This window comes from Pseudomonas sp. SWRI68 (assembly GCF_014269165.1).
Taxonomy (GTDB): domain Bacteria; phylum Pseudomonadota; class Gammaproteobacteria; order Pseudomonadales; family Pseudomonadaceae; genus Aquipseudomonas; species Aquipseudomonas capeferrum.
In genome coordinates this window covers 168,905-224,877 of sequence record NZ_JABWRU010000003.1, presented here as the reverse complement: position 1 = coordinate 224,877, position 55,973 = coordinate 168,905, and the positions used below count along the sequence as shown (strand labels likewise).

General features: G+C 63.3%; 54 protein-coding genes (2 of these 54 running past the window's edge). 21 read left to right on the top strand and 33 right to left on the bottom strand.

What is annotated here, in order from left to right; genetic code table 11:
* The 5 genes from HU770_RS07220 to HU770_RS07200 all read right to left on the bottom strand — a co-directional run.
* Positions 1-39: the beginning of a phosphatidylserine/phosphatidylglycerophosphate/cardiolipin synthase family protein gene (locus HU770_RS07220; protein ID WP_186659636.1), read on the bottom strand. Its footprint begins 1,119 nt before the window's first position; only the first 39 of its 1,158 coding nucleotides appear in the window; the start codon lies at positions 37-39; the stop codon falls past the left edge of the window.
* A gap of 1 nt (position 40) precedes the next feature.
* Positions 41-622, bottom strand: coding sequence for a YceI family protein (locus HU770_RS07215; protein ID WP_033702784.1), 582 nt, complete (start codon positions 620-622; stop codon positions 41-43).
* A 43-nt stretch (positions 623-665) separates the two neighbouring features.
* A complete protein-coding gene (locus tag HU770_RS07210; protein WP_186663396.1) occupies positions 666-974 on the bottom strand; it encodes an amidase in 309 nt (102 codons plus the stop codon).
* Entirely contained in the window at positions 971-2,035 is a 1,065-nt protein-coding gene (locus HU770_RS07205; RefSeq protein ID WP_186663462.1) for a serine hydrolase, read from the bottom strand. Before HU770_RS07205 ends, HU770_RS07210 begins: the two co-directional genes overlap by 4 nt.
* An 81-nt stretch (positions 2,036-2,116) precedes the next feature.
* Complete coding sequence (locus HU770_RS07200) at positions 2,117-3,004, bottom strand: acyl-CoA dehydrogenase (protein WP_186659641.1); 888 nt, start codon at positions 3,002-3,004, stop codon at positions 2,117-2,119.
* Positions 3,005-3,154: 150 nt separating this feature from the next.
* On the opposite strand from HU770_RS07200, the gene olsB reads away from it, so the two are divergent.
* Together olsB and HU770_RS07190 are read left to right on the top strand one after the other, a co-directional pair.
* Positions 3,155-3,910, top strand: a complete 756-nt coding sequence (gene olsB / locus HU770_RS07195; RefSeq protein WP_186663394.1) for an L-ornithine N(alpha)-acyltransferase — start codon at positions 3,155-3,157, stop codon at positions 3,908-3,910.
* Positions 3,910-4,698 (top strand): lysophospholipid acyltransferase family protein, encoded by a 789-nt coding sequence (locus HU770_RS07190; RefSeq protein ID WP_186659647.1) that lies wholly within the window; start codon positions 3,910-3,912, stop codon positions 4,696-4,698. Before olsB ends, HU770_RS07190 begins: the two co-directional genes overlap by 1 nt.
* A gap of 51 nt (positions 4,699-4,749) precedes the next feature.
* Here the strand turns inward: HU770_RS07190 and HU770_RS07185 are convergent, their stop codons facing one another.
* Positions 4,750-5,334, bottom strand: coding sequence for an ACP phosphodiesterase (locus HU770_RS07185; protein ID WP_186663392.1), 585 nt, complete (start codon positions 5,332-5,334; stop codon positions 4,750-4,752).
* Between the two features lie 152 nt (positions 5,335-5,486).
* On the opposite strand from HU770_RS07185, the gene HU770_RS07180 reads away from it, so the two are divergent.
* Positions 5,487-5,789, top strand: coding sequence for a helix-turn-helix transcriptional regulator (locus HU770_RS07180; RefSeq protein ID WP_033702790.1), 303 nt, complete (start codon positions 5,487-5,489; stop codon positions 5,787-5,789).
* Between the two features lie 12 nt (positions 5,790-5,801).
* Entirely contained in the window at positions 5,802-6,851 is a 1,050-nt protein-coding gene (locus HU770_RS07175; RefSeq protein WP_186659652.1) for an alkene reductase, read from the top strand.
* Positions 6,852-6,891: 40 nt separating this feature from the next.
* Here the strand turns inward: HU770_RS07175 and HU770_RS07170 are convergent, their stop codons facing one another.
* The 3 genes from HU770_RS07170 to HU770_RS07160 all read right to left on the bottom strand — a co-directional run bounded on the left by HU770_RS07170 (position 6,892) and on the right by HU770_RS07160 (position 9,788).
* Positions 6,892-7,764: a hypothetical protein gene (locus tag HU770_RS07170; RefSeq protein ID WP_033702792.1), complete on the bottom strand. Its 873-nt coding sequence runs from the start codon at positions 7,762-7,764 to the stop codon at positions 6,892-6,894.
* Between the two features lie 79 nt (positions 7,765-7,843).
* A complete protein-coding gene (locus HU770_RS07165; protein ID WP_033702793.1) occupies positions 7,844-8,848 on the bottom strand; it encodes an NAD(P)-dependent oxidoreductase in 1,005 nt (334 codons plus the stop codon).
* A 49-nt stretch (positions 8,849-8,897) separates the two neighbouring features.
* Complete coding sequence (locus HU770_RS07160; protein ID WP_033702794.1) at positions 8,898-9,788, bottom strand: LysR family transcriptional regulator ArgP; 891 nt, start codon at positions 9,786-9,788, stop codon at positions 8,898-8,900.
* A gap of 124 nt (positions 9,789-9,912) precedes the next feature.
* On the opposite strand from HU770_RS07160, the gene HU770_RS07155 reads away from it, so the two are divergent.
* The 9 genes from HU770_RS07155 (at position 9,913) to HU770_RS07115 (ending at position 23,375) form a co-directional block, all read left to right on the top strand.
* A complete protein-coding gene (locus tag HU770_RS07155) occupies positions 9,913-10,512 on the top strand; it encodes a LysE/ArgO family amino acid transporter (RefSeq protein WP_186659658.1) in 600 nt (199 codons plus the stop codon).
* A gap of 203 nt (positions 10,513-10,715) precedes the next feature.
* Positions 10,716-11,312 (top strand): Fe-Mn family superoxide dismutase, encoded by a 597-nt coding sequence (locus tag HU770_RS07150; protein ID WP_095064204.1) that lies wholly within the window; start codon positions 10,716-10,718, stop codon positions 11,310-11,312.
* A 266-nt stretch (positions 11,313-11,578) separates the two neighbouring features.
* Positions 11,579-13,630, top strand: coding sequence for a GGDEF domain-containing phosphodiesterase (locus HU770_RS07145; RefSeq protein ID WP_186659660.1), 2,052 nt, complete (start codon positions 11,579-11,581; stop codon positions 13,628-13,630).
* 148 nt (positions 13,631-13,778) lie between these two features.
* Entirely contained in the window at positions 13,779-15,113 is a 1,335-nt protein-coding gene (locus HU770_RS07140) for an imelysin family protein (RefSeq protein WP_033702798.1), read from the top strand.
* Positions 15,114-15,275: 162 nt separating this feature from the next.
* The gene (locus HU770_RS07135) at positions 15,276-16,703 is read left to right on the top strand and encodes a di-heme oxidoredictase family protein (protein ID WP_186663390.1); all 1,428 of its coding nucleotides are present in this window, start codon (positions 15,276-15,278) and stop codon (positions 16,701-16,703) included.
* Between the two features lie 18 nt (positions 16,704-16,721).
* Positions 16,722-17,786 (top strand): imelysin family protein, encoded by a 1,065-nt coding sequence (locus tag HU770_RS07130; protein WP_095064201.1) that lies wholly within the window; start codon positions 16,722-16,724, stop codon positions 17,784-17,786.
* A 2-nt stretch (positions 17,787-17,788) separates the two neighbouring features.
* On the top strand, positions 17,789-18,886 hold the full coding sequence (locus HU770_RS07125) for a DUF1513 domain-containing protein (protein ID WP_186663388.1): 1,098 nt from the start codon (positions 17,789-17,791) through the stop codon (positions 18,884-18,886).
* A gap of 283 nt (positions 18,887-19,169) precedes the next feature.
* Positions 19,170-20,318 carry an efflux RND transporter periplasmic adaptor subunit gene (locus HU770_RS07120; protein WP_186659664.1) on the top strand — a complete coding sequence of 383 codons (1,149 nt, stop codon included), beginning with the start codon at positions 19,170-19,172 and terminating at the stop codon, positions 20,316-20,318.
* Between the two features lie 12 nt (positions 20,319-20,330).
* Entirely contained in the window at positions 20,331-23,375 is a 3,045-nt protein-coding gene (locus tag HU770_RS07115; protein ID WP_047582693.1) for a multidrug efflux RND transporter permease subunit, read from the top strand.
* 68 nt (positions 23,376-23,443) lie between these two features.
* On the opposite strand, the gene HU770_RS07110 is transcribed toward HU770_RS07115, so the two are convergent.
* The 5 genes from HU770_RS07110 to colR all read right to left on the bottom strand — a co-directional run bounded on the left by HU770_RS07110 (position 23,444) and on the right by colR (position 27,147).
* The gene (locus tag HU770_RS07110) at positions 23,444-23,671 is read right to left on the bottom strand and encodes a hypothetical protein (RefSeq protein ID WP_186659666.1); all 228 of its coding nucleotides are present in this window, start codon (positions 23,669-23,671) and stop codon (positions 23,444-23,446) included.
* Entirely contained in the window at positions 23,668-24,369 is a 702-nt protein-coding gene (locus HU770_RS07105; RefSeq protein WP_033702805.1) for a lipopolysaccharide kinase InaA family protein, read from the bottom strand. The genes HU770_RS07110 and HU770_RS07105 overlap by 4 nt, the downstream gene beginning before the upstream one ends.
* Positions 24,370-24,375: 6 nt before the next feature.
* Positions 24,376-25,056, bottom strand: a complete 681-nt coding sequence (locus HU770_RS07100; protein WP_033702806.1) for a class I SAM-dependent methyltransferase — start codon at positions 25,054-25,056, stop codon at positions 24,376-24,378.
* 107 nt (positions 25,057-25,163) lie between these two features.
* Positions 25,164-26,474: a HAMP domain-containing sensor histidine kinase gene (locus HU770_RS07095; protein WP_033702807.1), complete on the bottom strand. Its 1,311-nt coding sequence runs from the start codon at positions 26,472-26,474 to the stop codon at positions 25,164-25,166.
* Positions 26,464-27,147 carry a two-component system response regulator ColR gene (gene colR, locus HU770_RS07090; RefSeq protein WP_003255215.1) on the bottom strand — a complete coding sequence of 228 codons (684 nt, stop codon included), beginning with the start codon at positions 27,145-27,147 and terminating at the stop codon, positions 26,464-26,466. Before colR ends, HU770_RS07095 begins: the two co-directional genes overlap by 11 nt.
* 181 nt (positions 27,148-27,328) lie before the next feature.
* Here colR and HU770_RS07085 point away from each other — a divergent pair, with 181 nt between their 5' ends.
* Positions 27,329-28,057, top strand: coding sequence for a phosphatase PAP2 family protein (locus HU770_RS07085; RefSeq protein WP_033702808.1), 729 nt, complete (start codon positions 27,329-27,331; stop codon positions 28,055-28,057).
* 80 nt (positions 28,058-28,137) lie between these two features.
* Here the strand turns inward: HU770_RS07085 and groL are convergent, their stop codons facing one another.
* The 5 genes from groL to HU770_RS07060 all read right to left on the bottom strand — a co-directional run bounded on the left by groL (position 28,138) and on the right by HU770_RS07060 (position 32,740).
* Positions 28,138-29,781, bottom strand: coding sequence for a chaperonin GroEL (groL, locus tag HU770_RS07080; RefSeq protein WP_033702809.1), 1,644 nt, complete (start codon positions 29,779-29,781; stop codon positions 28,138-28,140).
* A 48-nt stretch (positions 29,782-29,829) separates the two neighbouring features.
* Positions 29,830-30,123 (bottom strand): co-chaperone GroES, encoded by a 294-nt coding sequence (locus HU770_RS07075; protein ID WP_033702810.1) that lies wholly within the window; start codon positions 30,121-30,123, stop codon positions 29,830-29,832.
* A 247-nt stretch (positions 30,124-30,370) separates the two neighbouring features.
* Positions 30,371-30,835, bottom strand: a complete 465-nt coding sequence (locus HU770_RS07070) for an FxsA family protein (RefSeq protein ID WP_033702811.1) — start codon at positions 30,833-30,835, stop codon at positions 30,371-30,373.
* Between the two features lie 65 nt (positions 30,836-30,900).
* Entirely contained in the window at positions 30,901-31,632 is a 732-nt protein-coding gene (locus HU770_RS07065) for a DUF2470 domain-containing protein (protein WP_186663386.1), read from the bottom strand.
* Between the two features lie 97 nt (positions 31,633-31,729).
* Complete coding sequence (locus HU770_RS07060) at positions 31,730-32,740, bottom strand: DUF481 domain-containing protein (protein ID WP_186659679.1); 1,011 nt, start codon at positions 32,738-32,740, stop codon at positions 31,730-31,732.
* A gap of 151 nt (positions 32,741-32,891) precedes the next feature.
* Here HU770_RS07060 and HU770_RS07055 point away from each other — a divergent pair, with 151 nt between their 5' ends.
* Both HU770_RS07055 and HU770_RS07050 read left to right on the top strand, forming a co-directional pair.
* Complete coding sequence (locus HU770_RS07055; protein WP_033702814.1) at positions 32,892-33,245, top strand: MGMT family protein; 354 nt, start codon at positions 32,892-32,894, stop codon at positions 33,243-33,245.
* Between the two features lie 43 nt (positions 33,246-33,288).
* Complete coding sequence (locus HU770_RS07050; RefSeq protein ID WP_033702815.1) at positions 33,289-34,836, top strand: AmpG family muropeptide MFS transporter; 1,548 nt, start codon at positions 33,289-33,291, stop codon at positions 34,834-34,836.
* Between the two features lie 73 nt (positions 34,837-34,909).
* Here HU770_RS07050 and HU770_RS07045 read toward each other — a convergent pair whose 3' ends face one another.
* The 3 genes from HU770_RS07045 to HU770_RS07035 form a co-directional block, all read right to left on the bottom strand.
* Positions 34,910-36,154, bottom strand: a complete 1,245-nt coding sequence (locus HU770_RS07045) for an MFS transporter (protein ID WP_186663385.1) — start codon at positions 36,152-36,154, stop codon at positions 34,910-34,912.
* Positions 36,155-36,319: 165 nt separating this feature from the next.
* Positions 36,320-37,162 carry a mechanosensitive ion channel family protein gene (locus HU770_RS07040; protein ID WP_186659683.1) on the bottom strand — a complete coding sequence of 281 codons (843 nt, stop codon included), beginning with the start codon at positions 37,160-37,162 and terminating at the stop codon, positions 36,320-36,322.
* Between the two features lie 114 nt (positions 37,163-37,276).
* Entirely contained in the window at positions 37,277-37,762 is a 486-nt protein-coding gene (locus HU770_RS07035) for a YajQ family cyclic di-GMP-binding protein (protein ID WP_033702818.1), read from the bottom strand.
* A 100-nt stretch (positions 37,763-37,862) separates the two neighbouring features.
* On the opposite strand from HU770_RS07035, the gene HU770_RS07030 reads away from it, so the two are divergent.
* From HU770_RS07030 to HU770_RS07020, 3 genes are read left to right on the top strand one after another with little or no spacing between them, the layout of a single operon-like run.
* Positions 37,863-38,780, top strand: a complete 918-nt coding sequence (locus HU770_RS07030) for a putative 2-dehydropantoate 2-reductase (protein ID WP_186663383.1) — start codon at positions 37,863-37,865, stop codon at positions 38,778-38,780.
* A gap of 39 nt (positions 38,781-38,819) precedes the next feature.
* On the top strand, positions 38,820-40,850 hold the full coding sequence (locus HU770_RS07025) for an ATP-binding protein (protein WP_033702820.1): 2,031 nt from the start codon (positions 38,820-38,822) through the stop codon (positions 40,848-40,850).
* 1 nt (position 40,851) lies between these two features.
* Positions 40,852-41,418 carry a cob(I)yrinic acid a,c-diamide adenosyltransferase gene (locus HU770_RS07020; RefSeq protein WP_186663381.1) on the top strand — a complete coding sequence of 189 codons (567 nt, stop codon included), beginning with the start codon at positions 40,852-40,854 and terminating at the stop codon, positions 41,416-41,418.
* Between the two features lie 106 nt (positions 41,419-41,524).
* On the opposite strand, the gene HU770_RS07015 is transcribed toward HU770_RS07020, so the two are convergent.
* The 4 genes from HU770_RS07015 to secA all read right to left on the bottom strand — a co-directional run bounded on the left by HU770_RS07015 (position 41,525) and on the right by secA (position 47,288).
* Entirely contained in the window at positions 41,525-42,469 is a 945-nt protein-coding gene (locus HU770_RS07015; protein ID WP_186663379.1) for a Nudix family hydrolase, read from the bottom strand.
* Complete coding sequence (locus tag HU770_RS07010; RefSeq protein WP_033702823.1) at positions 42,466-43,098, bottom strand: glutathione S-transferase family protein; 633 nt, start codon at positions 43,096-43,098, stop codon at positions 42,466-42,468. Before HU770_RS07010 ends, HU770_RS07015 begins: the two co-directional genes overlap by 4 nt.
* Positions 43,099-43,150: 52 nt before the next feature.
* On the bottom strand, positions 43,151-44,368 hold the full coding sequence (gene argJ / locus HU770_RS07005; RefSeq protein ID WP_033702824.1) for a bifunctional glutamate N-acetyltransferase/amino-acid acetyltransferase ArgJ: 1,218 nt from the start codon (positions 44,366-44,368) through the stop codon (positions 43,151-43,153).
* Between the two features lie 184 nt (positions 44,369-44,552).
* A complete protein-coding gene (gene secA, locus HU770_RS07000; RefSeq protein ID WP_186659692.1) occupies positions 44,553-47,288 on the bottom strand; it encodes a preprotein translocase subunit SecA in 2,736 nt (911 codons plus the stop codon).
* Between the two features lie 313 nt (positions 47,289-47,601).
* On the opposite strand from secA, the gene HU770_RS06995 reads away from it, so the two are divergent.
* Both HU770_RS06995 and HU770_RS06990 read left to right on the top strand, forming a co-directional pair.
* On the top strand, positions 47,602-48,069 hold the full coding sequence (locus HU770_RS06995) for a DciA family protein (RefSeq protein ID WP_186663377.1): 468 nt from the start codon (positions 47,602-47,604) through the stop codon (positions 48,067-48,069).
* A 69-nt stretch (positions 48,070-48,138) separates the two neighbouring features.
* A complete protein-coding gene (locus tag HU770_RS06990; protein WP_186663375.1) occupies positions 48,139-49,041 on the top strand; it encodes a hypothetical protein in 903 nt (300 codons plus the stop codon).
* A 58-nt stretch (positions 49,042-49,099) separates the two neighbouring features.
* Here the strand turns inward: HU770_RS06990 and lpxC are convergent, their stop codons facing one another.
* The 7 genes from lpxC to murG form a co-directional block, all read right to left on the bottom strand.
* Positions 49,100-50,011 (bottom strand): UDP-3-O-acyl-N-acetylglucosamine deacetylase, encoded by a 912-nt coding sequence (gene lpxC / locus HU770_RS06985; RefSeq protein ID WP_033702829.1) that lies wholly within the window; start codon positions 50,009-50,011, stop codon positions 49,100-49,102.
* 112 nt (positions 50,012-50,123) lie between these two features.
* A complete protein-coding gene (gene ftsZ, locus HU770_RS06980) occupies positions 50,124-51,320 on the bottom strand; it encodes a cell division protein FtsZ (protein ID WP_016488958.1) in 1,197 nt (398 codons plus the stop codon).
* 55 nt (positions 51,321-51,375) lie between these two features.
* The gene (gene ftsA, locus HU770_RS06975) at positions 51,376-52,638 is read right to left on the bottom strand and encodes a cell division protein FtsA (RefSeq protein ID WP_033702830.1); all 1,263 of its coding nucleotides are present in this window, start codon (positions 52,636-52,638) and stop codon (positions 51,376-51,378) included.
* A 14-nt stretch (positions 52,639-52,652) separates the two neighbouring features.
* Positions 52,653-53,522 (bottom strand): cell division protein FtsQ/DivIB, encoded by an 870-nt coding sequence (locus HU770_RS06970; protein ID WP_033702831.1) that lies wholly within the window; start codon positions 53,520-53,522, stop codon positions 52,653-52,655.
* Between the two features lie 5 nt (positions 53,523-53,527).
* The gene (locus HU770_RS06965; protein WP_186659699.1) at positions 53,528-54,484 is read right to left on the bottom strand and encodes a D-alanine--D-alanine ligase; all 957 of its coding nucleotides are present in this window, start codon (positions 54,482-54,484) and stop codon (positions 53,528-53,530) included.
* Complete coding sequence (gene murC, locus HU770_RS06960; protein WP_033702833.1) at positions 54,481-55,929, bottom strand: UDP-N-acetylmuramate--L-alanine ligase; 1,449 nt, start codon at positions 55,927-55,929, stop codon at positions 54,481-54,483. The genes HU770_RS06965 and murC overlap by 4 nt, the downstream gene beginning before the upstream one ends.
* Positions 55,922-55,973: the 3' portion of an undecaprenyldiphospho-muramoylpentapeptide beta-N-acetylglucosaminyltransferase gene (murG, locus tag HU770_RS06955; protein WP_033702834.1), read on the bottom strand. The gene runs 1,028 nt beyond the window's last position; the window shows 52 of its 1,080 coding nt (coding positions 1,029-1,080); the start codon falls outside the window, past its right edge; its stop codon occupies positions 55,922-55,924. The genes murC and murG overlap by 8 nt, the downstream gene beginning before the upstream one ends.

Here is a 55,973-nt window from a genome sequence, read left to right as displayed (position 1 = left end):
CTGGTTGCCATCCCGCCAGGGGAAGACCGGCCCCGGCATGTCAGCGGGCGGTGAAGATCAGCACCGCATTGACCGGTACCGATGGGTTGATGGACTTGAGCCCGGCAAACTTGCGCAGGCTCTCCAGGCCCGGCATCAGGCCAAAATCCTCGGCGCGCAGTACCAGGGGCTCCAGGGTCACCACCTGGAAGCGCCGCTCGTCCAGCCGCGTGGCCAGCAGCAAGGCGTTGTAGCGGTGGGACTGGCCATGCAGGGTAACGGTCAGCGGCAGGCGCAGTTCGATTTGCGCACCGCTGGCCAGGTCGTTGATCGGGCGCAGGTCCAGTTGCGCCTTCACCGTCGCCTCGGCAAAACGCTCGACCTCGAACAGACCGTCGCGCATGCGTTCGTCGCGCAAAGGGATGCCGCTGCTCACCGAGTCCATCTCGATGCGCAGGCCGGCCGCGCCCTTGCGGTCTACCGTGCCATGCAGCACCAGGAAGCGATGGACTTCGGCGGTATCACCGTTCTTGCCGGTGATGAACGACAGGCGCGATGACTCGCCATCGAGGTGCCAGTTGGCGTGGGCGGGCAGGCATAGAGCCAGCAACAAGGCGGGCAGCAGGCGGGGCAACTTGAACATGACAGATCTCGTAAAACAAGACCGCAACCTTACCCGCCCGCCATCATGGCAGCAAGCGGCAGCCCACGCGTGCGCCCTGCCATGCGGCCTGGTTACGCCGGCCCAGGCCCTGGGCCGTGACCAGGCGCTGCGCACTGTTTTCCGCCAGCAGGCCAAGGGGCAGCCATTGCTTCACGTACCCCCGGCAATACGCCGGGTCAAACCCCATGACGAAGCGGCATGAGCAGTACTCCTTGGCCGAGTAGGCCGAAAGAATGCCCGGGAAGTCCGCCAACGCCTGACGTGCCTGCCAACCGCTCCATCCCAACGACACGCCAAGCAGCGCCAACAGCACCAGCAGCACCCGCCTCATGCGCCCTCCCCGGACAGCGCCGCCAGTACCCGTTCGAGCAGTTGGTCATGCTGGTAACTGTCGCCTCGGTCATCGGCATAGCGAACGATCACCAGCTTCTGCGTCGGCAACACGTACAGCGCCTGGCCCCAATGACCGAGCGCGGCGTAGGTGTCAGCCGGCGCATGCGGCCAGGGACGAGCCCCGCCTGGCGACGCGGTGTTGAGCCACCAGTGGCCGCCTGGGTTGGCCTCACCGGGTACAGCCTCGGCCTGGGCAAACGGCGTGCGGTTGAACGCCACCCATGTCGCAGGCACCAGTTGGCGCTCGCGCCAGCGCCCGTCGCGCTGCATCAGCAGGCCGATGCGCGCCAGGTCACGGGCAGTGAGGTACAGGTACGAAGACCCGACATAGCTCCCCGCGCCATCGCGCTCCCACACTGCGCTGTTGATGCCCAGCGGCGTGAACAGCGCCTGCCACGGGTAGTCGGCATACTGCCCGGCATCGAGCATGCCGCGCAGGGCCGCTGCCAACAGGTTGCTGTCGCCGCTGGAGTAGAGAAAGCGCTGCCCCGGTAGCTGCGCCGCAGGCCGCGCTGCGGTATAGGCCGCCATGTCCTCACGACCACGGGTGTAGAGCATGGCCACCACCGAGGAGTGCAACGGTGCGTATTCGTAGTCTTCCTGCCAGGCCAGGCCGCTGGCCCAGTGCAGCAGGTCTCCCAGGCGCACCTCTGGGTGTGCCTGCATCGGGGGGTAGAAGCGGGCTACCGGGTCCTGCAGCTGGAAACGCCCTTCGCCTTGGGCCACGCCCAGTAGCGTGGCCAGCACGCTCTTGCTCACCGACCAGGTAAGGTGCGCGGTGCTGGCGGTGGTGGGCGCGGCGTAGCGTTCATGCAGGATGCGGCCGTCGCGGATGATCAGCAGGGCGTCGGTGCGCAGGCTGCCGTCAGGGGGGAAGGCATAGGCGTCGACGGCTTGCCAGTCGATGGGGGTGGGGTCGGTTTGCCAGTCGGGGGCCGGCCAGTCTTCGGCCCAGGCTGGGGCCACTGCCAGGCTGAGGGTTGCCAGTAGGGCTTTCAGGGTATCGAGCACTTGGGCCTCGGCGCCATGGGGCCGCTTTGCGGCCCCAGCATTCAATGGTTCACCGAGTCTGCCTGCCCTTCATGACAATCCCGCAGCCGCCCAGGCCTTGGCCAAACGTTTCTCCCGCGCTGCCGCCGCCAACGCCAACACCCCCTGATCACGCTGCCAGAGCTGCGCCCACTGCGCGGGCCCCGCCAGCAACGCCTCATCGATGTCGGCGCGCAGCGCCTGAAACTGGCCAAACAACCCCGCCAGCAGCAAATGGCAACCGACACTGTCGGCACACTGGCGGCTACCCTCGGCACAGCCGGCCAGTACGCCCAGCAAACGCAGACGCAACGCCTGCGGCCACGCACATTCCTGGCCGACGCCATACAGCCAGGCCGTCAACGCGGCGAGCACGTACAGGTCTTCCAGCGAGCGGAACGGTTTGACGTAAGCATCCCAGCCATCGCCTGCCAACAACTCGCAAGCCGCCTGCTCTAGGTGCAGGCGGCCATGGCCGACTTCGGGCATCAGCGGCAAGGTCGGCAACGCTTCCAGCGTCACGCCCGGCTCCCCCGGGTACACCACCGCCAGGTTCAGCCGCACTGCCTCGCCTGGCGCTTCGCTGCGCGCGGCCACCAGCAGCCACTCCGCCTCAAGGCCGGCGGTGACGAAATCCTTGCTGCCGCCAAGGCGCAAACCGTCGAGACGGGTGCGCATGTCTGCCGGCCGCACGCTGCGCCGTTCGGTCGCGCACAGTGCGCCGAGGCTGGGTGGCGCACTGGGCCAGAGCACCCGCAAGGCGGCCTGGTAGCCAACCAGAAACGCCAGGCCCGGCGTGGGCATGGCGCGCCCGCCAAGCACCGCCAGTTCGAACGGGGCTACCTGGCCAAGGCGCTCGAGCAGCGCGGCGTAGGTTTCACCCAGGGTGCCGGCCATAGGGAGGCGCAGCGGGTCGTTGAGTCGTTGTAGCCAAGCCATCGCAGGATGCTCCTTGCTGGGGCGTGTGGGAGGGTGTCACGCAAGCATCACCAAAGATTCACAGGGGTGACACCCCGTCTACCTAGGCTGACTTTGCACAACAAAGCCGACCGGCCGCAACCCTTCATGGCTGGCTTATGGAGACTCGTAATGACTCGGATCGCTCACGCTGGCGACACCAGCACTGCACGCCGTCTGCAAGCCGAACGCCTGGTCGGCGCCACGGCCCTGCAGGAAGCCCAGGCCCTGCGCTACAAAGTGTTCAGTGCAGAATTCAAGGCCAAGCTCAAAGGTGCCGAACACGGCCTGGACATGGACGACTACGACCCGCACTGCCGCCATATCGGTGTGCGCGACCTGAGCACCGGCGAGCTGGTAGCCACCACCCGGTTGCTCGACCACCAGGCGGCCAGCAGCCTGGGCCGTTTCTACAGCGAAGAAGAGTTCAGCCTGCACGGCCTGGTGCAGTTGCAAGGGCCGATCCTGGAGCTGGGGCGCACCTGCGTGGCCGTCGACTACCGCAACGGCGGCACCATCGCCGTGCTCTGGGGCGAGCTCGCCGAAGTACTCAACGAAGGGCGCTACAGCTACCTGATGGGCTGCGCCAGCATCCCCATGCAGGACGGTGGCGTGCAGGCCCATGCGGTCATGCAGCGCCTGCGCGAGCGTTACCTGTGCACCGATCACCTACGTGCCGAGCCGAAAAACCCCCTGCCAAGCCTGGCCCTGCCCAACAACGTCATCGCCGAAATGCCACCGCTGCTCAAGGCCTACATGCGCCTGGGTGCGAAGATCTGCGGCGAGCCGTGCTGGGACGAAGACTTCCAGGTTGCCGACGTGTTCATCCTGCTCAAGCGCGACGACCTCTGCCCGCGCTACGCCCGCCACTTCAAGGCGGCGGTCTGATGCCCCAGCTGCGGGTACTGGCCCGCCTGACACGGCTGCTTCTGGTCCTGCTGCTCGGCATGCTGATGGCCAGCGTGATCGCACTTGGCGAACGCCTGGGCCTCAAAGCCTCCATCGAGCGCCGGCAACGTTGGAGCTGCCTGTTCATGAAGCACCTGGTGGCCGCCTTGCCGTTCAAGGTGCGGGTAATCGGCCAGTTGCCGCAGCGGCCGATGTTGTGGGTCAGCAACCACGTCTCCTGGGCCGACATCCCACTGCTCGGCATGCTGCAGCCGCTGTCTTTCCTGTCCAAGGCCGAAGTCCGTCACTGGCCGGTGGCCGGCTGGCTGGCAGAGAAAGCCGGCACGCTGTTCATCCGCCGCGGCGGTGGCGACAGCCAGCGTCTGCGCGAGCAAATCAGCACGCAACTGGGCGAAGCCCGGCCACTGTTGATCTTCCCGGAGGGTACTACCACCAACGGCCATGGCCTGCGAACGTTCCACGGCCGGCTACTGGCAGGCGCCATCGACCAGGGCGTGGCCGTTCAACCCGTGGCGATCCAGTACTTGCGCGATGGCGTGATCGACCCGATTGCGCCTTTCATTGGCGATGATGATCTGGTGTCGCACCTGCTGCGTCTGTTTGCCCAGCCGCGTGGCGAGGTGTGCATTCACCTGCTGCAACCGATTGCCAGCGCGCAGAAAGAGCGAGCGGTACTGGCCTTGCAGGCGCAGCAGGCCATTCATGGGGCGTTGTTCGGGGTTGAAGAGGAAGAGAGGGTGCCACAGCGGCAGGCGCGGGCTGCCTGATTGGCTTGGGCTGCCTGTACCCGCGAAGAGGCCGGGGCAGGCAATACATGACTAACTGCCCGGCACCCGCCCCACCGCCGCAAACGCCTGCAACTGTGGATAGAACTCACGAAAGTCCGCCAGCAACGGCTCATACAAGCGCTCCAGCTCCGGCATCACCCCGCTCATCCCCGCCGGCCGCGACAGCCGCCGCGCAATGCCGTTGAACACCTGCTCCAGCGTCGCAAAATCGCCATACGCCCCCAGCCAGTCATCCGCCGCCATGAACGGCGCAATGCGCGCCAGGCGCCCCGGCAATTCAGGTTCAGCCAGCAGCACCCGATAAAAATTGCCGGTGAACTGCGCCAACGGCTGCTCGGCATAATCCGCCCAATGCTGCGCCAGGCAGTGGTCGAAAAACACATCGAGGACAATGCCGGCAAAGCGCCGTCGCTGTGCGGGGAAACGTGCCAACGCTGCCAGTACCACGGGATGGCGGTCGGTATAACTGTCGATGTGCCGGTGCAGGCGGATCGCCGCTTCCAGTGCCGGCGCAAAGCGCCCTTCCAGCGTGCCCTTGACGAAATCGCCATACAGGCTGCCGAGCAATTGCTGCGGCGCAGGGCCGCCCAGGTGCAGGTGTGCGAGGTAGTTCATGGCGCAAGTCTAGCACCGCCCAGGCCTATATCGTCATCACACGATATAGCAATTGGTGCTCAGCTCAGAACGTCTTCATATTTGTATATCGCGAAATACCGATTTACATTTCGCCCTACCGCGATTTACCGCTTCACCACGAGCCCCACCCCATGCCCCTCGATCTGGACGAAATAATAAAAGCCCTGGCCCACCCGGTACGGCGACAAATCCTCGACTGGCTGAAGGACCCGGCAACGCAGTTTCCTGACCAGCACCACAGCACCGAACACGGCGTCTGTGCCGGGCAGATCGACCAACGCTGCGGCCTGTCGCAGTCGACCGTCTCTGCGCACCTGGCCATCTTGCAGCGCGCCGGCCTGATCAACAGCCAGAAGATCGGCCAATGGCACTTCTTCAAACGCAATGAGGAGACCGTTCAGGCCTTCCTCGCACAGTTGAGCCGAGCGCTCTGAAAAGGAAACCGCATGACTACGCTCTTCGACCCGATCACGCTGGGCGACCTGCAACTGCCCAACCGCATCATCATGGCCCCGCTGACCCGCTGCCGCGCCGATGAAGGCCGGGTGCCAAACGCACTGATGGCCGAATACTACGTGCAGCGCGCCAGCGCCGGGCTGATCCTCAGCGAAGCGACTTCGGTCACGCCGATGGGGGTCGGCTACCCCGACACCCCAGGCATCTGGAACGATGAACAGGTGCGCGGCTGGAACAACGTCACCAAGGCCGTGCATGGCGCCGGCGGGCGCATATTCCTGCAACTGTGGCATGTCGGCCGCATTTCCCACCCCAGCTACCTGAACGGCGAGCTGCCCGTGGCACCCAGCGCAATCAAGCCCAAGGGCCATGTCAGCCTGGTGCGTCCGCTCACCGACTACCCCACACCGCGCGCACTGGAAACCGAAGAGATCGTCGACATTGTCGAGGCATACCGCAGCGGCGCCGAAAATGCCAAGGCCGCCGGTTTCGATGGTGTCGAGGTGCATGGCGCCAATGGCTACCTGCTCGACCAGTTCCTGCAAAGCAGCACCAACCAGCGCACCGACCGCTACGGTGGTTCGCTGGAAAACCGCGCACGTTTGCTGCTTGAGGTGACCGACGCCGCCATTGAAGTGTGGGGGGCAAACCGCGTGGGCGTGCACCTGGCGCCGCGTGCCGACTCACACGACATGGGCGACGCCGACCGGGCCGAGACCTTCACCTACGTCGCCCGTGAACTGGGCAAGCGCGGCATCGCCTTCATCTGCTCGCGGGAGAAAGACGCCGACGACAGCATCGGCCCACTGATCAAGCAAGCGTTCGGCGGCCCCTACATCGTCAACGAGCGTTTTGACAAGGCCAGTGCCAATGCCGCGTTGGCCAGCGGCAAGGCCGACGCTGTGGCGTTCGGCGTGCCATTCATCGCCAACCCAGACCTGCCGGCGCGCCTGGCGGCAGATGCCCCCTTGAACCCGGCACACCCGGAAACGTTCTACGGCAAGGGGCCGGTGGGGTACATCGATTACCCGCGCTTGTAAGCGGATCGGCCGCCGGGGCGCGTTGCCCCGGCGGTAAGGCTCAAGGCCGCGCGTTGATCTGCTGTTGCAGGTTCTGGACCTGGCTTTGCAACGTATTCAGGCTGCGGGTCATCTGCCCACGGAACGCATCGAACTCCTGCACCGAAGCACCGCTCGATGACGGCGCAGCAGCCGGGCGATTGTCGATCTGACTCTTCAACACCAGCATGTCCTGCTCCAGGTTCTGGATCGCAGCACTCGGGTTGCCCTGCTTCTTCAGCGCCGCCACATCGCTGCCCAGGCTCTTGAGCTGAGTATCCAGCTTGCCGCCATCCACCTGCGCCGCTTTCAAGGCGGCCACATCCGTGGTCAACGTCTTGAACTGGGCATCCAGCTTGCCGCCATCGACCTGGCTGGACTTCAGCGCAGCCAGTTCGCCATTCACCAGCTTCAACTGCGCCTGCAACTGGGTCTGCAGCTCAGTCACGGCTTTTTGCTGTTCACGGGTATCGGCCAGCACCTGCTCCAGACGCTTGCCCAGGTCACCGGTCTGCCCGGCCACCCCTTGCTGCAACTGGCGGATCTGCAGTTTCAAGGCCTCGCTGCCGGTCGTGACCGTCGATTCGCTGGCCGCCACCTTGCCGCTGATGGCCTGCAGCCGCCCGGCCGCCTCTTCGCTGATGCGGGCAAAGCTTTCCTGGGTCGCGACCAGTTGCTGCTCCATCAGCGATATCTGCTGAAAGCTCCACCAGCCCAACCCCACCAAGGCGATGAACGACGCCCCCAGCAGCGCCCACAAAGGCGCGGTGCTGGCCCCACGCTCGGCTTTCTGGCGATTGCGCACCACGTGCGCTGGCATCAGTTCGTCATCGTCGGGGGTGCCGGCCCTCAGGGTAGGCACATCATCGTAATCGTCGTGAGCATGGTTACGCATGGATACATTCAACCGCAGTAGTCGCAAAGAGGCACGAGTATAAACTGCAAGCGCAGCACGTTGATGACCATCATCAGCCTCAGCCGAACTTCAGGCCTTCAGGCTGGTGCTTCCACCAGGCGCAGAACTCGTCCAGTGCCGTCCACAGGCTGACCTTGGGCTGGTAGTCCAGGTATTGCCGGGCGCGGCTGATGTCCAGGGTGAAATCACGGCTCATCACCTGCATGCCCAGGCGCGACAAGGTCGGCTGCGGGCGCCCCGGCCACAGCATGCAGGCCGCCTCGTTCAACGCGGCCAGGCTGTAGGCCAGGCCATAGGAGCGGTAACGGGTAACCTGCGGCAGTTGCATCTGGCGCATCACGTAATTGACCACATCCCACAGTGGCAACGGCTGCCCATTGCTGATGTTGTAGGCCTGGCCCAGCGCGCGGTCGTCGGCGAACAAGGCGCTGAGCAATGCTTCGTTGAGGTTGTGCACGCTGGTGAAATCAACCTTGTTCAGGCCATTGCCGATGATTGCCACGCGGCCCTTGCGCTGCATCTGCATCAGCCGCGGGAAGATGCTGGCATCACCGGCACCGGTGACAAAGCGCGGGCGCAGCGCCAGCACCTCCAGGCCAAACTCCTGGGCACCGAACACCTTCTGCTCGGCCAGGTGCTTGGTCAGTGCGTAGTGATCATGAAAGCGCCGCGGCACCTGGTCTTCACGGATGTCCAGGCGCGAGCGGCCATTGAAGTAGATCGACGGCGACGACAGGTGCACCAGGCGCCGCACATGCTCCTTCAGGCAACCTTCGACCACGTTTTCGGTGACCACCACGTTGCCCTGGTGAAAGTCCTGGAAGCGCCCCCAGTTACCCACCGCACCCGCGCAATGCACCACCGCTTCGACGCCCTGGCACAGGCGCCGGGCCAGTTCGGCATCACCCAGGTCGCCAGGGATGAACTGCGCACCGCGCTTGACCAGGTGCTCGACACCTTCGGCACGTCGGCCGCTGACCCGCACGTCCAGGCCCTGCTCCAGCGCCAGGCGCGCAAAGCGCCCGCCGATGAAGCCGCTCGCGCCAGTGACCAGAATTCGCATGTAAGACTCCGCCTTGCCAGATTTCAGATGCAACTGACGCCAGCCGTGGCTACAACGGCACCAGCCATTGCCGTGCCGTGTGCCGCAGGTGGTCGGTCAGTTGCGCGAGCAAGTGCCCGCCATTGCGCCAATGATGCCAGTACAGCGGCACATCGATGGGAGTATCGGCGCATATTTCCACCAATTGCCCGCTGGACAGTTGTTCGCGTGCCTGCAACTCAGGCACCAGCCCCCAGCCAAGCCCCGCTTCGGTCATGCGCAGAAAACCTTCGGACGACGGGCACAGGTGATGCAGGAAACCGCCTTCGATACCCAGCGATGCCAGGTAGCGGTGTTGCAGAAAGTCGTCCGGGCCATACACGATCGCCGGCGTGCGGGCCAGGCGCCTGCCCTCGAAACCCTGCGGGAAGTGCCGCGCCATGAACACCGGGCTGGCCAGCGCGCGATAACGCATCGCACCCAAAGGCAGGCTGCGCGCGCCGGCCACCGGCCGTTCGCTGCCACACAGGCAGGCCGCCACTTCGCCCGCCCGCATGCGTTTAAGGCCCACTTCCTGGTCTTCTACCACCAGGTCGGTGAGCAGGTTGTGCTCAGCGCAAAACGCGCCTACCGCGCCCGCCCACCAGGTGGCCAGGCTGTCGGCGTTCAGGGCAATGCGCAAACGCTCGGGCATGCCCTCCTCGTCCAGCGCCGGCACCTGGCGTTGCAAGTCGCGTTCGAGCAGGCGCACCTGCTGCACATGGTTGAGCAACTGGCGCCCGACCTCGGTCGGGCTCGGTGGCGTGGCACGCACCAGCACCGGCTGGCCGACCCGTGCTTCAAGCAGCTTGATGCGCTGGGAAATGGCCGATTGCGACAGCCCCAGCACCTGCGCCGCGCGCTCGAAGCCGCCTTGCTCGATCACCGCCGCAAGGGCGGCTAGCAGCTTGTAGTCGAACATCGATTTCCCTAATGCCGGATCAGCTTTATTTGTTTTTCTTATACAGCGGCTTTATCCACAATGGCCAGCATCTTCTTTCGTTGAACAACGCCCGTGTCCCGTGGCGTCAGTGGAGTATCCCGCCATGTGGCAAAGTTATTTGAACGGCATGCTGGTGGCCTTCGGCCTGATCATGGCCATTGGCGCGCAGAACGCCTTCGTCCTCGCCCAGAGCCTGCGCCGCGAGCATCACTTGCCAGTGGCTGCCCTGTGCATCGTCTGCGACGCCCTGCTGGTGGCTGCCGGGGTATTCGGCCTGGCCACGGTACTGGCGCACAACCCGACACTGCTGGCCATCGCTCGCTGGGGCGGCGCGCTGTTCCTCTTGTGGTATGGCGCCAAGGCCTTGCGCAGCGCCTGTTCCAAGCAGAGCCTGCAGCATCAGCAAGGCCAGGGCGTGCGTTCGCGCCGCGCGGTGCTGCTCAGTGCCCTGGCGGTGACCTTGCTAAACCCCCATGTGTACCTCGACACGGTGCTGTTGATCGGCTCGCTCGGTGCCCAGCAGACGGTGCCTGGGGCCTATGTGGCGGGGGCGGCCAGTGCGTCGTTGCTGTGGTTCTCGACCCTGGCGATCGGCGCGGCCTGGCTGGCACCGTGGCTGGCACGGCCAGCGACCTGGCGGATGCTCGACTTGATGGTGGCGGTGATGATGTTCGCGGTGGCGGCGCAGTTGATCTTCAATTGACCTGACAGCGACACGCCATTGGTCGGCAGCGCCCAACCGCTCTGGAACCTCTATTCCCTATGTTTGTTGCGTGGTTATGCGCCGGGCCCGGTGCTATGATCCAGCCCTTGCGTCGCAAAGAGTACAAACTCGCCGACGCTTATCGGGCCGCCCGTGATCGGCCTTGCGCAAACCGCAAATAGACCTGAATCAGGAGATCCACCATGGCTTTTGAATTGCCGCCGCTGCCGTACGCCCACGATGCCCTGCAGCCGCACATCTCCAAGGAAACCCTGGAGTATCACCACGACAAGCACCACAACACCTATGTCGTGAACCTGAACAACCTGGTCCCAGGCACCGAATTCGAAGGCAAGACCCTGGAAGAGATCGTCAAGACCTCTTCGGGTGGCATCTTCAACAACGCCGCTCAAGTCTGGAACCACACCTTCTACTGGAACTGCCTGGCCCCGAATGCCGGTGGTCAACCGACCGGTGCCCTGGCTGAAGCCATCAACGCCGCCTTCGGTTCCTTCGACAAGTTCAAGGAAGAGTTCACCAAGACTTCGGTTGGCACCTTCGGTTCCGGCTGGGGCTGGCTGGTGAAGAAAGCTGACGGTTCCCTGGCCCTGGCCAGCACCATCGGCGCCGGCAACCCGCTGACCAACGGCGACACCCCGCTGCTGACCTGCGACGTCTGGGAACACGCCTACTACATCGACTACCGTAACGTACGTCCGAAGTACGTCGAGGCGTTCTGGAACCTGGTCAACTGGGCATTCGTTGCCGAACAGTTCGAAGGCAACACCTTCAAGGCCTGATGTTTATTCAGCCTTGAACGAAGAACCCGGCCCTGGTGCCGGGTTTTTTTATGCGCAGGTCATGGCCTCTTGCTCAGCCAGGATTGCGCGCTAACATCAAACCTCTGGAAAGTTGATACAGCGCACTCAAGTTGCAGGGCCAGGCGACCGATATACTGCCAAGGACAACCCCGCTCCTCGCGCTGTGTCCGTGGCACACCGGCCGATAGTGTATTGGTTTCATTGATGGCAAAATGATGCCATGCGCATGGATTAAGGAAACCCCATTGAAGCTGGAATTGCGGAACAGCTTGTCGGTCAAGTTGCTCAGGGTCGTGCTGCTGTCGGCGCTCGCAGTGGGCGTCGTACTCAGTTGTGCGCAAATCGTCTATGACACCTACAAGACCCGCCTGGCTGTCAACAGCGATGCCCAGCGCATCCTCGACATGTTCCGCGACCCTTCGACCCAGGCGGTGTACAGCCTTGACCGGGAGATGGGCATGCAGGTCATGGAAGGCCTGTTCCAGGACGAATCGGTACGCATGGCATCCATCGGCCACCCCAACGAAACCATGCTGGCAGAAAAGTCCCGCCCGCTGCAGGACATGTCCATGCGCTGGCTGACCGACCTGATTCTCGGCCAGGAACGCACCTATACCACCCAACTGGTCGGCCGCGGCCCCTACAGCGAATACTACGGCGACCTGAGCATCACCCTCGACACCTCGTCCTATGGCGAAGACTTCCTGATCAATGCAGTGATCATCTTCATCTCCGGCGTGCTGCGTGCCCTGGCCATGGGCCTGGTGCTGTACCTGGTCTACCACTGGCTGTTGACCAAGCCGCTGTCGAAGATCATCGAGCACCTGACCCAGATCAACCCCGACCGCCCCAGCCAACACCAGATTCCCCTGCTCAAGGGCCACGAGAAAAACGAACTGGGGCTCTGGGTCAACACCGCCAACCAATTGCTGGCGTCCATCGAGCGCAACACCCACCTGCGCCATGAAGCCGAGAACAGCCTGCAACGCATGGCCCAGTACGACTTCCTCACCGGCCTGCCCAATCGCCAACAACTGCAGCAGCAACTGGACAAGATCCTCGTCGATGGCGGCCGCCTGCAGCATCGCGTGGCGGTGCTGTGCGTGGGCCTGGACGACTTCAAGGGCATCAACGAGCAGTTCAGCTACCAGGTCGGTGACCAGTTGCTGCTGGCCCTGGCCGACCGCCTGCGGGCCCACAGTGGCCGTCTGGGGGCGCTGGCGCGGCTGGGGGGCGACCAGTTCGCCCTGGTCCAGGCCAATATCGAGCAACCTTATGAAGCGGCCGAACTGGCCCAGAGCATCCTCGACGACCTGGAAGTGCCGTTCGACCTCGACCACCATCAGATCCGCCTGCGCGCCACCATCGGCATCACCCTGTTCCCTGAAGACGGCGACAGTACCGAGAAGTTGCTGCAGAAAGCCGAACAGACCATGACCCTGGCCAAGGCCCGCTCGCGCAACCGCTACCAGTTCTACATCGCCAGCGTCGACAGCGAGATGCGCCGCCGCCGCGAGCTGGAAAAAGACCTGCGCGAAGCGCTGCCGCGCAATCAGCTGTACCTGGTGTACCAGCCGCAGATCAGCTACCGCGACCACCGCGTGGTCGGCGTCGAGGCCCTGCTGCGCTGGCAGCACCCGGAGCTGGGCATGGTCCCGCCCGACCAGTTCATCCCGCTGGCCGAGCAGAACGGCAACATCATCACCATCGGCGAATGGGTGCTCGACCAGGCGTGCCGGCAGCTGCGCGAATGGCACGACCTGGGCTTCAGCGACCTGCGCATGGCGGTCAACCTGTCGACCGTGCAACTGCACCACAGCGAGCTGCCGCGGGTGGTCAACAACCTGCTGCAAGCCTATCGCCTGCCACCGCGCAGCCTGGAGCTGGAAGTCACCGAGACCGGCCTGATGGAAGACATCAGCACGGCCGCCCAGCACCTGCTCAGCCTGCGCCGCTCCGGGGCACTGATCGCCATTGACGACTTCGGCACCGGCTACTCCTCGCTCAGCTACCTGAAGTCGTTGCCGCTGGACAAGATCAAGATCGACAAGAGCTTCGTCCAGGACCTGCTCGACGACGATGACGACGCCACCATCGTCCGTGCCATCATCCAGCTGGGCAAGAGCCTGGGCATGCAGGTAATCGCCGAAGGCGTTGAAACCGCCGAGCAGGAGACCTACATCATCGCCCAGGGTTGCCACGAGGGTCAGGGCTACCACTACAGCAAGCCACTGTCGGCCCGCGAGCTGACCAACTTCCTCAAGCAGGCCCAACGCAACCAGGTCTCGATGTTCTAGCCGCTGGCGCCCCCGGTTACAGGCCGTGACCGGCATTTACATGAATTGCGCGTTCGCCCCTTTACAGCAAATGCAAATCTTTCGCATGATGTTGCGGTTTCGCGTGCCACGCCGCACGGTCCAACCACACGACGCAGGGAAACCAACAATGATTCGAATGCCTCTGGCCTCCGCCAGTCTGCTGGCCATCGCCATCGCTCTCGCCGGTTGCGGCGAAAAAGATGACAAGGCTGCCGCTCCGCAAGCTCAGGCACCTGCTGCCGCCAGCACCCCCGCTGCGGCGCCTGGGGCTGTCGATGAAGTGGCTGGCAAGGCGGTGGTCAAGCACTACGCCGAACTGGTCTACGCCGTGTACAGCGACTCGCTGAGCACCGCCAAGGCCCTGCAGACCGCTGTCGACGCGTTCCTTGCTCAGCCCAACGACGAAACCCTGAAGGCCGCCAAGGAAGCCTGGTTCGCCTCGCGCGTGCCGTACCTGCAGAGCGAGGCCTTCCGCTTCGGCAACACCATCATCGATGACTGGGAAGGCCAGGTTAACGCATGGCCGCTGGACGAAGGCCTGATCGACTACGTCGACAAGAGCTACGAGCACGCCCTGGGCAACCCGGCCGCCAGCGCCAACATCATCGCCAACACGGAGATCCAGGTCGGCGAAGAGAAGGTCGACGTCAAGGACATCACCCCAGAGAAGCTGGCCAGCCTGAACGAGCTGGGCGGCTCCGAAGCCAACGTCGCCACCGGCTACCACGCCATCGAATTCCTGCTCTGGGGCCAGGACCTGAACGGCACCGGCCCGGGCGCCGGCAACCGCCCAGCCTCCGACTACCTGGAAGGCAACGGCGCCACCGGCGGCCACAACGACCGCCGTCGTGCCTACCTGAAAGCGGTCACCGACCTGCTGGTCAAGGACCTCGAAGAGATGGTCGGCAACTGGGCACCGAACGTCGCCGACAACTACCGCGCCAAGCTGGAAGCCGAGTCGGTCAACGACGGCCTGCGCAAGATGCTGTTCGGCATGGGCAGCCTCTCGCTGGGCGAACTGGCGGGCGAGCGCATGAAGGTCTCGCTGGAAGCCAACTCGCCTGAAGACGAGCACGACTGCTTCAGCGACAACACCCACTACTCGCACTTCTACGACGCCAAGGGCATCCGCAACGTCTACCTGGGCGAGTACACCCGCCCGGATGGCAGCAAGGTGACCGGCCCGAGCCTGTCGTCGCTGGTGGCCAAGGTTGACCCGGCCACCGACGCCACCCTGAAGGCCGACCTGGAAGCCACCGAAGCGAAGATCCAGGTGATCGTCGACCACGCCCTGAAGGGCGAGCACTACGACCAGCTGATCGCCGCCGACAATGCGGCCGGCAACCAGATCGTGCGTGATGCCATCGCCTCCCTGGTCAAGCAGACCGGTGCGATCGAGCAAGCCGCAGGCAAGCTGGGCATTACCAACCTGAACCCGGACACGGCCGATCACGAATTCTGATCCCTGCTGTAGCGGTTCTGAAGAAGGCGGCCCTCGGGTCGCCTTTTTTGTTTTGTCCTTCCTGACACTGATTTCATCCAGCAATTGCAAATTGCTCTTATTCAAACATCCCCACTTTGCTAAGCTTGCACGCCGGTTTTTCGCTCACGCCCAGGGTTCTAGATGTCCTCGTCGCTGTTCCGACTCTCTCCTCTGCTGCTGGCCTTTGCCCTCGGTGCCTGTGATGACGCCCCGCGTTTCACCCAGGCCGAGCCCGGCGAAGCGCTGTCGGGTGGCAAGGCGACGGTCCAGCGCAGTGATCGCAATGCCTACTCCCTGCCTTCGGCCAACCTCTCGCCCGAGCGGCGCCTGGACTTTGCCGTCGGCAACAGCTTCTTTCGCAACCCGTGGGTGATCGCCCCGTCCACCACCACCGCGCGCGATGGGCTCGGCCCGCTGTTCAACACCAATGCCTGCCAGAACTGCCACGTACGCGATGGCCGTGGCCACCCGCCAGCGCTCGATGACAGCAACGCGGTGTCGATGCTGGTGCGCCTGTCGATCCCCGACCAGCCTTACCTGGCCAAGGTGATCGAACGCCTGGGCGTGGTCCCCGAGCCGGTGTACGGCACCCAGCTGCAGGACATGGCCATCCCCGGGGTAGCACCGGAGGGCAAGGTGCGGGTGACCTACGCCAACCAGCCCGTCACCTTCAAGGACGGCCATCAGGTCGAGCTGCGCCGCCCAAGCCTGCAGATCACCCAGCTTGGCTACGGCGCGATGCACCCCGACACCCGTTTCTCGGCCCGCGTGGCGCCGCCGATGATCGGCCTGGGCCTGCTCGAAGCCATCCCCGAAGCCGATATCCTGGCCAACGAAGACCCGGACGACCGCAACCGCGACGGTATCCGTGGCCGTGCCAACCGGGTCTGGGACGACGCCCAGGGCAAAACCGTGGTTGGCCGCTTCGGCTGGAAAGCCGGGCAACCCAACGTCAACCAGCAGAACGTCCATGCGTTTGCCGGCGACATGGGCCTGACCACCACCCTGCAACCCAAGGACGACTGCACCGCGGCGCAAGTCGACTGCCTGGCCGCCCCCAACGGCGATGGCATCGGCGGCGAAAAGGAAGTCAGCGACAACATCCTGCGCCTGGTGACCTTCTACACCCGCAACCTGGCAGTGCCTGCCCGTCGCGACGTGGGTTCGCCGCAGGTGCTGGCGGGCAAGAACCTGTTCTTCCAGGCCGGTTGCCAAGGCTGCCATACCCCGCAATTCACCACCGCCGCAAACGCCGCAGAGCCTGAGCTGGCCGGCCAAGTGATCCGCCCCTACAGTGACCTGCTGTTGCATGACATGGGGCCGGGCCTGGCCGATGAACGCACCGAATTCGCCGCCAATGGCCAGGACTGGCGCACCCCGCCGCTGTGGGGCATAGGCCTGAGCGAAACGGTCAGTGGCCACAGCCAGTTCCTGCACGACGGCCGTGCCCGCAACCTGCTCGAAGCCGTGCTCTGGCACGGTGGCGAAGCGCAAGCGGCGCGCAACTTCGTACTCACCTTCAATGCCGAGCAGCGCGCCGCGTTGCTGGCTTTCCTGAATTCACTTTAAACGCGCAAGGAGCCGGGCATGTTCCGACCTAAACTGTTGTTCACCAGCCTCGCCGCACTCGCCCTCGGCGCCTGCTCGCCGCAGGACCCGCAAGCGGTGACCTCCGCCGCCATCGCCAAGCAGGTGATCCTGCCCACCTACAGCCGCTGGGTCGAAGCCGACCGCCAGCTGGCCGTCAGCGCCTTGGCCTATTGCGAAGGCAAGGCCAGCCTGGACACCGCCCGCGCCGACTTCCTTACTGCGCAAAAGGCCTGGGCCGAGCTGCAACCCTTGCTGGTCGGCCCACTGGCCGAAGGCAACCGTCCTTGGCAGGTGCAGTTCTGGCCCGACAAGAAGAACCTGGTCGGCCGCCAGGTCGAGCAACTGGTCAACGCCGACAAGCCCGTCGATGCCGCTACCCTGGGCAAGGCCAGCGTCGTGGTACGCGGCCTGTCGGCCTACGAGTACATCCTCTTCGACAGCAAGCCGGATGTTGCCACGCCTGAACAGAAGGCCCGCTACTGTCCATTGCTGGTGGCCATCGCCGACCACCAGAAGGCCCTGGCCGAAGAGATCCTCAAGGGCTGGAACAGCACCGACGGCATGCTCTCGCAGATGACCAAGTTCCCCAACCAGCGCTACGCCGACTCCCACGAGGCCATCGCCGATCTGCTGCGCGCACAGGTCACCGCCCTGGATACCCTGAAGAAAAAGCTCGGCGCCCCCATGGGCCGGCAGAGCAAGGGCATCGTCCAGCCGCTGCAGGCCGAAGCCTGGCGCAGCCATTCTTCGCTCAAAAGCCTGGAGGCCAGCCTGAAGGCTGCCCAGGCGGTCTGGGTCGGGGTCGACAACCAGGGCTTGCGCGGCCTGCTGGGCAGCGACCAGAAGGCCTTGGCGGGCAAGATCGACGAGGCTTACGCTACGTCCATCAAACTGCTGGCCGACAACCAGAAGACCCTCGGCGAGCTGCTGGCCGATGACGCCGGCAAGCAGACCCTCAACCAGATCTACGACAGCCTCAACGTCGTCCACCGCCTGCACGAAGGCGAGCTGGCCAAGGCGTTGAACATCCAGCTGGGCTTCAATGCCAACGACGGTGACTGATCATGCTGCGACGCCAGGCCCTCAAACTCGGTAGTGTATTGCTCAGCGCCCTGACCCTGGGCGGCTGGAGCCTGTTGCGCAACAAAGGCGGCGAACCTCTGCTGCTCTCCGCGCGTGACGACGGCGATGGCAAGCATTATGCCGTCGGGTTTCGCCTGGACGGCACCCAGGTGTTCAGCACCCAGGTTGCCCAGCGTTGCCACGCCATCATCAACCACCCCGAGCTGCCGATCGCCCTGTTCGTCGCCCGTCGACCGGGTACCGAAAGCTACCTGGTCGACCTGCGCGACGGGCGTCTGCTGCAAACCGTGACCTCGCAGCTCAACCGCCACTTCTATGGCCACGCGGTCATCCACAAGGATGGCGAGTGGCTGTACACCACCGAGAACGATACCCGCGACCCTGGGCGCGGCGTGCTCGGCGTCTACCGTTTCGAGGGCGAACGCCTGGTGCACAGTGGCGAGCTCTCGACCCACGGTATCGGCCCGCATGAAGTCGCCTGGCTACCAGACGGCGAGACACTGGTGGTGGCCAACGGCGGCATCCGCACCGAGGCCGAAAGCCGCGTGGAAATGAATCTCGACGCCATGCAACCGAGCCTGGTACTGATGCAGCGCGACGGCACCCTGCTGAGCAAGGAAACCCTCGCCCAGCAGATGAACAGCGTGCGTCACCTGGCTATTGGCGACGACGGCACCATCGCCGCCTGCCAGCAGTTCATGGGCGACGCCGATGAGACGGCCGAGCTGCTGGCCATCAAGCGCCCGGGCGAGCCATTCAAGGCCTTCCCGGTGCCGGAGCGGCAGTTGCAGGCCATGGCCCAGTACACCGCCAGCGTTGCCATTCACAGCGACTTGCGACTGGTGGCGCTGACGGCGCCGCGGGCCAACCGCTTGTTCGTCTGGGACCTGGACAGTGGCGCGGTGAAGCTGGATGCACCAATGCCCGATTGCGCTGGGGTGGGTGCGGTGAAAGATGGCTTTGTCGTGACCTCCGGGCAGGGGCGTTGCCGCTTTTACGATTGCCGCAAGGCCGAGCTGATCGGGCAACCGATGCAGCTGCCTTCCGGGTTCTGGGACAACCACCTGCACCTGGCCTGAGGTTCACCCGTGTAGGAGCGGCCTTGCCGGGGCGCCGGACCGGTCGGAAAGGGCTGCGCAGCGGCCCCAGCAATTTTTGCCTGTACGCTCAGATCCTGGGGCTGCTGCGCAGCCCTTTCCGACCGGTCCGGCGCCCCGGCAAGGCCGCTCCTACACAGAGGCGGTGCGAATACATCCCCCATCCTGCCAAAAACAGTCAATACTTGCCCCATCCACACGTGGGCAGGGTCGCCCGTTGTCGTGTCAAAACGAATAACAACCACGTATCCAAGGAACCGGACCTATGCTGCGCCGCCGCATGCTCATCATGTTGGCCGTCGTTCTGCTGATCGTGTTGGCCTTGGGGGGCTACAAGGCCTACTCGATCTACCAGCAGATCCAGGTGTTCACTGCCCCCAAACCGCCCATCACCGTGGCAGCGGCGCTGGCAGAAGAACGCCAGTGGCAAGAGCGCCTGCCCGCCGTCGGCAGCCTCAAGGCATTGCAAGGCGTCGAGCTGAGCCTTGAAGTCGAAGGCATCGTCAAAAGCCTGCACTTCGACTCCGGCCAGAAGGTCAAGGCCGGACAACTGCTGCTGCAACTCAACGACGACCAGGAAACCGCCCTGCTCGGCACCGCCCAGGCCGACCTGGGCCTGGCCAAGGTCGATTTCGGCCGGGGCAGCCAGCTGGTGGTCGACTCGGCCATTTCCCGTGGCGAGTACGATCGCCTCACCGCCCAGTACCGGCGTAATCAGGCAGTGGTCGATCAGCTCAAGGCCTCGAAGACCAAGAAAAGCATCAGTGCCCCCTTCAGCGGCACCATCGGCATCCGCCAGGTCGATGTCGGCGACTACCTGGCAGCCGGCACGGTGATCGCCACCCTGCAAGACCTGTCCAGCCTCTACGTCGACTTCAACGTGCCCGAACAGGCCCTGCCGCACCTGAGCCTTGGCCAGCAGGTGCTGCTGCAGGTGGCGGCCTACCCCGGCCAGACCTTCCCCGCCAGCCTCAGCGCCATCAACCCCAAGGTCGAGGAAACCACCCGCAACCTGCTGGCCCGCGCCACCCTGGCCAACCCCGACGGCAAGCTGCTGCCGGGCATGTTTGCCAACTTGCTGATCCTGTTGCCCGACCCGCAGCCGCGCGTGGTGGTGCCGGAAAGCGCCATCACCTACACCCTGTATGGCAACTCGGTGTATGTCGCCACGCCCAAGCAAGGCGAGGACGGCACCGCAGAGAAAACCGACGATGGCCAACCCCGGCTCAGCGCCGAACAACGCACCGTGCAGACCGGCGAGCGCCGCGACGGCGTGGTGGTGGTCAGCAAGGGCCTGAAAGCTGGCGAGCAGGTGGTCACCGCCGGGCAGCTGAAACTGACCCCGGGCGCGGCGATCCGCATCGGCCAGGACAAGGCGCTCACGCCTGATCACGGCACCCCGCACAACGACTGACAGGAGGCAGGCATGGCGTTCACCGACCCGTTCATCCGCCGCCCGGTCCTGGCCAGCGTCGTCAGCCTGCTGATTTTGCTGCTGGGCTTTCAGGCCTGGAGCAAACTGCAGATCCGCCAGTACCCGCAGATGGAGAACGCCCTGATCACGGTGACCACCGCCTACCCGGGTGCCAACGCCGAAACCATTCAGGGCTATATCACCCAGCCCCTGCAGCAAAGCCTGGCCAGCGCTGAAGGCATCGACTACATGACCTCGGTGAGCCGGCAGAACTTCTCGATCATCTCTATCTATGCGCGCATCGGTGCCGACAGTGACCGTTTGTTCACCGAACTGCTGGCCAAGGCCAACGAGGTGCGCAACAAGCTGCCGCAAGACTCCGAAGACCCGGTGCTGAGCAAGGAGGCCGCCGATGCCTCGGCGCTGATGTACATCAGCTTCTACAGCAAGGAAATGAGCAACCCGCAGATCACCGACTACCTGTCACGGGTGATCCAGCCCAAGCTTGCCACCCTGCCGGGCATGGCCGAGGCCGAGATTCTCGGCAACCAGGTGTTCGCCATGCGCATCTGGATCGACCCGGTGAAGCTGGCCGGCTTCGGCCTCTCGGCAACCGACGTGACCAGCGCCGTGCGCCGCTACAACTTCCTCTCCGCTGCCGGCGAGGTGAAGGGCGAGTACGTGGTCACCAGCATCAATGCCAGCACCGAGCTCAAGTCTGCCGAGGCATTCGCCGCCCTGCCGGTCAAGACCAGTGGCGACAGCCGGGTGTTGCTGGGTGATGTGGCACGGGTCGAGATGGGCGCAGAAAACTACGACACGGTCAGCTCGTTCGACGGCATCCCCTCGGTGTACATCGGCATCAAGGCCACACCGGCCGCCAACCCGCTGGAAGTGATCAAGGAAGTCCGGCGCATCATGCCGGAGCTTGAGAGCCAGCTGCCCTCGGCGCTGAAGGTGTCGATTGCCTACGATGCCACGCTGTTCATCCAGGCCTCCATCGACGAAGTGATCAAGACCCTCGGCGAGGCGGTGCTGATTGTCATCGTCGTGGTGTTCCTGTTCCTCGGTGCCCTGCGCTCGGTGCTGATCCCGGTGGTGACCATCCCGTTGTCGATGATCGGCGTGCTGTTTTTCATGCAGATGATGGGCTACTCGCTCAACCTGTTGACCCTGTTGGCGATGGTGCTGGCGATCGGCCTGGTGGTGGACGACGCCATCGTCGTGGTGGAAAACATCCACCGGCACATGGAAGAAGGCAAATCGCCGTTCGATGCGGCGCTCGAAGGTGCCCGGGAAATCGCCATGCCGGTGGTCTCGATGACCATCACCCTGGCGGCGGTGTATGCCCCTATCGGCTTTTTGACCGGGCTTACAGGAGCGCTGTTCAAGGAATTCGCGCTGACCCTGGCCGGTGCAGTGATCATCTCCGGCATCGTCGCGCTGACCCTTTCACCCATGATGTGCGCGCTGCTGCTACGCCCGGAACAGAACGCCACAGGCCTTGCCCACCGCCTCGACCGGCTGTTCGAGCGCCTCAAGGTGCGCTACCAGCGCCTGCTGCACGCCACCCTGAACAGCCGGCCGGTGGTGCTGGTGTTCGCGGTGATCATCCTGTGCCTGATCCCGGTACTGCTCAAGTTCACCCAGAACGAGCTGGCGCCCAACGAGGACCAAGGGGTGATCTTCATGATCAGCAGCTCGCCGCAACCGGCCAACCTCGACTACCTCAATGCCTACACAGACCAGTTCACGCCGCTGTTCAAAGCCTTCCCCGAGTACTACTCGTCGTTTCAGATCAACGGCTTCAACGGTGTGCAGAGCGGCATCGGCGGCTTCCTGCTCAAGCCGTGGAACGAGCGCGAACGTACGCAGATGGAGCTGCTGCCGCTGGTGCAGGCCAAGCTTGAGGAAATCGGCGGCCTGCAGATCTTCGGCTTCAACCTGCCGTCGCTGCCCGGCACCGGTGAGGGCCTGCCGTTCCAGTTCGTGATCAACACCGCCGGGGATTATCCGGCACTGCTGGAAGTGGCCCAGCGCATCAAGGCGCGCGCCCAAGCGTCAGGCAAGTTCGCCTTCCTCGACATCGACTTGGCCTTCGACAAACCTGAGGTGGTGGTCGATATCGACCGCGCCAAAGCGGCGCAGATGGGGGTTTCGATGGACACCCTGGGCGGCACCCTGGCGACCTTGCTGGGCGAGGCGGAAATCAACCGTTTCACCCTGGAGGGCCGCAGCTACAAGGTGATTGCCCAGGTCGAGCGGCCGTACCGCGACAACCCCGGCTGGCTGAACAACTACTACGTGAAGAACGACCAGGGCCAGTTGCTGCCCCTGTCGACCCTGATTACCCTCAGCGACCGCGCCCGCCCGCGCCAGCTCAACCAGTTTCAGCAGTTGAACTCGGCGATCATCCAGGGCGTGCCCATGGTCAGCCTGGGCGAGGCCCTGCAGACCGTGCAGGCCATCGCCCGCGAAGAGGCCCCGGAAGGTTTCGCCTTCGACTATGCCGGTGTGGCACGCCAATACGTCCAGGAAGGCAGCGCCCTGTGGGTGACCTTCGGCCTGGCGCTGGCGATCATCTTCCTGGTGCTGGCCGCGCAATTCGAGAGCTTCCGTGACCCCCTGGTGATTCTGGTGACGGTGCCGTTGTCGATCTGCGGTGCGCTGCTGCCGCTGTTCCTGGGTATCTCCAGCATGAACATCTACACCCAGGTGGGGCTGGTAACCCTGATCGGGCTGATCAGCAAGCACGGTATTCTGATCGTCGAGTTCGCCAACCAGTTGCGCGAAGAAAAAGGCTTGAGCGTGCGCGAGGCGATCGAGGAAGCGGCAGCCATTCGCCTGCGGCCGGTGCTGATGACCACCGCGGCAATGGTGTTCGGCATGGTGCCGTTGATCCTGGCGACCGGTGCGGGGGCGGTGAGCCGGTTCGATATTGGGACGGTGATTGCGACCGGGATGTCGATCGGGACGCTGTTTACCTTGTTTGTGCTGCCTTGCATCTACACCTTGCTGGCACACAAGACCCAAGCCAAGGAAACATCAATCGCCTGAAGCGGCCCACAAAAAAAGCCAGAGGCCCCGCGATACGGGGCCTCTGGCTTTTTACACTCAACCAGGGTTCAGCCGAACGGCCGCAACCCCTGACGCAAGCCGAACAGGAACAGCAACAGGTCCTGATCTGGCTTGGCCTGCGCTTGCTGCTTTGCCACCCGCGGCAATGCGCACTGGTCCACCCTCTCGGCCTTGCTGAACACCATCGGCTTCGGCTCTTCCCAGGCGGCCACCGCCACGGTGGTCACGGCCAACCCGGCGACCAGGAACAAAGCTCGAGCGATTTCTAGTTTCATTGCTCTAACCCTTTGACAACGCTGCCAAACGCCATCTGGTAAAAGTAGAGCAATGTTTTCCATTCCGCATCATTCAACGACGAGTGGCGGCGCAGCTGACGCAGGTCGTTACCGGCCGCGCGCTGGCAGCTGATACGCCGCCGGCACTTCTCCAGGTCCAGCAGGGCGACTTCGACCCGCGCCTGTTCGCCCTCGCCGATGACCTTGATGAAGACATGCTTGCCATACAGGCAGCCGTGCTGCCAATGCCCCAGGTGCATGCGCGCCAGGTTATCGGCCAGGTCCTTGAGCATGCGCTCATGCACCACCTGCGGATAACGCTCGCGAGCACCTTCGGCATGCCAGGTGTCGAGTTCGATGAAGCCATCCAGCGCTTCGCTGACCAGCAGCGCCCGCCATTGATGATCGGCATCGCGCTCGGCACCACAAAAGACGATGCGCGGTACACGCACACCCAATTGCTCGAAGCTGTTGAGCGCATCGAGTTCACGCAATACGGTCGGCCGGCCAAAAGGGTGCAGCAAGCTGCGGTAGATGTGCCCGACCTGGCGCTTGGCATACAGCAGTTTGCCGCTGGCGTCGTTGAGGCGCTGCACGCCACTCTCGCCACCCCGCCGCTGGTTGGGTTCCTCGACCCACTCACCCTGCTGGCGCCAGTAAAAATCGAACCGCGATTCCCCGTTCCGGGCTACAGCCATCAAACACTACCCCTTGCGCAATACATAGACTCGCCACATGGCATAGAACGGCAGGAAGTCCAAGCGTTCCTGAATTCTGAAGCCGGCTGCCTTGAATTCTTCTTCGACCGTATCCGCTGGTAACACGAAACGGTTCTGGTAATTGTCCTGCTCAGTCTTGGCGCTACGGCGCTGCTCGAGCTTTTTCCGGCGCCAAGCCTTGAAGTTGCCATCAACCCACAGCGACAGAATCACACTATCACGGCTAACCCGTTGAAATTCCGAAAGAATCGTCTTTCTGTGGGCGGCTTCGCCAATGTGGTGGAACAACCGCATGCAAAAAATGCTGTCGACTGAATTGTCCGGCAGGTCGATGGCGAACGCTGAAGTTTGCAAGGGCCGTACCCGTGCGACTACCTCTGGCGGTTGCGCGGCACAGGCTGTCTCGATCATCGCCTCGGAGTTGTCGGCACCGATGATCACCCGGTTGGGTTTTTCCGCCAGCAGCGGCCAGAAGCGCCCCGCACCGCAGGGCAGGTCCAGCACCAGGCCCGGCTCACCGGCCAAGGCCAGGGCGCGACGCGCCAACTGCTCGTCACGTTTGTGGGAAAGGCGACGTGCCAGGCCATCCTGATGCTTGAGAAAATATTCGCGCGCGTGTTCTTGGTCGTATTTTTCGGAAAATTCAAGCTTGATGGGGCTACGCATTGGGCATCTCCTGACTCCAGTACGCCCACTTTAGGAAAGCAAGCGTTGGAATCAGGTTATGCCAATGTGAAAAAAGTGTTAGTCCTTTCGGGAGGTATTACCAAACATTACCCAATGAGCGACGAAGGGTCACCCACCTCCACACTTTTGCTGAGGTCCACCTGGAAGCGGCAGCCGTGCGGCAAGGTCGATGTCAGGGTGACCCGCCAGCCCTGGTCGTCACAGATGCGCTGCACCAGTGACAGGCCCAAGCCCAGCCCTTCGCCCCGCCGTTCGGCGCCGCGCACGAAGGGTTTGAACATCGCCTCGCGCTGCTCTTCCGGAATGCCTACACCACTGTCTTCCACGCTGAACCCATTGGCTTCAAGGCTCAGGCGAATGTAACCGCTGTCGGTGTAGTGCGCGGCGTTACGCAGCAGGTTGCCCATCACCGACTGCAGGAAAGTGGCGTTGTACAGCACCGGGCTGGCGCTGACTCGACCATCGAAATAGAGGGTGAGCCCTTTCTGCTCGATGGTATCGCGCCACACGCCGGTGAGTTCGTCGGCCACCTCGCGCAGGGTTGCCTTCGAGGCCACGGCGCCCTCGTCGCGCTGGGCACGGGCCAGCATCAGGAAGGTCTTGACCAGTTCGCGCATCTCCTCGGTAGCCCGGGCGACCCGCTCGACCTGGCTGCGCGCACGCGGGTCCAGTGTCTGGTTTTCCATCAGCAGTTCGCACGACGTGGCCAGCACCATCAACGGCGTGCGCAGTTCGTGGCTGACGTCGCTGGTGAACAGCCGCTCGCGGGTCAAGGCATCGCGCAGACGGCCCAGCGTGTCGTCGAAGGCAACGGCCAACTGGCCGACTTCGTCTGCCGCATAATCGGGCGCCAAGGGCGGCGCCAGGCCAAGCAGCTGGTCACGATGACGTACCTGACGCGCCAGGCGGATCACCGGCGCCATCACCCTGCGCGCCACCAGCCAGCCAAGGATGACGGCCAGCACCAGGCTGAGCAGAAAGCCCACGACCACCACAGCAAACAGCACGCGCTCGCGCTCTTCGAAATCGCTCTGATCCTGCAGTAGCACATAACGGCGCCCGTCGACGATCTCGACCATCGCGTGGTACGACAGCTGATCGCGAAACACCTCATGGAAGCCGCTGTCGAGATGACGCAAGTCTTTGGGCAACTCGAAATCATCACGCCCGCCGCTGAAATAGAACAGCTGGTCAGGGCGCGGTCGATGGCTCCAGTCGCTCACACTGTCCATGCGCAACAGGCGCTGCAGGTCGCCCCCCAGCACCGTGGAAATCAGCCGTTCTTCAACCAGGTGCACGGTGGCGACGATGCCGAAGGCGAAGGCCCCGGCGACCAGCGCACTCATCAACGCAAAGGCGATGATAATGCGCTGGGCAAGGCTTTGCTTAAACTCCATCGCGGCCCTCGGCGAGGCGATAGCCGACGCCATGGACGGTATGCAGCAGCGGTTTTTCGAACGGTTTGTCGATCACCTGACGCAACTGGTGCACATGGCTGCGCAGGCTGTCGCTGTCTGGGCAGTCGTCGCCCCACAGGGCTTCTTCAAGTACCTCGCGACGCAGCACGTGCGGGCTTTTCTGCATCAGCACGGCAAGCAGCTTGAGGCCGACCGGGTTGAGCTTGAGCAGGCGCCCCTGACGCGTGACTTCGAGGGTGTCGAGGTCGTAGCTGAGGTCGGCGACCTGCAAGGTGCGGCGGCCTCCGCCCTGGGCGCGGCGCAGCACCGCTTCGATGCGGGCGGCCAGCTCCGACAGGGCAAAGGGCTTGAGCAGGTAATCGTCGGCCCCGGAGCGGAAGCCTTGCAGGCGGTCGTCCAGTTGATCGCGGGCGGTGAGCATGATCACCGGGGTGTCACGCCGGGCATCTTCTCGCAGGCGCTTGCACAGGGTGTAGCCATCAATGCCGGGCAGCATGATGTCGAGCACGATCAGGTCGTAATGCTCGGTGGCCGCCAGGTGCAAACCTGACAGACCGTCCTGGGCGCAGTCGACGGTGTAGCCTTTCATGCCCAGGTAATCAGCCAGGTTGGCAAGGATATCGCGGTTGTCTTCAACCAATAGAATGCGCATCGGGGTCTCCTGTGCGGCGCTTCGCTGTGGTGCGCGGCAGGCGCAGCTTAAGGCCAATGCCTGCACTGTGCCACCCCCAGGCGAAATTCGCCGCCGTTGACAGTTTTTTCACTGATCCTTCACGGACACAGGATAGCGGCCACTCGATAATGCCCGATCTTTTTTGCGCCCTGGAGTCGTCATGCACGAACGTAGCCGCCCTCGCCCGATCAACCTCTGGGTGTACCTGGGCATCCCGCTGGTGACGGCAGTGGCCTTGGTCCTGCTTGAGCTGACCTCGGTCGACATGGACGTGGCCAACCTGTTCTTCGACCCGGCCGCCGGGCAATTCATCGGGCGCCACAGCTACTGGCTGGAGAACGTGCTGCATGACGGGGTCAAGCAGGCGGTGATCCTGCTGGGCTTGCTGGCGTTGCTGACATTTGCCCTGAGTTTCTTCTGGAAACGCTTGTTTGGCTGGCGCCGAGAACTGGGCTGCCTGGTGCTGGCGTTGAGTTTGTCCACAGCGTTCGTCACACCGCTTAAAAAGGTCACCCAGGTCCAGTGCCCGTGGAGCCTGAGCCAGTTCGGCGGCAAGGAAACCTACAGCAAGCTGCTGGAAGCGCGGCCCGCTACCGACAAGCCCGGGCTGTGCTGGCCAGGCGGGCATGCCGCGACCGGTTTTTGCCTGTTTGCGCTGTTCTTCGCGCTGCGCGACCGTCGCCCGCGACTGGCCCGGGTGGCATTGGTGGTGGCGGTGGTGGCCGGTTCAGTGTTGTCGGTTGGGCGGATGATGCAGGGCGCCCACTTTCTGTCGCACAACGTATGGACGGCGGTGTTCTGCTGGTTGATCGGGTTGGGCTCGTACTACCTGGTTCTGTATCGGCGGGGCATGGTCGAGGCGCCTGCCGCTGAGCGCCGCGTTGCCTGAGTGAGGGGCCGCAGAAGAACGAAAAAGCCCCGGCTCTCGCGAGCCGGGGCTTTTTCATGCTGCTAGGGGGTAAGGCTGGCTTACATCATGCCGCCCATGCCACCCATGCCGCCCATGTCTGGCATACCACCGCCAGCTGGAGCGTCGCTCGGAGCATCAGCAATCATGGCTTCGGTGGTGATCATCAGACCGCCAATCGAAGCAGCAGCTTGCAGTGCCGAACGGGTGACCTTGGCTGGGTCCAGGATGCCCATCTCGATCATGTCGCCGTACTCACCGGTAGCAGCGTTGTAACCGAAGTTGCCCGAACCCTGCTTGACCTTGTCGGCCACAACGCTTGGCTCGTCGCCGGCGTTGGCAGTGATCTGACGCAGCGGCGATTCAACAGCGCGACGCAGCAGTGCGATACCGACGTTCTGGTCTTCGTTGTCACCTTTGAGGTCAACGATAGCGTTCAGAGCACGTACCAGGGCAACACCACCGCCAGGCACCACGCCTTCTTCAACGGCTGCACGGGTAGCGTGCAGGGCGTCTTCAACGCGTGCTTTCTTCTCTTTCATCTCGACTTCGGTGCCAGCACCGACCTTGATCACGGCAACACCGCCAGCCAGTTTGGCCAGACGCTCTTGCAGCTTCTCACGGTCGTAGTCCGAGGAAGTCTCTTCGATCTGGGCACGGATCTGCTTGACGCGTGCTTCGATCTCGGTGTCGGCGCCAGCGCCGTCGATGATGGTGGTGTTTTCCTTGGACAGGATGACGCGCTTGGCGTTACCCAGGTGCTCCAGGGTAGCGGTTTCCAGGGACAGGCCGATTTCTTCGGAGATGACCTGGCCGCCGGTCAGGACAGCGATGTCCTGCAGCATGGCCTTGCGACGGTCGCCGAAGCCCGGTGCCTTGACCGCAGCAACCTTGACGATGCCGCGCATGTTGTTGACTACCAGGGTAGCCAGCGCTTCGCCTTCAACGTCTTCTGCAACGATCAGCAGCGGACGGCCGGCTTTGGCAACGGCTTCCAGTACTGGCAGCAGCTCGCGGATGTTGGAGATCTTCTTGTCGACCAGCAGCAGCAGCGGGCCTTCCAGCTCGGCAACCATAGTGTCCGGCTTGTTGACGAAGTACGGCGACAGGTAGCCACGGTCAAACTGCATGCCTTCAACGACAGACAGTTCGTTTTCCAGGCCCGAGCCTTCTTCAACGGTGATCACGCCTTCTTTACCGACTTTTTCCATGGCTTCGGCGATGATTTCACCGATGGAGCTGTCGGAGTTGGCGGAGATGGTGCCTACCTGAGCGATGGCCTTGGAGTCGGCGCATGGCTTGGACAGGTTTTTCAGCTCGGCGACGACAGCGGCGGTAGCCTTGTCGATACCGCGCTTCAGGTCCATCGGGTTCATGCCGGCAGCGACGGCTTTCAGGCCTTCGTTGACGATGGACTGAGCCAGAACGGTAGCGGTGGTGGTGCCGTCACCGGCTGCATCGTTGGCCTTGGAAGCGACTTCCTTGACCAGCTGGGCGCCCATGTTCTCGAACGCGTCTTTCAGCTCGATCTCTTTGGCAACGGAAACGCCGTCCTTGGTGATGGTCGGTGCGCCGAAGCTCTTGGCCAGGACCACGTTGCGGCCTTTCGGGCCCAGGGTCGCTTTTACCGCGTCAGCCAGAACGTTGACACCAACCAGCATTTTCTTACGGGCGGAATCGCCGAATTTTACGTCTTTAGCAGCCATGATCGTTTAATCCTTGAAATGCTTTGGAATAACGGGAAGTCGGGGAAATCAGCCTTCGATAACGGCGAGAATCTCGTTCTCGGCCATTACCAGCAGGTCTTCGCCATCGACTTTCACGGTGTTGCTGCCCGAGTAAGGGCCGAAAACCACTTTGTCACCCACTTTCACGGCCAGCGCACGCACTTCGCCATTTTCCAGGATGCGACCGGTGCCGACGGCAACAATTTCGCCGCGGTTAGGTTTTTCAGCGGCCGAACCCGGCAGGACGATACCGCCAGCGGTTTTCGATTCTTCTTCGCTGCGACGGATGACTACGCGGTCATGCAGAGGACGAAGCTTCATTGTCGATCTCTCCCAAATTGTGGTTTTCATCGGCCGGTATCGACACCGGCGGGTTGATGCGGTCCGGCGTTGCCGGGGGTGGCCCGCGCAGGGCGGACCACCTGAGTCATGTCTGGTGTTGCCACCAGAAACCTTGCGGTGACCCATACATGAGGCCGCCATATGCAATTACAAGGCTTGATACGTAAAAATTTTCATCAAAGGCATAACGTGAAAACAACAGGGGCCGCGAAGCGGCCCCGGCAGGTTACTTGTCGCGACGCTCGTATTCGCCCTCGATCACATTCGGCCGGTGGCCGGCGTCACGAGGCGGCTGCGCCTGGAACGGATCGTCCTGAAACGCCCGCTGGCGCAGGGCCTGCTCCTCGGCACGCTGGCGCATCTTGCGCGCGGCCAGGTGACGGGTGAATGGCAACAGGCAAATCAGGCCCAGCACGTCACTGATGAAGCCCGGCAGCAACAGCAGGCCACCACCCACCGCCATCATCAAACCCTGGAACATGTCCTCAGCGGGCAGTTCGCCGCGCTGCAGGCTTTCACGGGCACGCAGTGCGGTGGCCAGCCCGGCCACCCGCATAACCAGCACACCCAGCGCGGAACCGGCGATGATCAGCAGCAGTGCGGGGAAAAACCCGATCGCCGCGCTGACCTTGACGAAGACGAACAGCTCCAGCACAGGAAACAGCAAAAACAGCAGTAGAAAAGCACGCATCAAAGATTCCTCGACGGAAGAGAACCTCCCAATAAGACCTCAGATGGATGCGCAAGCTTCCAATTTCAACCCTCGACTTCAGCCGCAACCGGCCACTGGTCGGCGTGCGCCAGCAAAACCAGGGCTTCGCGCACTTGTGTCGGCGTATTGCATGGGCTCGGGAACGCCAGCCAATGGACCGCCTGGCCAATGCGCAGGTGCATGCCCTCGCTGTCGATACCGACCATGTGCGCCGGCACAGAGCGTGGCAGCTCGGTCAGTTCGACGTAGTGGGCAATGGCCTTGGCGTGATCGCTGTTCATATGCTCGATCATGCTCGCCTCGGCCTTGCCCGCGAACGGGTTGGCCAAGGTCACCTGGTCAAGCCAGTGGATGGCGCCAAAACCACCGATGTAGCGGTGACGCACCGGCTGCAACACCCAGAAGTCGAAGTCGTGGGCCTTGTGGTAGTTGCCGGCGTCGGGGAAGTAGCGGTAGTAGCGCTCGGCGGCGGCTTCGATGGCAGCTTCGTCCACCAGCTTGTGCGCCTCGGCCATGACCGTCAGGCGGCCGACTGCCTGAACATCCTCTGCTTCGCGTTCACCAACCAGCAGCGAGCACTTGGGGTCTTTTTGCAGGTTGTGGGTGTGTTGGGCAATGCGGCTGATAAGGATCAGCGGGTTGCCCTGTGCATCCAGGCAATACGGCACGACCGAGCCGAAAGGGAAGCCGGGCATGGACTTGGAGTGGGTCGAGAGCACGCCGCGGTATTCCTTGAGCAGCAGTTCCCGGGCGGGGCGGATGGCATTGGTACTCACGAAGGGCGCTCCTGGCAGCGGACTGGATGGGTGACAAGATAAGCATTATCACCCGCCGCCGCCACAGGAGCCGCTGACGCCTACACGGATCGCGTCTTTACCAGGTCACGCCAAAGCCTGCGGTGTAACGGGTTTTGTCCAGGTCACTGTCACGTGTACCGCTGATGATGTCCTTCTCTGCCTTGAGGTTGAGCGAGGCCCATTCGGTGACCTTGTAGCGCAAGCCGATTTCGGCATCCAGCGAGTAGTTGGCCACGCTGCCCAGCGGCTTGGCGACTTCGCCATTGGTGAACAGCTGCACATTCTTGCCGATCAGGTAGCGGGTGTAGTCCCACTTGACCGCCGCGGCATAAAAGTTGTCCTTGGCGCCGTCCTGGTATTCGAAGTCGGTACGGTTGATCAGCGAACCCAGCGAGAACGCGCCCAGCTCGTCGTCCCAGAACTGGTAGCCCGGGCCGGTACCCACGGTGCGCTGGCGGGCCAGGTCCTCGATGCGGTCGCGCTTGTACTCCATGCGGCCCTGCCAGAACCACTTCTCGGTAATGAAGCGGTCAAGGGCGTACTCGGCACTCCAGTTGTCGGTGGTGGTGACGTCGTCCTTGGTCTCGCGGTTGTACTCGCCCTCGGCGTTGTGGCGCCAGCGGCCATGGCGGGCGGTGGTCTTGAAGCTGACGTCGTAGTCGTCGGTGTCATTCTCGGCACGCTTGTAGTCCAGGGCGACGTCGACGTTGCCTTTCCAGACCAGGTCCTCGACCACCGGCTTGGGCTTCATGATCTGCTCGATGCTGGCCAGGTCGACGGTCTTGGGCGCCTCGCCGTTGGCCAGGGTGACCTTGCCGGCTTCGGCGGCTTTCAACGACTTGGCCCGCTCCCCGCTGTAGGCATCCTGCTTGACCAGCATTTCCTGGTCGCTTTCCAGGGTCTGGACTTCTTTCCAGTCCAGCGCGATAGAGCCGCCATAGGGGGTCTCCAGCAGCAGCTTGCCGCCATCGAAGACTTTGATCTTGCCGCTCAGGCGGTCACCGTTCTTCATCCACACGGTGTCGGCAAACGCGGGCGCGGTGCACAGGGAGACAGCTAACAGGCACAACAGGGATCTAGAATACATAGGCGGACTACGGGTTCGATTCGTCGAAAAAGCCGGGCATTATCCAGATACGGACAACCAGAGCAAGGAAAGACCGAGCACATGCCGTTGAGTTCAACTCGCATTTGCCTCGCCGCTGGTCCGGTTTCATCCACAAGCCACGGGGTCACTGATGTCTGAGGCATACGGGCACACACTGGAAACACCACAAGCCCGACGAACGGCGCTGTATTCGGTGCTCGGGCAAGTGCCCGCGGGCAAGGTCGTCAGCTACGGCCAGCTTGCCGAGCTGGCCGGCCTTGGCCGCGCGGCACGTTGGGTTGGGCGCACCCTCGGGCAACTGCCAGGCGATACCCGCCTGCCCTGGCACCGGGTACTCGGTGCGGGCGGGCGCCTGAGCCTGGCATTGGGCACGCCGTCAGGCGACGAACAACGGGCGCGGTTGCGCGCAGAAGGCGTGAATGTAACCAATAATCGTGTGGATATGACGCGCCATGGCTGGCGCCCGATGGAGCACAGCGGTTAGAGTGCGCGCTTTGTTTTCGAAAACTTGAGGCAGATGTTGGCCCATGCCCCGTAAAACCTGGCGCGCTGCGCTTGCTGCCTATGCCAGCCCGTCAACCCTGGTACTGCTGCTGCTCGGCTTTGCCGCCGGCCTGCCCTACATGCTGGTGTTCTCGACCCTTTCGGTATGGCTGCGCGAAGCAGGTGTGGCCCGTGAGACCATTGGTTACGCGAGCCTGATCGGCTTGGCCTATGCCTTCAAATGGGTCTGGTCACCGCTGCTCGATCAATGGCGCCTGCCACTGCTTGGTGGCCTGGGGCGCCGCCGCTCATGGCTGCTGCTGTCCCAGGCGCTGGTGGTGGTCGGGTTGGTCGGCATGAGCCTGTGCGACCCGCAGCAACACCTGTCGTGGCTGATTGCCATGGCCGTGCTCGTGGCGTTTGCCTCGGCTACCCAGGACATCGCCGTTGATGCCTATCGCCTGGAAATTGCCGATGACCAGCGTCAGGCCGCGCTCGCCGCCAGCTACATGGCCGGCTACCGGGTAGCGGCCCTGCTGGCCACGGCAGGCGCGCTGTTCTTCGCCGAATGGTTCGGCTCCACCGGGTTCAGCTACCTGCACAAGGCCTGGGCCGGCACCTACATCATGTTCGCCCTGCTGATGCTGCCCGCGCTGTTCACCACCCTGGTCATGCGTGAACCCTCGGTGCCGCTGCGTACCCAGCTGTCGGCGGCGCGTTATGGCCTGGTCCACCAGCTGGCGTCGGTATTCGTGCTGATCTTGCTGTTGGTGTCGGTACCTGCCAGCTTCACCCAACTGTTCAATACCGACTGGGCCAGCGTGATTTTCGGTGACGCCACCCCGCTGGACCTGCTGCTGGAAGACCGCGCCTTCCTGCGCCTGATTCTGTACGTGCTGCTGACCTGGGCGTGCCTGTCGACCATGGGCCGTCGCGGCCTTGCCCCGGTGCTGACCCCGGTCAACGACTTCATTGCCCGCTACCGCTGGCAGGCCCTGCTGCTGCTGGGGCTGATCGCCACGTATCGCATGTCGGACACGGTCATGGGCGTGATGGCCAACGTGTTCTATATCGACATGGGCTTCACCAAGGACCAGATCGCCAGCGTCAGCAAGATCTTCGGCCTCATCATGACCTTGGTCGGTGCCGGTGTCGGCGGCCTGCTGATCGTGCGTTTCGGCATCATGCCGATCCTGTTCATCGGTGGCGTGGCCTCGGCGGCGACCAACATTCTGTTCCTGATGCTGGCCGACATGGGCCCGAACCTGGACATGCTGGTGGTCACCATCTCGCTGGACAACTTCAGCTCCGGCATGGCCACCTCGGCGTTCGTCGCCTACCTGTCTAGCCTGACCAACCTGAAGTTCTCGGCCACCCAGTACGCGCTGCTCAGCTCGATCATGCTGTTGCTGCCACGGCTGATCGGCGGCTACTCGGGGGTCATGGTGGAGAAGTTCGGTTACCACGACTTCTTCCTGATCACTGCCCTGCTGGGCGTGCCGACGCTGATTCTGATCGCCCTGCAGTGGCGTCAGGAAGCCGGGCCCGGCAAACCGGTGCCCGAGGAGAACCCAGCGGCCGAACGGCCCTGAGGGTACCTCGCCGCCTGTACCGGCCTCTTCGCGGGTGAACCCGCGCCCGCAGAGGCGGTACAGGCGACGAATACTACTGGGCTACGGCGCCTTCCCCAGACCGCCCACCCACAACGAACCACAACGGCCAGAGCGCCAGCGCCCCCGCCACACTGGCCGCCAAGGCAAAGTGCAGCAAACTGGCACCCGCCCCGATCATCGCCATGACTGCGCCGCCCAGGCCCAGCAAGGCAATGGTGATCATCCCCAGCATGGCCGAGACCAGCCCTTTGCTCTGATCGCTGGCGAACAGCGTCATGCGGTACAGCACGGCGTTGGCCACCCCCAGCCCCAGGGCATACAGCGACATACCGGCCACCACGCTGGTCACGCTTGGCCAGTACCAAGTCGCCAGCACCATCAGCGACAGGCCCGCCAGGTAGGGCCACAATGCGCCACGCACCAGGGCTGACAGCGAGTAACGGTCGGCAATACGGTTGATGATCAGGTTGCCGAGAATCAGCCCGCCAAACACCGGCAGCTGCCATAGCGCATATTCCATCGTGCTCAACCCTTCGTCATGGATGAGCAGCACCGGCGACAGGCCGATCCAGCCAATCAAGGGCAGGCCGACCAAGCCCAGCGCTGCGCTACCGGCGACAAAGCGACGGTTGGCCAGCAGCTGGCCGTAGCCAGACAACAACGGCAGCAAATGGATCGGCGTAAAGGGCAGCCGCGAACCGTCGCGCCGCTCCACGCCCAGTGTTTCCGGCATCAACCGGTACAACAGCACCCAGGCCAGCACCGCACCGATGGCGAAGGCCACGAACAGCCAGCGCCAGTCCAGCCATTGCAGCAGCAAGGTGCCCACCAGGGGACCGAGCAGCGGCGAAAGCAGGGCAATGTTGGCCAGCAAGGCCATCATGCGCACTGCGTCGGCTTCGCTGAACGCCTCGTTCAAGGCCGGGTAGCTGACCGTGACGACAAAGCCCAGGCCAATGCCCTGCAACAGGCGCAGCAGGTTGAACAGGCCGATGTCGTGTACCCAGAACGTCGCCAGGCACGCCACGCCGAAGAACACGCAACCGCTCAACAGCAGCGGGCGGCGGCCGTAGCGGTCGGCCAGAGGGCCAATCAACCACTGCAGCACCACGCCACCGAGCAGGTACAGGTTCAGGGCGTGGGGGATGTATTCGGGGCTGGCATCGAGGTCGCCGACCACCACGGGCATGGCCGGCATCACAGCGTCGCTGGCCAGGTAGGTGAGCAACTCGAACAGGGCCAGGGTCAGGCCGAACAACAGGGCTCGGAGGGGGGTGATGTACAGCAGTGGTTTCATGGTGAATTTCAGCGGGAACAGGTGGGGTCAGCCTGTATGCCAGAAATGGCAGGGCTTGGCTGTGAACAAGTGTAATAGGCGCGGAAAAAGCTAGGGCCGCTGTGCGCCCCTTCGCGGGGCAAGCCCGCGAAGGGGCGCACAGCGGCCCCAGCGTTGAAGCGTTGCTTACTGCGTGGCCGTCTCCTGCACCACACGAATCACCCGCTGCGGAAACGGAATGTCGATACCCTCGGCCTTCAACCGGTCACGGGCATGCTCGTTGAGCATGAACATCACATCCCAGTAGTCCGAGGTCTTGGTCCAGATGCGCAGCGACACGGTGATCGAGCTGTCGCCCAGCGTCGAAACCACTGCCTGCGGCGCGGGGTCGGCCAGCACACGTGGGTCCTGGGCCAGTTCCAGCAGCACATTACGCGCCTTTTGCAGGTCGGCGTCGTAATCCACGCCCACGTCGAATACCACCTTGCGGGTCGGCTGGCGGTTGGTGTTGGTGATGATGCCGTTGGACAAGCTGCCGTTGGGCATGATCACCGTCTTGTTGTCACCCGTGCGCAGCACGGTGTGGAAGATCTGAATGCTATCCACGGTGCCACTGACACCCTGCGCCTCGATCCAGTCACCAATGCGGAACGGGCGGAACATCAAGATCAGCACGCCACCGGCGAAATTCGCCAGGCTGCCCTGCAAGGCCAGGCCGATGGCCAGGCCCGCGGCACCGATAGCGGCGACGAAGGAGGTGGTCTCGATGCCGATCATCGACGCCACGCTGACGAACAGCAGAATCTTCAGGATGATATTGGCCAGGGTGCTGATGAACCCCTGCAGCGCCAGGTCGGCGTTGCGCAGGCCGACCAGCTTGCCCAGGCGCGCGCTGAGCTTGTTGACGATCCACCAGCCGATGGCCAGGGTCAGCAACGCCAGGCACACCCGGCTGCCGTATTCCATGATCAAGGGGATCCAGGTCTGCGATTGGCGGACCAGCTGATCGACTTCAGCGTTCAAATCCATGTTCATCTCCTGATGCCGAACGGCATGTGCACGGTAAAACTGGCCGCGGGCATTTCCGCGGCCACGGCCCCCATGGACATCATTGCGCCATCGAGGTTCCTGGCAACGCCCCGATCAATCGCGGAAGTTATTGAACTGCAGCGGCATGTCGAATTCCTTGGCGCGCAGGGCGGCGATCGCCTCTTGCAGGTCGTCACGCTTCTTGCCAGTGACACGCACCTGCTCACCCTGGATGGCGGCCTGAACCTTGAGCTTGGCATCCTTGATGTGAGCGACGATCTTCTTCGCCAGCTCCTTGTCGATGCCCTCGCGGAATTTGGCTTCCTGTTTCATTTCCTTGCCGGACGGGTAGGCGTCCTTGGTTTCCAGGCATTTGACGTCGATCTTGCGCTTGACCAGCGCACCGCGCAGGATCTCGATCATCGCCTCGAGCTGGAATTCGGCTTCGGCGGTCAGCAGCACGGTCTGGTCCTTGTCCTTGAACTCGAAGTTGCCTTTGCCCTTGAGGTCATAACGGCGGTCGAGTTCCTTGACGGCGTTGTCTACAGCGTTCTGCACTTCGTGCTTGTCCAGTTCCGATACCACGTCGAACGAAGGCATGGTTTTTCTCCAAAAATAAAAGCGCGCTCGGCCTGAAGATGGAGCACGCTGAGTTAGACGGTTAAAATGCGGACTCATTATAACGGGTTGCGAAACGCATATGAGCAGCACCTGGCATATTCTCGGCGCGGGTAGCCTGGGCAGCCTCTGGGCTTGCCGCCTGGCGCGCGCGGGCAAGGCGGTACGCTTGATCCTGCGCGACGCGCAACGACTGCAGGCCTATCAGCAGGTAGGCGGCCTGACGTTGCACGAACAGGACACCGCCAACCACTACGCGATCCCCGCCGAAACCGCCGAGGGCGACGGCCCGATCCACCGGCTGCTGGTGGCCTGCAAGGCGTATGACGCCGCACCGGCCATCGCGCGCCTGGCCCCCAGGCTGGCCGACGGCGCCGAGCTGGTGCTGCTGCAGAACGGCCTCGGCAGCCAGGACGAAGTCGCCGACCAGGTCCCCCATGCCCGTTGCATCTTCGCTTCCAGTACCGAAGGGGCTTTTCGCGAGGACGACTGGCAAGTGCGCTTCGCCGGCCATGGCTTCAACTGGCTGGGTGACCCGCTGAAGCCGGCGCTCCCGGAATGGTTCGATGACCTGCACGACGCCGGCATCCCGGCCGAATGGACCGTGGATATCCTCACCCGCCTGTGGCGCAAGCTCGCGCTCAATTGCGCGATCAACCCGCTGACGGTGCTGCACGAGTGCCGCAACGGCGGCCTGCTGGAGCACCTGGGCGAAGTGACTGCCCTGTGCGACGAGCTGGCCGAGCTGCTGCGTCGCTGTGGCCAACCCCAGGCTGCCGAGGACCTGGACGAAGAAGTGCAACGGGTGATCCTCGCCACCGCCGCCAACTACTCTTCCATGTATCAGGACGTGCGAGCCGGGCGGCGAACCGAGGTCCATTACCTGCTCGGCCACGCCTGCCGCGCCGCCGATCGCCATGGCCTGCAGCTACCGCAGCTGGAACGCCTGCACCGGCGCCTGGTCGATAACCTGCAGGCACGTGGCTTACCCAGCGCCTGACGCTGGCCCTTTCAACCGGAGACGGACATTGCCTTGCCCATGACCCTGCGCCAACGCCTGGAAAACCTCCCGGTCGGGCAGAAGCTGCTGGCGGCCCTGCTGGTGCTGCTGGTGACCATTCTGCTGGTGGCCAACCTGACCTTCATCAGCGCCGCCTACTGGATCACCCAGGAAAGCATGGCGCCCCAGGCCCTGCAGACCATCGGCCGGCTGGTGTCCAACCCACAGCTGGCGACCCGGGCAGGCGACACCCCGGAAACCGCCAGCGCCCTGCTCAAAGAGCTGGACAGCTACACGCCATTACGCGCGGCGGCGGTGTACGGCGGCGATGGCCGCATGCTGGCACAACTCCAGCACGGCGAACCGTTGGCGCTGCCCAGGCGCTTTCGCGACATCGACGGCTGGCGCCTGATGGAGTTTCGCAGCACGCAGCTGATCCGTATCCCGCGCGACGCCAACCCACCCGCACACCTGCTGCTGGTGGCCAGCAGCGAACTGCCCACCGCCTTCTACACCGGCACGCTCAGCGCCAGCCTGGGCATCCTGGTGTTCAGTATCCTGCTGTGGATCGTCGTGGCCCGGCAAATCAAGCGTTTGATCACCCAGCCGATCAACCAGCTCGAAGAACTCAGCCGCCAGGTCACCCGCGAAGAGAGCTACGCCCTGCGTGCCCGGCGCGGCAACGACGACGAAATCGGCAGCCTGGCCGAGGCGTTCAATACCATGCTCTCGCGCATCGAAGCCCGCGAGCAGCAGCTCAAGCGCACCCGCGATGAATTCCAGACCGCCTATGACCAGGCCCAGGGCCTGGCCGAAGAAACGCGTCACACCAACCGCAAGCTGGAGCTGGAAGTCCAGGTGCGCAGCAAGATCGAGAAAAAGCTCACAGGCTTCCAGAATTACCTTAACAGCATCATCGACTCCATGCCCTCGGCCCTGATTGCCCTCGACGAGCAGCTCTACGTCACCCAGTGGAACCACGAGGCCACCGTGCTCTCCGGGACGCCGCTGGACGAGGCCCTGAACCAGCCGATCTTCATCGCCTTCGAGCCGCTCAAGCCGTTCTTGCCGCAGCTCAAGGAAACCGTGGAAAAACACCGGGTGGCGAAAATCGAGCGCGTCACCTGGCCCAAGGGCGATGAACTGCGCCACTACGCCCTGACCTTCTATCCACTGATGGGCGGTGGCGGCCGCGGTGTGGTGATCCGGATCGACGACATCACCCAGCGCCTGTCCCTGGAAGAGATGATGGTGCAGTCAGAGAAAATGCTCTCGGTAGGTGGCTTGGCCGCCGGCATGGCCCACGAGATCAACAACCCGCTGGGGGCCATTTTGCATAATGTGCAGAATATCCGTCGGCGCCTGTCGCCGGAGTTACCGCGCAACCAGGAGCAGGCCGAAGAGCTGGGCATCGACCTGCCCACCGTCAACCGCTACCTGGACAGCCGCGAAGTACCGCAGCTGCTCGACGGGATTCAGCAGGCCGGTGCGCGGGCCGCCAAGATCGTCACCCACATGCTCAGTTTCAGCCGGCGCAGCAATCGCCAGCTGGCACCTTGCGACCTGCCGGCACTGATCGACCAGGCCTTGGAGATCGCCAGCAACGACTTCGACCTGGCCATCGGCTTCGACTTCAAGGGCCAGGCCATCGTGCGCCAGTTCGACCCACACCTCGGGCCGGTGCCGTGCACCGCCAACGAGCTGGAACAGGTGCTGCTCAACCTGCTGAAAAACGCTGCCCAGGCCATTCACCTGCGCCCGCAACCCAGCGAGCCTGGGCGCATCACCCTGCGCACCCGGCTCAACCCGCCCTGGGCCGAAATCCAAGTCGAGGACAACGGCGTGGGCATGCCCGAAGCCGTGCGCAAGCGCACCTTCGAGCCGTTTTTCACCACCAAGGAGATCGGCCAGGGCACCGGCCTGGGCCTTTCGGTCTCGTATTTCATCATCACCAACAACCACAAGGGGCAGATGGAGGTGCAGTCCACGCCCGGCCAGGGCACGTGCTTCACCCTGCGCCTGCCCCTCGGCCAGCCGGCAGCGACGGCACCGAACACCACGGAGGCATGACATGGGCTACCGCCTGTCGAAGATCTACACCCGCACTGGCGACCAGGGCGAAACCGGCCTGGGCGACGGCCGTCGGGTGCCCAAGGACCACCCACGCATCGAAGCGATTGGCGAGGTGGACAGCCTCAACAGCCAGCTGGGGCTGCTGCTGGCAGGGCTGGATGAGCAAGGGCTGGCTGAGGTCAGCGAGGTACTGGCGCCTTGTCAGCACCGCTTGTTCGACCTCGGTGGCGAACTGGCGATGCCCAGTTACCAAGCCTTGAACCTGGCCGAAGTGCAGCGGCTGGAAGCGGCAATCGATGTCTGGAACGAGGAGCTGGGGCCGTTGAAGAACTTCATCCTGCCCAGTGGCTCGGCATTGGTGGCGCAGGCGCATGTGTGCCGTTGCCTGGCGCGCAGCGCAGAGCGCCGCTGCCAGCAGTTGAACGCAGTGGAACCACTGGAAGGGGTGGGGTTGGCGTATATCAATCGGCTGTCGGATCTATTGTTCGTGGCAGCGCGGATCATTGGCCGCCGGCAGGGGGTTGCCGAGGTGCTATGGCAACCCGCAGAAAAGCCTCAAAGCTGAGAGCGCCACGGCAGGGCAAGCCCACTCCCACAGGTACTGCGCGATCCTCGTGTGGGAGCGGGCTTGCCCCGCGAATGGGCCGCAAAGCGGCCCCCGTACTGGCGACTCAAATCTCAGGCCAGAACGCCCGAATCCCGGCAACGCCTTGCGCGCCGACTTTCCAAGCGCGCTCACGCTCACCCGGCCCGACACCACCCAGCAAGAACACCGGCCGGCTGAAGCCCGCAATCAACCGTTGCGCCTCATCCCAGCCCAGCGGCACGGCCTCGGGGTGCGTCTGCGTCGCCTGCACCGGCGACAGGGTGACGAAGTCGACCCCCATCTGTTCCGCCAGCGCCAGCTCTTCTGCACTGTGGCAGGACGCCGCCAACCAACGGTGCTCAGGGAATGGCCGCCCCTTGGCCGCATACTTGCGCAGCTGTGCGGCCGTCAGGTGCCAACCCGCAGACGGGAAATCGCCCAGCCACTCCAGCGGCCCCTTGAGCATCAGTTGGGCCTTGCCGCCACACAAGCCAACCGCATCCACCGCCACGTCGCGGTACTTGGGGTCGTACATGTCCGGCGCGCGCAACTGAATCAGGCGTATGCCGCTGGCGACCGCCTTCTGGATGCCCTTGAGCATCTCAGGCACTTCAAGGCCATCGGGGGTGATCAGATACTGGTCCGGCAGGCGCGCGGCGGCGACAATCGGCTTGTTGGCCTCGGGGAAGTCGTACTGCGGCAGTTCGCGTGGTGTTACCCAGGCCAACGGCTGGCCCTCGGCACCATGGGGCTCGCCGGTGAATGCCTCGACCTCGCGAACCTCCAGCAACACCTGTTTGTCCGGGTAATCGTGGCTGACCTTGATCAGCGCCCGTGAACGGGTCACTTCGATACCCAGCTCCTCACGAAGCTCGCGGGCCAGCGCCGCTTCGACGCTCTCGCCCTCTTCCACCTTGCCGCCCGGGAATTCCCAAAGGCCACCCTGGTGCTGGGTATCAGCCCGTCGCGCGATAAGAATGCGGCCATCGGCGCCGCGGATCACTGCGGCCACTACATGAATACGTTTCACCCTGCTCGCTCCGCCAGGCCAGCCTGTTGCCAGGCCTTGAAGGCCGGCCACTGGTAAATGGTCTCGATGTACGTTGCCGCCTCTGCAGGCACCTCAACGCGGTAGGTGCGCAAGCGCACAGCCACCGGGGCGAAGTAGGCGTCGGCCAAGGTCGGCTTGCCGAACAGGAACGGCCCACTGTCTTTGGCAACCAAGCGGCACTCGGACCACAGCGCGACGATACGGTCGATATCGACCTGCACGTCCAGCGGCACGTTCTCCAGGGCTTCATCACGGGCCAGGTCGAACGGCATCGCCCCGCGCAGGGCGAAGAAGCCACTGTGCATCTGCGCGCAGGCCGAACGGGCCTGAGCACGGGCAGCGACATCGGCAGGCCACAGCTGGGCCTCTGGGTGGCGTTCGTTGAGGTATTCGGCGATAGCCAGCGAGTCGGCGATCACACCGTGCTCGGTCTTGAGCAATGGCACCTTGCCGGTGGCCGAGTAAGCGAGCAGGCGTTGGCGGGTGTCGGGCTGGTTGAGTTTGATCAGGGTTTCTTCGTAGGCAACGCCAGCCAGCTCAAGGGCCAGGGCGCCGCGTAGCGACCAGGAGGAATGCAACTTGTCGCCGATGATCAGGTGGTAGCTCATGGTTCGGCTCCATTTGTCTGGGGTTATGGGGCCGCATGCGGCCCCACATGCATCAGGTGCGGTATTCGGCGTTGATCTTCACGTACTCGTGGGACAGGTCGGTGGTCCAGATGGTTTCGCTGCACGCACCGCGGCCCAGCTCGATGCGGATGGTGATCTCTTCCTGGGCCATTACCGCCGAACCCTGTGCCTCGGTATAGCTAGGGCTACGGCCGCCCTGGCTGGCGATGCAGACGTTGTCCAGGTAGACATCGATCAGGCTGACATCCAGCGCCGGCACGCCGGCACGGCCAACGGCCGCCAGGATGCGGCCCCAGTTGGGGTCGGAGGCGAACAGCGCGGTCTTGATCAGCGGCGAGTGAGCCACGGCGTAACCGACGTCCAGGCATTCCTGATGGTTACCCCCGCCGTTGACCTGCACGGTGACGAACTTGGTGGCGCCTTCGCCGTCACGGACGATGGCCTGGGCCACGTCCATGCACACTTCGAATACGGCCTTTTTCAGGGCTTCGAACAGCGCACCGCTGGCTTCGGTGACTTCCGGCAGGTTGGCCTTGCCGGTGGCGATCAGCATGCAGCAGTCGTTGGTCGAGGTGTCGCCATCGATGGTGATGCGGTTGAACGACTTGTTGGCGCCATCGAGCATCAGGTCCTTGAGCACTTGGGGTGCGACCTTGGCGTCGGTGGCGATGTAGCCGAGCATGGTGGCCATGTTCGGGCGGATCATGCCGGCGCCTTTGCTGATGCCGGTAACGGTGACGGTCACGCCATCGTGCTGGAACTGGCGGCTGGCACCCTTGGGCAGGGTGTCGGTGGTCATGATGCCGGTGGCGGCTTCAGCCCAGTTGTTCTCCGACAGGTCGTCCAGGGCGGCCTGCAGGGCGCCTTCGATCTTCTCGACCGGCAGCGGCTCGCCGATCACACCGGTGGAAAATGGCAGTACCGACTCGGCCGGCACGCCGGTCAGCTCGGCGAGCTTGGCGCAGGTGCGCTCGGCAGCGGCCAGGCCAGGTGCACCGGTACCGGCGTTGGCGTTGCCGGTGTTGGTCAGCAGGTAACGCACAGTGCCCTGAACGCGCTGCTTGGAGAGGATAACCGGAGCGGCGCAAAAGGCGTTGAGGGTGAACACGCCAGCGACGCTGGAGCCTTCGGCACAGCGCATGACCACCACATCCTTGCGCCCAGGGCGCTTGATGCCGGCAGAAGCGATGCCGAGTTCAAAACCCGGAACCGGGTGCAGGGTGGGCAAAGGACCAAGACCAACAGCCATTAGAGCGCTCCTAGATAAAACGATTAATGTCGAAAAACGGGGGCGCTTTGCGCCCCATCGCGACACAAGGCCGCTCCTACAGGGGCCGCGCCAATCCGTAGACGAGCGCGGTACCTGTAGGAGCGGCCTTGTGTCGCGAAAGGGCCGCAAAGCGGCCCCAGGCTTTTACAAGAGTCAGATCAGATCACTCGATCTGCCCATGGCAATGCTTGAACTTCTTGCCCGAACCGCACCAGCATGGCTCGTTGCGGCCCAGCTTCTGGTCGTTGCGCACCGGAGCCGTGGCCACAGCCACTTCGGCGCCCTCTTCACTCAGTTGCTCGCTTTCAAGGCCTGGCGCAGGGGCATGCTGGAACTGCATGCGGCTGGCCAGTTCTTCGGCCTCGCGGCGCAGGCGGGCTTCTTCTTCGATCGGGTCTTCGCGGCGCACCTGAACGTGCGACAGCACGCGGATGGTGTCGCGCTTGATCGACTCGAGCAGCTCCTGGAACAGCGTGAACGACTCGCGCTTGTACTCCTGCTTCGGGTTCTTCTGCGCATAACCGCGCAGGTGAATGCCGTGGCGCAGGTGGTCCATGGTCGACAGGTGGTCTTTCCACAGGTCGTCCAGCACACGCAGCAGAATCTGCTTCTCGAAGGTACGCAGGGCGTCGATGCCGGCCTGGTCTTCCTTCTCGGTGTAGGCGCTGGTGATCTCGCTCAGCAGCTTCTCGCGCAGGGTCTCTTCGTAGAGGTGGTCGTCTTCGTCGAGCCATTGCTGGATCGGCAGCTTCATGGCGAAATCGCTCGCCAGCGAGGCTTCCAGGCCGGCCACGTCCCACTGCTCGGGCAGCGATTGCGGCGGGATGTGCTGGCTGATGGTAGCGTCCAGCACTTCCTTGCGGAATTCGGCGATGGTATCGCCAATGTTCTCGGCCGCCAGCAAGCTGTTGCGCATGTGGTAGATCACCTTGCGCTGCTCGTTGGCCACGTCGTCGTATTCGAGCAGCTGTTTGCGGATGTCGAAGTTGCGGCCTTCGACCTTGCGCTGGGCTTTCTCGATGGCGTTGGTGACCATGCGGTGCTCGATCGCCTCGCCGGACTGCATGCCCAGTGCCTTCATGAAGTTCTTCACCCGATCGGAGGCGAAGATACGCATCAGGCTGTCTTCGAGCGACAGGTAGAAGCGGCTGGAACCCGGGTCACCCTGACGGCCGGAACGGCCACGCAGCTGGTTGTCGATACGGCGCGACTCGTGACGCTCGGAGGCAATCACATGCAGGCCACCCGACTCGATCACCTGCTGGTGGCGCTTCTGCCAGTCGGCCTTGATCTGCGCGATCTGTTCGGCGGTCGGGCTGTCCAAGGCAGCCACTTCGGCTTCCCAGTTACCGCCCAGCAGGATGTCGGTACCACGGCCAGCCATGTTGGTGGCGATGGTCAACGCGCCCGGAGCACCCGCCTGGGCGATGATCTCGGCTTCCTTCTCGTGGTACTTGGCGTTCAGTACCTTGTGCTCGATACCTTCCTTTTGCAGCAGGTTCGACATGTGCTCGGAAGTTTCAATGGTCGCGGTACCCACCAGCACCGGGCGACCCAGGGTCATGCTTTCTTTGATGTCGGCGATGATCGCGGCGTATTTCTCGTCGGCGGTCAGGTACACCAGGTCGTTGAAGTCCTTGCGCGCCAGCGGCTTGTTCGGCGGGATCACCATCACGTTGAGGCCGTAGATCGACTGGAACTCGAACGCTTCGGTGTCGGCGGTACCGGTCATGCCGGACAGCTTGGTGTAAAGGCGGAAGTAGTTCTGGAAGGTGGTCGAAGCCAGGGTCTGGCTCTCGGCCTGAATGTTCAGGTTCTCTTTCGCTTCGATGGCCTGGTGCAGGCCTTCGGACAGACGACGACCGGGCATGGTACGGCCGGTGTGCTCGTCGATCAGCAGGACCTGGCCGTCCTGGACGATGTATTCGACGTTGCGGTGGAACAGCTTGTGCGCGCGCAGGCCAGCGTAGACGTGGGTCAGCAGGCCCAGGTTGTGTGCCGAGTAGAGGCTCTCGCCCTCGGCCAGCAGGCCGGCCTGGGTGAGCATCTCTTCGATGAACTGGTGACCCGCTTCGTTGAGCTCGACCTGGCGGCTCTTCTCGTCGATGGAGAAGTGGCCTTCCTGGGTGACCTGGCCCTCGACTTCCTCGATGTGCTGGGTCAGACGCGGGATCAGGCGGTTGATCTCGATGTACAGCTTGGAGCTGTCTTCGGCCTGCCCGGAAATGATCAGCGGGGTACGGGCTTCGTCGATGAGGATCGAGTCGACTTCATCGATGACCGAGAAGTTGAGTTCACGCTGGAACTTCTCTTCCTGGCTGAACGCCATGTTGTCGCGCAGGTAGTCGAAACCGAATTCGTTGTTGGTGCCGTAAGTGATGTCGGAGGCGTAGGCAGCGCGCTTTTCTTCCGGCGGCTGGAACGCCGAGACGATGCCCACGGACAGACCGAGGAACTCGTACAAGGGGCGCATCCAGTTGGCGTCACGGCGGGCCAGGTAGTCGTTGACGGTCACCACGTGCACGCCCTTGCCGGACAATGCGTTGAGGTAGACGGCCAAGGTACCGACCAAGGTCTTGCCTTCACCGGTGCGCATTTCTGCGATCATGCCCTCGTGCAGGGTCATGCCGCCGATCAGCTGCACGTCGAAGTGGCGCATGCCCATCACACGCTTGCCGGCCTCACGGGCCACGGCGAAGGCTTCGGGCAGCAGTTGGTCCAGTGTCTCGCCTTTGGCCAAGCGTTCCTTGAACTCTGCGGTCTTGCCCCGCAGTTGCTCATCGGAGAGGGCCACCATCTTCTCTTCGAAGGCATTGACGATAGTCACCGTCTTGAGCATGCGTTTGACTTCACGCTCATTCTTGCTTCCAAAAAGTTTCTTTAACAAAGGCGCAAACATATCGGCAGGATCTTCCACACGTAGGGATGGAGGGCGGCCCCATGAGTCGCCCGTGCAGCCCTAAGGCCGCATGCGAACGAGCATTCTACCCGGAAACGATGGTGAGGAAAGTGGTGGATTCCACGATGCTGGTACAGCGTTTTGGCAGGGGCGTTTCTTAGATAGGGGCATTTTCCCTGAGTTCAAGGCTGAGAAAGATGAAACGTATCGAGAATAGCTCGTATCCAGTGTTTATCGGCGAAGCGGCCAGTGCAGGCAATCGATAACCCCGCATCTGTTAGACTGCCGATCTTGTAACTTCATACGTACCCGCATGGCCTATATACCCTCCCCCGCCCAGCTTCCTTCGGCACTGCTGCGCCAGGTCCGTCCGCTGCGCCTGCTGTTGAACCAGGCCGAACGCCTGGAACACCTGCAGCGCCTGCTGGAAAGCCAGCTGCAGCCGGCCGCCCGCGAGCATTGCCACGTTGCCTCCTGGCGTGACGGTACCTTGTTGCTGGTGGTGACCGACGGCCATTGGGCCACCCGCCTGCGCTATCAGCAGAAACGCCTGATGCGGGAGTTGCAAGCCATGGAAGCGTTCGGCAACCTGCGGCGCATCCTGTACAAGGTGCAACCGCCGCTGGTGCCCGCCAAGCGTGGCGGGCATGCCACCGAGCTTTCGAGCAATGCCGCCGAAAGCCTTCGCGATACCGCCGAGGGGATTACCGACCCCAAGCTGCGCGCCGCGCTAGAGCGCCTGGCGTCGCATGGACCTAACAAAGCACCTTCGCGCACCTGATATTTTTGCCAGTTTGCCTTCTCCACGGGGTGCAATACGCTCGCCTGATCACCCCCAGGAGAGACCAGCATGAATGCAGACTATTTTCACCTTGCCACGTTCGAGTCACCCTCAACCGACCCCTGGGGTGACTGGAAAGCGGACTCCAACGGCGCCACCCTCGGTATTTACCAAGAAGAAGATGGCAACCACTTCGTAGCCTTTGCCCCCGCTATTTCTTTTCCACACGGCCCCGTCCTATTCAAAGAACTGCAAGGGCTGGAGCCCGACCGTGAGTATTGCCTCTCCCTGCGCACGCGGCAGCAATGGGCAAACCAGGCTGTGCCTGTGCTCACCTGGAAACTGGGTGATGAGCAGATCGCTGCCCCCATCGAAGTCACTACTTCCGAGTGGATTACGCTGCACTGGCGTTTCAAGGCGTCCCAAGCCGTCGAGACGCTGAAGCTTGAAGTAAGGGAGCGAATTGGCGACCCTTCGCATGCCAGGGGCAACCTGGCCATCGATGACATTCGCATCTACCCCTCCCGGTTCGAGGAAGACTTCAACGACCTGCCGCAACAATTGATTCAACCCGGCGGGCAGTTGGCACTCAAGACCATGCTCGTCACATTGCTGCCCACCAGTTCAGGGCCGGCGGGCATCCACAGATACGATTCCGACGAGCCTGGCATGCGCGAAAAACAAGCGCTGGGCTTGAGCATCGGCAAAGACATGCGCCAGTACCTAAGCATTGATCTGCCAGGTGAGTTCACCTCAATCCGTTTCGCCTGGACCTGGCTTCAAAAAGACGCAACGGTCCAGTACCTGGACCAGTCGGGCGCCACGCTGGACAGCAGAACAATTCATGCAACCGCAGGGCGCGATCAATGGGTTGAATACCAAGCGGAGAACGAAAGCCAAGCGGTTTCCCGTATCGAACTAACGTACAGCGATTACTCTTTCCTCGACTTTTTCACGCTGCAGCGCCTGTAAAGCAGGTATAAAAAAGGCCACCCGAAGGTGGCCTTAATGAACTAGAGAGTGTTCGAACTTACACGGCCGCAACAGGGCGCATGTACGAGATCGGTGCCGTGCTGGCATCTTCGAAAGTGACCACTTCCCAGGCATCGGTTTCAGCAATGAGCTTGCGCAGCAGCTGGTTGTTCAGCGCGTGCCCGGACTTGTAGCCCTTGAACTCGCCAATCAGGCTGTTGCCCAGCAGGTAGAGGTCGCCAATGGCGTCGAGAATCTTGTGCTTGACGAATTCGTCTTCATAACGAAGGCCGTCTTCGTTCAGCACGCCAGTCTCATCTACCACGATGGCGTTTTCGACACTGCCGCCCAACGCAAGGTTATGCTTGCGCAAGTACTCGATGTCCCGCATGAAACCGAAGGTGCGGGCACGGCTGACTTCTTTCACGAACGACGTGCTGGAGAAATCCACACTGGCGCTCTGGGTCCGGCCGCTGACGACCGGGTGATCGAAGTCGATCTCGAAGCTCACCTTGAACCCTTCGAAAGGCAGGAAGGTGGCGCGCTTGTCGCCCTCCTCCACTGTCACTTCGCGCAGGATGCGGATGAACTGTTTGGGTGCGTCCTGTTCTTCCAGGCCGGCAGACTGAATCAGGAATACAAAGGGTCCGGCGCTGCCATCCATGATCGGCACTTCCGAGGCGGAGAGCTCGACGTAGGCGTTATCGATGCCCAGGCCCGCCATGGCGGAGAGCAGGTGCTCGACCGTATCGACCTTGACGTCACCGTTGACCAGCGTCGTCGACATGGTTGTCTCGCCGACGTTGGCCGCGCGCGCCGGGATTTCGACCACGGGGTCGAGATCGGCGCGGCGGAAGACGATGCCGGTGTCAACAGGTGCAGGCTTCAGGGTCAGGTATACCTTCTCCCCGGAGTGCAGGCCGACACCTGTGGCACGGATGGTATTCTTCAGGGTGCGTTGTTTAATCATGGCATTGGCCGCTTCAGCGCAAATTGCGAACAGGTATCAACAAAGGCTGAGGATGATAACAGACCCAACCTTTGCTGAATACCAATCACCTTTATACCCCTGATAAATTCCATTAATCAGCCTGACGACGCAGGAAAGCCGGGATATCGAGGTAGTCCAGGTCATCCTGAGGGTTCAGTTTAGCTGCCGCAGCGGCACCCGCATGGGCCTGGTTGCGCATGACAGTCGGGCGCTCCAGGTCACGATAGTTGACCGCAGGCTGCTCCTGGCGAACCGGTGCCGGGTTGGACGCTTCGTACGCCTGCTGAGCGGTCTGCAGGGTGTTGTCCACCACCTTGACCGGCTTCTCGATGCGCGCGCCCAGGCCAGTGGCGACCACGGTCACGTGCAGCTCATCGCGCATGTCCGGATCGATCACGGTGCCAACCTTGACCATCGCGTGGTCGGAGGCGAAGGCTTCGATGATGCTACCCACGTCGGAGTACTCACCCAGCGACAGGTCAGGGCCGGCGGTGATGTTCACCAGGATGCCACGGGCGCCCTGCAGGTTGACGTCTTCCAGCAACGGGTTGCGGATCGCCGCCTCGGTCGCTTCACGCGCACGGTTCGGGCCGCTGGCGCAGCCAGTACCCATCATGGCCATGCCCATCTCGCCCATCACGGTGCGCACGTCGGCGAAGTCGACGTTGATCATGCCAGGGCGCTTGATGATGTCGGAAATACCGCGCACGGCACCGGCCAGTACGTCGTCAGCCTTGGCGAAGGCGGACAGCAGGCTGGCATCCTTGCCCAGGATGGTCAGCAGCTTCTCGTTGGGGATGGTGATCAGCGAGTCGACGCTCTCGGCCAGCATGCGGATGCCTTCATCGGCGATCTGCATACGTTTGCGGCCTTCGAACGGGAACGGACGGGTCACCACGGCAACGGTGAGGATGCCCATTTCCTTCGCCACTTCGGCGATGATCGGGGCTGCACCGGTACCGGTACCGCCACCCATGCCGGTGGTGATGAACACCATGTTGGTGCCCTGCAGCACCTCGGCAATGCGCTCACGGTCTTCCAGCGCGGCCTGACGGCCGACTTCCGGATTGGCACCCGCACCCAGGCCTTTGGTCACGCCAGTGCCCAATTGCAGGATGGTGCGCGCGCCAATGCTTTTCAGCGCCTGGGCATCGGTGTTGGCGCAGATGAATTCCACGCCTTCGATGCTGCTCTTGACCATGTGGTTGACGGCGTTGCCACCACCACCACCTACGCCGATCACCTTGATGACCGGACTTTGCGGGACGTTGTCTACGAGCTCGAACATTTTCCCTCTCCTTACAGTTCTCTAGTTGTCGCGCCTACCACTACTGCTTTGAAACTTAGAAATTGCCCTGGACCCAGCGCTTGAATCGCTCAAGCACTGGAGCCTTCGGTTCATCGCCATAGCTGTTGCTGCTGCTGTTGCTGTTACCGGTCAGGATCAAGTCCTCGGACTGCTTGAGCAGGCCGTAGGTGAGCAGGCCCACGCCGGTGGAATAGATCGGGTTGCGCACCACGTCGCTCAGCCCCCGAACGCTGTGCGGTACGCCCAGGCGTACCGGCATGTGGAAGATTTCTTCGGCCAGTTCCACGGCGCCTTCCATTTTCGCGGTGCCGCCGGTGAGGACGATGCCGGCCGGCACCAAATCCTCGTAGCCGCTGCGGCGCAGTTCGGCCTGGATCAGGGTGAAGAGCTCGTCGTAACGCGGCTCCACCACCTCGGCCAGGGCCTGGCGCGACAGCTCGCGCGGTGGCCGGTCACCCACGCTCGGCACCTTGATGGTTTCGCCGGCGCCGGCCAGCTTGGCCAGGGCGCAGGCGTAGCGGATCTTGATTTCCTCGGCGTACTGGGTCGGTGTACGCAGGGCCATGGCGATGTCGTTGGTGACCTGGTCGCCGGCAATCGGGATGACTGCGGTGTGACGGATCGCACCTTCGGTGAAGATGGCGATATCGGTGGTGCCACCGCCGATGTCCACCAGGCACACGCCGAGCTCTTTTTCGTCGTCGGTCAGTACCGAGTAGGCCGACGCCAGTTGCTCGAGGATGATGTCGTCGATTTCCAGGCCGCAACGGCGCACACACTTCTCGATGTTCTGCGCCGCGTTGACCGCACAGGTGACCACGTGGACCTTGGCTTCCAGGCGCACGCCGGACATGCCCAGTGGCTCGCGCACGCCTTCCTGGTTGTCGATGACGTAGTCCTGCGGCAGGGTGTGCAGTACGCGCTGGTCAGCTGGAATGGCCACGGCCTGGGCGGCGTCGAGCACGCGCTCGAGGTCGGCAACACTGACCTCACGGTCGCGGATGGCGACAATGCCGTGGGAGTTCAGGCTGCGAATGTGGTTGCCTGCTACGCCGACGAATGCCGAGTGGATACGGCAGCCGGCCATCAGCTGCGCTTCTTCCACCGCGCGCTGGATCGACTGCACGGTCGACTCGATGTTCACCACCACGCCTTTTTTCAGGCCGCGGGACGGATGGGTGCCGATCCCGACAATCTCCAGGGTGCCGTCTTCGCCCACTTCGCCCACCAGCGCCACCACCTTGGAGGTGCCAATGTCCAGCCCGACGATCATTTTGCCGCTATGCGCGTTTGCCATGGTCCTGCCTCTCTCTAATTCTTCGCAACGGCGGGTTGGGCCGTCGTCGGTGCAATCGGTTCCCGCCAACCAACGGCAAGTCCGTTGGCGTATCGCAGATCGATGCGGGCGATGTTGGTGATCTGCTCTTTAAGCGTCTTGTCGTAAATGGCAATGAAACGGCGCATCTTCTCCACCAGATGGTCGCGCCCCAGTAGCAGTTCGATGCCTGGGCCGGTGCTGCCCGCACCGGTAGTCAGGAACCAGCTGCCGCGCTCGCGAAGCTCCAGGCGAGCGATGGAAAAGCCCATGGGGCGCAGCATCTGGCTCAAAACCTGATACTGCTGCATGACTTGCTGCTGAGCACGCTGCGGCCCGAACAGCTGCGGCAGGTGCTCATAGTTGGCCAGCTCGCGCGGGGTGAAGGCCTGGCCCTGGTTGTTGAGCAAGGCCTCGTCACCCCAGCGTGCCACTGGCAGCTGTTCTTCCAGGCGGATCACCACCTCGTCCGGCCACACGCGCCGGACCTCGGCATGGGCGATCCACGGCATCTGCTCGAGCTCCGCACGCATCGCCGGCAGGTCGACGCTGAAGAAGCTCGCCGCCATGAACGGGGCGATACGCTGCTGCACCGCCTGCTGGCTGATGTAGCTGAGGTCGCCCTGCACGGCGATCCGGGTGATCGGCCGGTCGGCATAAGGCATCAGGCGAATGGCGCCTTCATAGGCGCCGAAGCCTGCCGCGACCAGCAGCACCGGCCAGAGCAGGCGCTTGAGTCCACTGAAGTTGGCCTTGGGCAGGCGCGCCGACATGGGCTCGTTGGCCACCATTCGGCTGGCACCGCGCGGCACCGGCTTGCTACGGCCGGTGGCGGGTTGCTGATGACGTAACATCGCGCCTTGCATGGCTGTTAACCTCGCGTCTCGACGCTGGCAGCCAGGATCGCCAGCACCAGTTGCTGGAAGTCCAGGCCGGCCGCGCGGGCCGCCATGGGCACCAGGCTATGATCAGTCATGCCGGGTGCGGTGTTGACTTCGAGCAGCCAGAACTGGCCCTGCTCGTCCTGCATCACATCCAACCGCCCCCAGCCTTCGATGCCGATGGCATCGCAGGCGCGCGCGGTCAGGTCGATCAGTTCCTGTTCCTTGACGCTGTCCAGGCCGCACGGAATGCGGTACTGGGTATCGTTGGCGATGTACTTGGCGTCGTAGTCGTAGAACACGTGCGGCGTACCCAGGGCGATCGGCGGCAGCACCTGGCCACGCAGCACCGCAATGGTGAACTCCGGGCCGTGGATCCACTGCTCGACCAGAACCTGGGAATCGTATTTGGCGGCGTCCTGCCAGGCGGCGATCAATTCCTGCTCGCTGTTCACCTTGGCCATGCCGATGCTAGAGCCTTCATGGGCAGGTTTGACGATAAGCGGGAAGCCCAGTTCCGTACTGGCCACCACACAATCGCTTTCGCTGGCCAAAACCGCGTGGCGCGGGGTCGGAATACCCAGGCTCTGCCACACCTGCTTGGTGCGCAGCTTGTCCATGGCCAGGGCCGAAGCGAGGATACCGCTGCCGGTGTAAGGGATGCCCAGGCACTCGAGCAGGCCCTGCATGCTGCCGTCCTCACCGCCACGGCCGTGGAGGATGATGAACGCGCGGTCGATCTTCTCGCGTTGCAGGCGGTCGAGCAGGTCGTCGCCCACATCGATGGCGACGACGTCGACACCGGCGCTGGTCAAGGCTTCGATCACGGCGGCGCCGGACTTGAGCGAGACTTCACGCTCGGCGCTCTTGCCGCCGTAGAGCACCGCGACGCGGCCGAACGCCTTGACGTCCAGGGTCGAGTGCAGTGTGTCGTAGGCGCTGGTCATTTCGACTTCTCCTGCTTGGCGCCAGCGAACAGCGGGCTTTTCATCAATTGCGGGGCAAGGCCACCGACATCACCGGCGCCCTGGCAAAGCAGGATGTCGCCCGCGCGCAGCAGTGGCTGCACCAGCGGGGCGAGCTCGGCGCCACGCTCGATGTAGATCGGGTCCAGCTTGCCGCGCTGACGGATGCTGTGGCACAGCTGACGGCTGTCCGCCCCGGGGATCGGTTCTTCGCCGGCCGGGTAGACCTCCATCAACAGCAACACGTTGGCGTCGCCCAGTACCTGCACGAAGTCGTCGTAGAGGTCGCGGGTGCGGCTGTACCGGTGCGGCTGGTAGACGATGACCAGGCGACGGCTCGGCCAGCCACCGCGCACGGCCTTGATGACTGCGGCGACTTCGGTCGGGTGGTGGCCATAGTCGTCGACCAGCATCACGCTGCCACCGTCGACCGGCAGCTCGCCGTAGACCTGGAAGCGTCGGCCGACACCCTGGAAGCCGGACAGCCCCTGGACGATGGCCTCGTCGCTGATGCCTTCGTCCGTGGCGATAGCAATGGTTGCCAGGGCATTGAGCACATTGTGGTTGCCGGGCATGTTCACCGACACCTCCAGCGGCTCGCAGTCACGGCGCAGCACGGTGAAATGCGTCTGCATGCCCTGCTGGCGCACGTTGATGGCGCGGATATCCGCCTCTTCGCTGAAGCCGTAGGTGACCGTCGGGCGTTTGACCTGCGGCAGGATCTCGCGCACCACCGGGTCGTCCAGGCACATCACCGCCAAACCGTAGAACGGCAGGTTGTGCAGGAACTCGACGAAGGTTTTCTTCAGTTTGTTGAAGTCGCCTTCGTAGGTCGCCATGTGGTCGGCATCGATGTTGGTGACCACGGCGACCATCGGCTGCAGGTGCAGGAAGCTGGCGTCGCTCTCGTCCGCTTCGGCGATCAGGTAGCGGCTGGTGCCGAGCTGGGCATTGGTGCCGGCCGCGGTCAGGCGCCCACCGATGACGAAGGTCGGGTCCAGGCCACCGGCGGCGAACACCGAGGCCAGCAGGCTGGTGGTGGTGGTCTTGCCGTGGGTACCGGCGACCGCAACGCCGTGGCGGTAGCGCATCAGCTCGGCAAGCATCTCGGCACGCGGCACCACCGGAATACGCCGCTCGAGGGCGGTGGCGACTTCCGGGTTGGCCGGGTTGATCGCGCTGGACACTACCAGCACATCGGCGGCGACTGCGTTCTCGGCACGGTGGCCGACGAAGATCTCGGCGCCAAACGACTCCAGGCGCTCGGTGACCGGCGACGCCTTGAGGTCGGAGCCGGACACTTCATAGCCCAGGTTCAGCAGCACTTCGGCGATGCCGCACATACCGACGCCGCCGATACCGACGAAGTGAATACGGCGGATACGGCCCATCTTCGGCTGGGGAATGGCTTTCTGGCTTTCAACCATGGGCCACCTCCAGGCAGATATCGACCACGGTGCTGGTTGCAGCA

Excerpts from the sequence above, each read along its gene's own strand:
- HU770_RS07105 (WP_033702805.1), bottom strand. The coding sequence starts at position 24,369 with ATGGCTGTAGCCCGGAACGGGGAATCGCGGTTCGATTTTTACTGGCGC.
- argJ (WP_033702824.1), bottom strand. The coding sequence starts at position 44,368 with ATGGCTGTTGGTCTTGGTCCTTTGCCCACCCTGCACCCGGTTCCGGGT.
- HU770_RS07190 (WP_186659647.1), top strand. The coding sequence starts at position 3,910 with ATGCCCCAGCTGCGGGTACTGGCCCGCCTGACACGGCTGCTTCTGGTC.
- ftsA (WP_033702830.1), bottom strand. The coding sequence starts at position 52,638 with ATGGCAAACGCGCATAGCGGCAAAATGATCGTCGGGCTGGACATTGGC.
- HU770_RS07070 (WP_033702811.1), bottom strand. The coding sequence starts at position 30,835 with ATGCGTGCTTTTCTACTGCTGTTTTTGCTGTTTCCTGTGCTGGAGCTG.
- HU770_RS07120 (WP_186659664.1), top strand. The coding sequence starts at position 19,170 with ATGCTGCGCCGCCGCATGCTCATCATGTTGGCCGTCGTTCTGCTGATC.
- HU770_RS07075 (WP_033702810.1), bottom strand. The coding sequence starts at position 30,123 with ATGAAGCTTCGTCCTCTGCATGACCGCGTAGTCATCCGTCGCAGCGAA.
- HU770_RS07180 (WP_033702790.1), top strand. The coding sequence starts at position 5,487 with ATGCCCCTCGATCTGGACGAAATAATAAAAGCCCTGGCCCACCCGGTA.
- HU770_RS07130 (WP_095064201.1), top strand. The coding sequence starts at position 16,722 with ATGTTCCGACCTAAACTGTTGTTCACCAGCCTCGCCGCACTCGCCCTC.
- HU770_RS07025 (WP_033702820.1), top strand. The coding sequence starts at position 38,820 with ATGACCCTGCGCCAACGCCTGGAAAACCTCCCGGTCGGGCAGAAGCTG.
- HU770_RS07030 (WP_186663383.1), top strand. The coding sequence starts at position 37,863 with ATGAGCAGCACCTGGCATATTCTCGGCGCGGGTAGCCTGGGCAGCCTC.
- lpxC (WP_033702829.1), bottom strand. The coding sequence starts at position 50,011 with ATGATTAAACAACGCACCCTGAAGAATACCATCCGTGCCACAGGTGTC.
- HU770_RS07035 (WP_033702818.1), bottom strand. The coding sequence starts at position 37,762 with ATGCCTTCGTTCGACGTGGTATCGGAACTGGACAAGCACGAAGTGCAG.
- HU770_RS07140 (WP_033702798.1), top strand. The coding sequence starts at position 13,779 with ATGATTCGAATGCCTCTGGCCTCCGCCAGTCTGCTGGCCATCGCCATC.
- HU770_RS07170 (WP_033702792.1), bottom strand. The coding sequence starts at position 7,764 with ATGCGTAACCATGCTCACGACGATTACGATGATGTGCCTACCCTGAGG.
- HU770_RS07060 (WP_186659679.1), bottom strand. The coding sequence starts at position 32,740 with ATGTATTCTAGATCCCTGTTGTGCCTGTTAGCTGTCTCCCTGTGCACC.
- HU770_RS07175 (WP_186659652.1), top strand. The coding sequence starts at position 5,802 with ATGACTACGCTCTTCGACCCGATCACGCTGGGCGACCTGCAACTGCCC.
- HU770_RS07045 (WP_186663385.1), bottom strand. The coding sequence starts at position 36,154 with ATGAAACCACTGCTGTACATCACCCCCCTCCGAGCCCTGTTGTTCGGC.
- HU770_RS07110 (WP_186659666.1), bottom strand. The coding sequence starts at position 23,671 with ATGAAACTAGAAATCGCTCGAGCTTTGTTCCTGGTCGCCGGGTTGGCC.
- HU770_RS06995 (WP_186663377.1), top strand. The coding sequence starts at position 47,602 with ATGGCCTATATACCCTCCCCCGCCCAGCTTCCTTCGGCACTGCTGCGC.
- HU770_RS07085 (WP_033702808.1), top strand. The coding sequence starts at position 27,329 with ATGCACGAACGTAGCCGCCCTCGCCCGATCAACCTCTGGGTGTACCTG.
- HU770_RS06970 (WP_033702831.1), bottom strand. The coding sequence starts at position 53,522 with ATGCAAGGCGCGATGTTACGTCATCAGCAACCCGCCACCGGCCGTAGC.
- HU770_RS07210 (WP_186663396.1), bottom strand. The coding sequence starts at position 974 with ATGAGGCGGGTGCTGCTGGTGCTGTTGGCGCTGCTTGGCGTGTCGTTG.
- HU770_RS07165 (WP_033702793.1), bottom strand. The coding sequence starts at position 8,848 with ATGCGAATTCTGGTCACTGGCGCGAGCGGCTTCATCGGCGGGCGCTTT.
- olsB (WP_186663394.1), top strand. The coding sequence starts at position 3,155 with ATGACTCGGATCGCTCACGCTGGCGACACCAGCACTGCACGCCGTCTG.
- HU770_RS07115 (WP_047582693.1), top strand. The coding sequence starts at position 20,331 with ATGGCGTTCACCGACCCGTTCATCCGCCGCCCGGTCCTGGCCAGCGTC.
- HU770_RS06990 (WP_186663375.1), top strand. The coding sequence starts at position 48,139 with ATGAATGCAGACTATTTTCACCTTGCCACGTTCGAGTCACCCTCAACC.
- murC (WP_033702833.1), bottom strand. The coding sequence starts at position 55,929 with ATGGTTGAAAGCCAGAAAGCCATTCCCCAGCCGAAGATGGGCCGTATC.
- HU770_RS07135 (WP_186663390.1), top strand. The coding sequence starts at position 15,276 with ATGTCCTCGTCGCTGTTCCGACTCTCTCCTCTGCTGCTGGCCTTTGCC.
- HU770_RS07125 (WP_186663388.1), top strand. The coding sequence starts at position 17,789 with ATGCTGCGACGCCAGGCCCTCAAACTCGGTAGTGTATTGCTCAGCGCC.
- HU770_RS07100 (WP_033702806.1), bottom strand. The coding sequence starts at position 25,056 with ATGCGTAGCCCCATCAAGCTTGAATTTTCCGAAAAATACGACCAAGAA.
- HU770_RS07040 (WP_186659683.1), bottom strand. The coding sequence starts at position 37,162 with ATGGATTTGAACGCTGAAGTCGATCAGCTGGTCCGCCAATCGCAGACC.
- HU770_RS07160 (WP_033702794.1), bottom strand. The coding sequence starts at position 9,788 with ATGTTCGACTACAAGCTGCTAGCCGCCCTTGCGGCGGTGATCGAGCAA.
- HU770_RS07150 (WP_095064204.1), top strand. The coding sequence starts at position 10,716 with ATGGCTTTTGAATTGCCGCCGCTGCCGTACGCCCACGATGCCCTGCAG.
- HU770_RS07010 (WP_033702823.1), bottom strand. The coding sequence starts at position 43,098 with ATGAGCTACCACCTGATCATCGGCGACAAGTTGCATTCCTCCTGGTCG.
- ftsZ (WP_016488958.1), bottom strand. The coding sequence starts at position 51,320 with ATGTTCGAGCTCGTAGACAACGTCCCGCAAAGTCCGGTCATCAAGGTG.
- HU770_RS07095 (WP_033702807.1), bottom strand. The coding sequence starts at position 26,474 with ATGGAGTTTAAGCAAAGCCTTGCCCAGCGCATTATCATCGCCTTTGCG.
- HU770_RS07200 (WP_186659641.1), bottom strand. The coding sequence starts at position 3,004 with ATGGCTTGGCTACAACGACTCAACGACCCGCTGCGCCTCCCTATGGCC.
- HU770_RS07155 (WP_186659658.1), top strand. The coding sequence starts at position 9,913 with ATGTGGCAAAGTTATTTGAACGGCATGCTGGTGGCCTTCGGCCTGATC.
- HU770_RS07055 (WP_033702814.1), top strand. The coding sequence starts at position 32,892 with ATGTCTGAGGCATACGGGCACACACTGGAAACACCACAAGCCCGACGA.
- HU770_RS07185 (WP_186663392.1), bottom strand. The coding sequence starts at position 5,334 with ATGAACTACCTCGCACACCTGCACCTGGGCGGCCCTGCGCCGCAGCAA.
- secA (WP_186659692.1), bottom strand. The coding sequence starts at position 47,288 with ATGTTTGCGCCTTTGTTAAAGAAACTTTTTGGAAGCAAGAATGAGCGT.
- HU770_RS07020 (WP_186663381.1), top strand. The coding sequence starts at position 40,852 with ATGGGCTACCGCCTGTCGAAGATCTACACCCGCACTGGCGACCAGGGC.
- HU770_RS06965 (WP_186659699.1), bottom strand. The coding sequence starts at position 54,484 with ATGACCAGCGCCTACGACACACTGCACTCGACCCTGGACGTCAAGGCG.
- colR (WP_003255215.1), bottom strand. The coding sequence starts at position 27,147 with ATGCGCATTCTATTGGTTGAAGACAACCGCGATATCCTTGCCAACCTG.
- groL (WP_033702809.1), bottom strand. The coding sequence starts at position 29,781 with ATGGCTGCTAAAGACGTAAAATTCGGCGATTCCGCCCGTAAGAAAATG.
- HU770_RS07050 (WP_033702815.1), top strand. The coding sequence starts at position 33,289 with ATGCCCCGTAAAACCTGGCGCGCTGCGCTTGCTGCCTATGCCAGCCCG.
- HU770_RS07215 (WP_033702784.1), bottom strand. The coding sequence starts at position 622 with ATGTTCAAGTTGCCCCGCCTGCTGCCCGCCTTGTTGCTGGCTCTATGC.